The 55,791-nt window shown below is 59.4% G+C and carries 54 protein-coding genes and 1 tRNA gene (2 of these 55 running past the window's edge); 22 read left to right on the top strand and 33 right to left on the bottom strand.

The features are described 5' to 3' along the window. Nucleotides 1–942: the 3' portion of an MFS transporter gene (locus QPJ95_RS06850; protein ID WP_270917638.1), read on the top strand. The gene continues 309 nt to the left of window position 1, outside the view; only the last 942 of its 1,251 coding nucleotides appear in the window; its start codon lies beyond the left edge, outside the window; its stop codon occupies nt 940–942. 315 nt (nt 943–1,257) lie between these two features. Here QPJ95_RS06850 and QPJ95_RS06845 read toward each other — a convergent pair whose 3' ends face one another. Genes QPJ95_RS06845 through QPJ95_RS06835 form a run of 3 tightly spaced genes read right to left on the bottom strand, consistent with a single transcriptional unit; the run spans nt 1,258 to nt 3,774 of the window. Next, complete coding sequence (locus QPJ95_RS06845) at nt 1,258–2,181, bottom strand: ornithine cyclodeaminase family protein (protein ID WP_270917639.1); 924 nt, start codon at nt 2,179–2,181, stop codon at nt 1,258–1,260. Further along, nucleotides 2,178–2,798, bottom strand: coding sequence for an HAD family hydrolase (locus QPJ95_RS06840; protein ID WP_270917640.1), 621 nt, complete (start codon nt 2,796–2,798; stop codon nt 2,178–2,180). Before QPJ95_RS06840 ends, QPJ95_RS06845 begins: the two co-directional genes overlap by 4 nt. Before the next feature lie 13 nt (nt 2,799–2,811). Further along, nucleotides 2,812–3,774, bottom strand: coding sequence for a DMT family transporter (locus tag QPJ95_RS06835; RefSeq protein WP_270917641.1), 963 nt, complete (start codon nt 3,772–3,774; stop codon nt 2,812–2,814). Nucleotides 3,775–3,964: 190 nt separating this feature from the next. Here QPJ95_RS06835 and QPJ95_RS06830 point away from each other — a divergent pair, with 190 nt between their 5' ends. After that, on the top strand, nt 3,965–4,258 hold the full coding sequence (locus tag QPJ95_RS06830; protein WP_270917642.1) for a hypothetical protein: 294 nt from the start codon (nt 3,965–3,967) through the stop codon (nt 4,256–4,258). A 29-nt stretch (nt 4,259–4,287) separates the two neighbouring features. On the opposite strand, the gene QPJ95_RS06825 is transcribed toward QPJ95_RS06830, so the two are convergent. From QPJ95_RS06825 to mbfA, 5 genes are all read right to left on the bottom strand, one after another. Further along, complete coding sequence (locus tag QPJ95_RS06825) at nt 4,288–4,743, bottom strand: YaiI/YqxD family protein (RefSeq protein WP_270917643.1); 456 nt, start codon at nt 4,741–4,743, stop codon at nt 4,288–4,290. Beyond that, nucleotides 4,743–6,212 (bottom strand): Si-specific NAD(P)(+) transhydrogenase, encoded by a 1,470-nt coding sequence (gene sthA, locus QPJ95_RS06820; RefSeq protein ID WP_270917644.1) that lies wholly within the window; start codon nt 6,210–6,212, stop codon nt 4,743–4,745. Before sthA ends, QPJ95_RS06825 begins: the two co-directional genes overlap by 1 nt. A 3-nt stretch (nt 6,213–6,215) precedes the next feature. Continuing rightward, nucleotides 6,216–7,049, bottom strand: coding sequence for an S-formylglutathione hydrolase (gene fghA, locus QPJ95_RS06815; protein ID WP_270917645.1), 834 nt, complete (start codon nt 7,047–7,049; stop codon nt 6,216–6,218). Between the two features lie 126 nt (nt 7,050–7,175). Continuing rightward, on the bottom strand, nt 7,176–8,117 hold the full coding sequence (locus QPJ95_RS06810) for an AEC family transporter (RefSeq protein WP_270917646.1): 942 nt from the start codon (nt 8,115–8,117) through the stop codon (nt 7,176–7,178). A gap of 319 nt (nt 8,118–8,436) precedes the next feature. Then, complete coding sequence (gene mbfA / locus QPJ95_RS06805; RefSeq protein WP_270917647.1) at nt 8,437–9,411, bottom strand: iron exporter MbfA; 975 nt, start codon at nt 9,409–9,411, stop codon at nt 8,437–8,439. 165 nt (nt 9,412–9,576) lie between these two features. Between mbfA and QPJ95_RS06800 the strand changes: the two genes are divergently transcribed. Then, entirely contained in the window at nt 9,577–10,194 is a 618-nt protein-coding gene (locus QPJ95_RS06800) for a TetR/AcrR family transcriptional regulator (protein WP_270917648.1), read from the top strand. Between the two features lie 27 nt (nt 10,195–10,221). Here the strand turns inward: QPJ95_RS06800 and QPJ95_RS06795 are convergent, their stop codons facing one another. Then, complete coding sequence (locus tag QPJ95_RS06795; RefSeq protein ID WP_270917649.1) at nt 10,222–10,722, bottom strand: c-type cytochrome; 501 nt, start codon at nt 10,720–10,722, stop codon at nt 10,222–10,224. Nucleotides 10,723–10,856: 134 nt separating this feature from the next. On the opposite strand from QPJ95_RS06795, the gene QPJ95_RS06790 reads away from it, so the two are divergent. Further along, complete coding sequence (locus QPJ95_RS06790) at nt 10,857–12,536, top strand: Y-family DNA polymerase (protein ID WP_270917650.1); 1,680 nt, start codon at nt 10,857–10,859, stop codon at nt 12,534–12,536. A 64-nt stretch (nt 12,537–12,600) separates the two neighbouring features. Beyond that, a complete protein-coding gene (locus tag QPJ95_RS06785; protein WP_270917651.1) occupies nt 12,601–13,290 on the top strand; it encodes an ArsR/SmtB family transcription factor in 690 nt (229 codons plus the stop codon). A 254-nt stretch (nt 13,291–13,544) separates the two neighbouring features. Here the strand turns inward: QPJ95_RS06785 and QPJ95_RS06780 are convergent, their stop codons facing one another. The 3 genes from QPJ95_RS06780 to QPJ95_RS06770 all read right to left on the bottom strand — a co-directional run bounded on the left by QPJ95_RS06780 (nt 13,545) and on the right by QPJ95_RS06770 (nt 16,140). Beyond that, a complete protein-coding gene (locus QPJ95_RS06780; RefSeq protein ID WP_270917652.1) occupies nt 13,545–14,288 on the bottom strand; it encodes a C40 family peptidase in 744 nt (247 codons plus the stop codon). Continuing rightward, entirely contained in the window at nt 14,285–15,667 is a 1,383-nt protein-coding gene (locus QPJ95_RS06775) for a leucyl aminopeptidase family protein (RefSeq protein ID WP_270917653.1), read from the bottom strand. Before QPJ95_RS06775 ends, QPJ95_RS06780 begins: the two co-directional genes overlap by 4 nt. Before the next feature lie 92 nt (nt 15,668–15,759). Beyond that, nucleotides 15,760–16,140: a hypothetical protein gene (locus QPJ95_RS06770; protein ID WP_270917654.1), complete on the bottom strand. Its 381-nt coding sequence runs from the start codon at nt 16,138–16,140 to the stop codon at nt 15,760–15,762. A 154-nt stretch (nt 16,141–16,294) separates the two neighbouring features. Between QPJ95_RS06770 and QPJ95_RS06765 the strand changes: the two genes are divergently transcribed. Beyond that, on the top strand, nt 16,295–16,945 hold the full coding sequence (locus QPJ95_RS06765) for a carbonic anhydrase (RefSeq protein ID WP_270917655.1): 651 nt from the start codon (nt 16,295–16,297) through the stop codon (nt 16,943–16,945). Here QPJ95_RS06765 and QPJ95_RS06760 read toward each other — a convergent pair. Continuing rightward, nucleotides 16,932–18,098: a DUF3095 domain-containing protein gene (locus QPJ95_RS06760; RefSeq protein WP_270917656.1), complete on the bottom strand. Its 1,167-nt coding sequence runs from the start codon at nt 18,096–18,098 to the stop codon at nt 16,932–16,934. The genes QPJ95_RS06765 and QPJ95_RS06760 overlap by 14 nt on opposite strands. A 235-nt stretch (nt 18,099–18,333) precedes the next feature. Between QPJ95_RS06760 and QPJ95_RS06755 the strand changes: the two genes are divergently transcribed. Beyond that, nucleotides 18,334–19,356 carry an aspartate-semialdehyde dehydrogenase gene (locus QPJ95_RS06755; protein ID WP_270917657.1) on the top strand — a complete coding sequence of 341 codons (1,023 nt, stop codon included), beginning with the start codon at nt 18,334–18,336 and terminating at the stop codon, nt 19,354–19,356. A gap of 114 nt (nt 19,357–19,470) precedes the next feature. Here the strand turns inward: QPJ95_RS06755 and QPJ95_RS06750 are convergent, their stop codons facing one another. The 7 genes from QPJ95_RS06750 to QPJ95_RS06720 form a co-directional block, all read right to left on the bottom strand. Beyond that, complete coding sequence (locus tag QPJ95_RS06750; protein ID WP_270917658.1) at nt 19,471–20,241, bottom strand: HpcH/HpaI aldolase family protein; 771 nt, start codon at nt 20,239–20,241, stop codon at nt 19,471–19,473. 13 nt (nt 20,242–20,254) lie between these two features. Further along, on the bottom strand, nt 20,255–21,055 hold the full coding sequence (hpaH, locus tag QPJ95_RS06745) for a 2-oxo-hept-4-ene-1,7-dioate hydratase (protein WP_270917659.1): 801 nt from the start codon (nt 21,053–21,055) through the stop codon (nt 20,255–20,257). Next, a complete protein-coding gene (locus tag QPJ95_RS06740) occupies nt 21,052–21,930 on the bottom strand; it encodes a fumarylacetoacetate hydrolase family protein (protein ID WP_270917660.1) in 879 nt (292 codons plus the stop codon). Before QPJ95_RS06740 ends, hpaH begins: the two co-directional genes overlap by 4 nt. Further along, nucleotides 21,930–23,342, bottom strand: coding sequence for a pyridoxal phosphate-dependent decarboxylase family protein (locus QPJ95_RS06735; protein ID WP_270917661.1), 1,413 nt, complete (start codon nt 23,340–23,342; stop codon nt 21,930–21,932). Before QPJ95_RS06735 ends, QPJ95_RS06740 begins: the two co-directional genes overlap by 1 nt. Before the next feature lie 92 nt (nt 23,343–23,434). Then, entirely contained in the window at nt 23,435–24,289 is an 855-nt protein-coding gene (gene hpaD, locus QPJ95_RS06730) for a 3,4-dihydroxyphenylacetate 2,3-dioxygenase (RefSeq protein WP_270917662.1), read from the bottom strand. A 52-nt stretch (nt 24,290–24,341) separates the two neighbouring features. Then, on the bottom strand, nt 24,342–25,853 hold the full coding sequence (gene hpaE, locus QPJ95_RS06725) for a 5-carboxymethyl-2-hydroxymuconate semialdehyde dehydrogenase (protein ID WP_270917663.1): 1,512 nt from the start codon (nt 25,851–25,853) through the stop codon (nt 24,342–24,344). Further along, nucleotides 25,846–26,244, bottom strand: coding sequence for a 5-carboxymethyl-2-hydroxymuconate isomerase (locus QPJ95_RS06720; protein WP_270917664.1), 399 nt, complete (start codon nt 26,242–26,244; stop codon nt 25,846–25,848). Before QPJ95_RS06720 ends, hpaE begins: the two co-directional genes overlap by 8 nt. 113 nt (nt 26,245–26,357) lie before the next feature. Here QPJ95_RS06720 and hpaR point away from each other — a divergent pair, with 113 nt between their 5' ends. Then, nucleotides 26,358–26,792 (top strand): homoprotocatechuate degradation operon regulator HpaR, encoded by a 435-nt coding sequence (gene hpaR, locus QPJ95_RS06715; RefSeq protein ID WP_270917665.1) that lies wholly within the window; start codon nt 26,358–26,360, stop codon nt 26,790–26,792. A gap of 98 nt (nt 26,793–26,890) precedes the next feature. On the opposite strand, the gene QPJ95_RS06710 is transcribed toward hpaR, so the two are convergent. Together QPJ95_RS06710 and QPJ95_RS06705 are read right to left on the bottom strand one after the other, a co-directional pair. Further along, nucleotides 26,891–28,150 carry a glycerate kinase type-2 family protein gene (locus QPJ95_RS06710; protein WP_270917823.1) on the bottom strand — a complete coding sequence of 420 codons (1,260 nt, stop codon included), beginning with the start codon at nt 28,148–28,150 and terminating at the stop codon, nt 26,891–26,893. A 31-nt stretch (nt 28,151–28,181) separates the two neighbouring features. Then, the gene (locus QPJ95_RS06705) at nt 28,182–29,726 is read right to left on the bottom strand and encodes a sulfatase-like hydrolase/transferase (protein ID WP_270917666.1); all 1,545 of its coding nucleotides are present in this window, start codon (nt 29,724–29,726) and stop codon (nt 28,182–28,184) included. A 255-nt stretch (nt 29,727–29,981) separates the two neighbouring features. On the opposite strand from QPJ95_RS06705, the gene QPJ95_RS06700 reads away from it, so the two are divergent. The 5 genes from QPJ95_RS06700 (at nt 29,982) to QPJ95_RS06680 (ending at nt 36,615) form a co-directional block, all read left to right on the top strand. Next, entirely contained in the window at nt 29,982–31,664 is a 1,683-nt protein-coding gene (locus tag QPJ95_RS06700; protein WP_270917667.1) for a Na/Pi cotransporter family protein, read from the top strand. Nucleotides 31,665–32,013: 349 nt separating this feature from the next. Then, entirely contained in the window at nt 32,014–33,138 is a 1,125-nt protein-coding gene (locus QPJ95_RS06695) for an extracellular solute-binding protein (protein ID WP_270917668.1), read from the top strand. A 152-nt stretch (nt 33,139–33,290) separates the two neighbouring features. Then, nucleotides 33,291–34,403 carry an ABC transporter ATP-binding protein gene (locus QPJ95_RS06690; protein WP_270917669.1) on the top strand — a complete coding sequence of 371 codons (1,113 nt, stop codon included), beginning with the start codon at nt 33,291–33,293 and terminating at the stop codon, nt 34,401–34,403. A 14-nt stretch (nt 34,404–34,417) separates the two neighbouring features. Then, entirely contained in the window at nt 34,418–35,338 is a 921-nt protein-coding gene (locus tag QPJ95_RS06685; RefSeq protein WP_270917670.1) for an ABC transporter permease, read from the top strand. Beyond that, the gene (locus tag QPJ95_RS06680; protein ID WP_270917671.1) at nt 35,335–36,615 is read left to right on the top strand and encodes an ABC transporter permease; all 1,281 of its coding nucleotides are present in this window, start codon (nt 35,335–35,337) and stop codon (nt 36,613–36,615) included. Before QPJ95_RS06685 ends, QPJ95_RS06680 begins: the two co-directional genes overlap by 4 nt. Before the next feature lie 163 nt (nt 36,616–36,778). On the opposite strand, the gene QPJ95_RS06675 is transcribed toward QPJ95_RS06680, so the two are convergent. The 9 genes from QPJ95_RS06675 to QPJ95_RS06635 all read right to left on the bottom strand — a co-directional run bounded on the left by QPJ95_RS06675 (nt 36,779) and on the right by QPJ95_RS06635 (nt 45,022). Further along, nucleotides 36,779–37,672, bottom strand: a complete 894-nt coding sequence (locus QPJ95_RS06675; RefSeq protein ID WP_270917672.1) for an HAD-IIA family hydrolase — start codon at nt 37,670–37,672, stop codon at nt 36,779–36,781. Then, a complete protein-coding gene (locus tag QPJ95_RS06670; RefSeq protein WP_270917673.1) occupies nt 37,669–38,073 on the bottom strand; it encodes a glycerophosphodiester phosphodiesterase family protein in 405 nt (134 codons plus the stop codon). Before QPJ95_RS06670 ends, QPJ95_RS06675 begins: the two co-directional genes overlap by 4 nt. 648 nt (nt 38,074–38,721) lie before the next feature. Then, nucleotides 38,722–38,798: transfer RNA gene (locus QPJ95_RS06665), tRNA-Pro, on the bottom strand. Nucleotides 38,799–38,854: 56 nt separating this feature from the next. Then, on the bottom strand, nt 38,855–39,799 hold the full coding sequence (locus QPJ95_RS06660; protein WP_270917674.1) for a DMT family transporter: 945 nt from the start codon (nt 39,797–39,799) through the stop codon (nt 38,855–38,857). 188 nt (nt 39,800–39,987) lie between these two features. Beyond that, nucleotides 39,988–40,794, bottom strand: coding sequence for a nucleotidyltransferase domain-containing protein (locus tag QPJ95_RS06655; RefSeq protein ID WP_270917675.1), 807 nt, complete (start codon nt 40,792–40,794; stop codon nt 39,988–39,990). A 151-nt stretch (nt 40,795–40,945) separates the two neighbouring features. Then, entirely contained in the window at nt 40,946–42,049 is a 1,104-nt protein-coding gene (gene leuB / locus QPJ95_RS06650; RefSeq protein ID WP_270917676.1) for a 3-isopropylmalate dehydrogenase, read from the bottom strand. A 243-nt stretch (nt 42,050–42,292) separates the two neighbouring features. After that, nucleotides 42,293–43,336, bottom strand: coding sequence for an endonuclease/exonuclease/phosphatase family protein (locus QPJ95_RS06645; protein WP_270917677.1), 1,044 nt, complete (start codon nt 43,334–43,336; stop codon nt 42,293–42,295). Beyond that, nucleotides 43,333–44,166, bottom strand: coding sequence for a hypothetical protein (locus tag QPJ95_RS06640; RefSeq protein WP_270917678.1), 834 nt, complete (start codon nt 44,164–44,166; stop codon nt 43,333–43,335). Before QPJ95_RS06640 ends, QPJ95_RS06645 begins: the two co-directional genes overlap by 4 nt. Before the next feature lie 334 nt (nt 44,167–44,500). After that, complete coding sequence (locus QPJ95_RS06635; protein WP_270917679.1) at nt 44,501–45,022, bottom strand: HdeD family acid-resistance protein; 522 nt, start codon at nt 45,020–45,022, stop codon at nt 44,501–44,503. A gap of 239 nt (nt 45,023–45,261) precedes the next feature. On the opposite strand from QPJ95_RS06635, the gene QPJ95_RS06630 reads away from it, so the two are divergent. Then, nucleotides 45,262–45,546: a hypothetical protein gene (locus tag QPJ95_RS06630; RefSeq protein ID WP_270917680.1), complete on the top strand. Its 285-nt coding sequence runs from the start codon at nt 45,262–45,264 to the stop codon at nt 45,544–45,546. Between the two features lie 99 nt (nt 45,547–45,645). On the opposite strand, the gene leuD is transcribed toward QPJ95_RS06630, so the two are convergent. Together leuD and leuC are read right to left on the bottom strand one after the other, a co-directional pair. Beyond that, nucleotides 45,646–46,251 carry a 3-isopropylmalate dehydratase small subunit gene (gene leuD / locus QPJ95_RS06625; RefSeq protein ID WP_270917681.1) on the bottom strand — a complete coding sequence of 202 codons (606 nt, stop codon included), beginning with the start codon at nt 46,249–46,251 and terminating at the stop codon, nt 45,646–45,648. A gap of 11 nt (nt 46,252–46,262) precedes the next feature. Continuing rightward, nucleotides 46,263–47,666 carry a 3-isopropylmalate dehydratase large subunit gene (leuC, locus tag QPJ95_RS06620; RefSeq protein WP_270917682.1) on the bottom strand — a complete coding sequence of 468 codons (1,404 nt, stop codon included), beginning with the start codon at nt 47,664–47,666 and terminating at the stop codon, nt 46,263–46,265. Nucleotides 47,667–48,146: 480 nt separating this feature from the next. On the opposite strand from leuC, the gene rsfS reads away from it, so the two are divergent. From rsfS to QPJ95_RS06580, 8 genes are all read left to right on the top strand, one after another. Next, nucleotides 48,147–48,500, top strand: coding sequence for a ribosome silencing factor (gene rsfS / locus QPJ95_RS06615; protein WP_313851431.1), 354 nt, complete (start codon nt 48,147–48,149; stop codon nt 48,498–48,500). 57 nt (nt 48,501–48,557) lie between these two features. Further along, nucleotides 48,558–49,028 carry a 23S rRNA (pseudouridine(1915)-N(3))-methyltransferase RlmH gene (gene rlmH, locus QPJ95_RS06610; protein WP_270917683.1) on the top strand — a complete coding sequence of 157 codons (471 nt, stop codon included), beginning with the start codon at nt 48,558–48,560 and terminating at the stop codon, nt 49,026–49,028. 134 nt (nt 49,029–49,162) lie between these two features. Continuing rightward, nucleotides 49,163–50,296, top strand: a complete 1,134-nt coding sequence (locus QPJ95_RS06605) for an MHYT domain-containing protein (protein WP_270917684.1) — start codon at nt 49,163–49,165, stop codon at nt 50,294–50,296. A 259-nt stretch (nt 50,297–50,555) separates the two neighbouring features. Beyond that, on the top strand, nt 50,556–51,410 hold the full coding sequence (locus tag QPJ95_RS06600) for an FAD binding domain-containing protein (protein WP_270917685.1): 855 nt from the start codon (nt 50,556–50,558) through the stop codon (nt 51,408–51,410). Nucleotides 51,411–51,423: 13 nt separating this feature from the next. Continuing rightward, nucleotides 51,424–51,933, top strand: coding sequence for a (2Fe-2S)-binding protein (locus QPJ95_RS06595; RefSeq protein WP_270917686.1), 510 nt, complete (start codon nt 51,424–51,426; stop codon nt 51,931–51,933). Then, nucleotides 51,930–54,347: an aerobic carbon-monoxide dehydrogenase large subunit gene (locus QPJ95_RS06590; protein ID WP_270917687.1), complete on the top strand. Its 2,418-nt coding sequence runs from the start codon at nt 51,930–51,932 to the stop codon at nt 54,345–54,347. The genes QPJ95_RS06595 and QPJ95_RS06590 overlap by 4 nt, the downstream gene beginning before the upstream one ends. Before the next feature lie 55 nt (nt 54,348–54,402). Then, on the top strand, nt 54,403–55,278 hold the full coding sequence (locus QPJ95_RS06585) for an AAA family ATPase (protein WP_270917688.1): 876 nt from the start codon (nt 54,403–54,405) through the stop codon (nt 55,276–55,278). Continuing rightward, nucleotides 55,275–55,791, top strand: the start of a protein-coding gene (locus tag QPJ95_RS06580; RefSeq protein WP_270917689.1) for a vWA domain-containing protein. The gene runs 668 nt beyond the window's last position; 517 of the gene's 1,185 nt are visible here — the first part of the coding sequence; the start codon lies at nt 55,275–55,277; its stop codon lies off the right edge, out of view. The genes QPJ95_RS06585 and QPJ95_RS06580 overlap by 4 nt, the downstream gene beginning before the upstream one ends.

The raw sequence follows: 55,791 nt of genomic DNA, 5'->3' as shown, positions 1-55,791 counted from the left end.
TATGAATGGCTGGTGGGTTTTGGCATCGCCGGCACCGGGTTCGGGGTTATTCTGGCTGTGGTCGGACGAGCCAGCTCGGATGCCAACCGCTCGATGTCACTGGCCATTGTCACCGCCGCCGGATCCGGCGGTCAGATCATTGGCGCTCCAACGGCCCAATGGATGCTGAGTTTCATCAGCTGGCAGCAGGTGTTCATGATCTTTGCCGCGGTTGTTCTGGCGCTGATCCTGACCCTGCCGCTGATGCGGTCCCCCGTTACCGCCACAAAGCTCGAGCTGGAAGAGAGTATGGGCCAGATCCTGATCAAGGCTTTCAAGGATCCGTCTTATACGATGATTTTTCTGGGTTTCTTCAGCTGCGGCTATCAGCTGGCCTTTGTTACTGCGCATTTTCCGGCCTTTATCACCGAGATGTGCGGCCCGATCCTGCCCGGCGGGGCGCTGCACAGTCTGGGGATCACCACAACTTCGTCGTTGGGGGCTGTGGCGATCGCGCTGATCGGCGCGGCCAATGTTGGCGGCACGCTGCTGGCAGGCTGGGCGGGTAATCGTTATTCAAAGAAGTACCTGCTGGCAGGGATTTATACCGGGCGGACCATTGCGGCGGCCTTGTTCATCATGATGCCGATCACCCCGATGTCGGTGATTGTATTCTCGGTGGTGATGGGATCGCTGTGGCTGGCAACAGTGCCGCTGACCTCGGGTCTGGTCGCGCATCTTTATGGTCTGCGCTATATGGGTACGCTGTATGGCATCGTTTTCTTTAGCCACCAACTGGGCAGCTTCCTTGGGGTTTGGCTGGGTGGCCGGATGTATGATATGTACGGTGATTACACTCTGGTCTGGTGGATTGGTGTTGGCATCGGCGCCTTCAGTGCGGTGGTGCATCTGCCCATTCGGGAGACCCCAAGGGAGAAGGCGTTGCCAGCGGCAACGGCCTAGGGGCCTAACTCTAGGGCCGTTTGGAATTCAGAGCAGTGATTTTCCGTGTGGCCGAAATGCTCCCGCGCCCACTCGGCTCATTGGCTTTGCCAATGACCCCTGCGGGCTTGGGCATGGCGCCGCGATGCGGCGTTTCCGGGGCTAGCCCCGGACCCCTAGGTATTTATTGACAATGAGAAAGATATTAAGGCCGAACGGGCTGTGGAGAGCGGGCGCGCCACGCCTTTGCGTGGCGCCGGGCCCAACGGGAGGAGGACATCTAGATATAGATGCCTGACAACGGGCGGGAGATCACCTGTTGTGATGCCCGTCAGGTTAGCCTCGTGCGCTGGCCTGCCATTTTTGCAGAATGTGATGGCTGGTGATCAGATCCAGATGTGCGCCACCGCCATTTTTGAACAGGGTGATCTGGCTTGGATCGAATTTGGAAAAGCGATCCAACTCATAGAAATCGGCCAGCACATCGCGGCGCTGGATCACCCCTGCTGCCAGGGGGATCATGAACTCTCCGATATGATCCAGAGTTGTGTTGCAGCTGTCGGTGTAGATCTGCGAGCGGGTCAGTGCGGTGTCATCTGCTTCTCGCATATCCGGCCGATAGGCGCCGATCAAGTTCAGGTGCTGGCCGGGGTGCAACCAGTCGCCTTTGATCACCGGGGTTGATGACATGGTGGCGGTGACGATGATATCGGCGGCGCGCACCGCAGTTTCCAGATCCGGCGCAACCCGGGTGCCGGGGCGGCTGGCCACCAGATCGGCGGCCTTGGGCAGGGTGCGGTTCCAGACCCGGATTTGTGCCTTGGGGAAGCCGGCCGAGAAGGCGTCGATCAGCGATCCGCCGACCGTTCCGGCGCCGACAATCAGCACCTCTGTCGCATCCGGGTTGGCCAGTCGCAAGGCTCCCAGCAGGCTGTCACCGGCGGTCTTCCATTTGGTCACCAAATGGAAATCCACCAGCGCCTCAAGCTGGCCGTCACTGTCGGCATATAGGCTGACGGATCCGTTGACCATCGGCTTGCCCGCTTTTGGGTTGCCGGGAAAGATTGTGGCGGTTTTGACCGCCAGCCCCAGCCCACCGATCCAGGCGGAGCGCGACAGCAGCGTATCAGGCGAGCGGTACAGAAAGGTATCGCCGATCTCGGCTTTGGGCAGATCATGCCCGCGGGCCAGCGCCTGGGTGAAGTCGATCCAATCCAGCAGCGCATTGCCCTCTTCAAATCCAATGATTGGAATACTCATGTGGCCTGCTCCTTGGTCAGTAGCGCCTCGGAGACAAGCCGTTCGGCCCAGTCCAGAGGTGAGGTGAAGAGATGGGTTTGCCAGCCACGAACCGCGGCGGCTTTGATGTTTTCTGGCCGGTCGTCGGCGAACAACAGATTGGCGGGCTGGTGGCCGCAATCGGCCTCAACCCGGGCATAGATCTCGGCATCGGGCTTGATCACCTGCATGTAGCCCGAGACAAAGCTGCGGTCGAATTCAGTCAGCACAGGGTAGGCCTTGCAGGCCAGTTCAAAGGTCCCAATGCCAAAGTTGCTGAGCGCAAAAACCGGAGTGCCATTGGCTTTGAGTGCCCTGAGCAGCCGGGTGGAGTGGGGAATTTCTGGTGCCGCCATTTGCAGCCAACTGTCGTGCCACAGGCGAATCTCATCCTGCCATTCAGGGTGTTTTTCGGCCAGTTCGTAGACAGAGTTGCGCCAATCGTGGCCGCGATCAACATTCAGGTTCATGCCATGCAGATCTACCTCGGCAAACAGGGCACGGCGACGGTTCGGGCCGATCTGGGCGTCATAGAACCGTTCAGGGTGCCATTCTATCAGCACATTTCCGATGTCAAATACCACTGCTTTAATGGCCATGAAAGTATCCTTTCTATCCGTTGGCGCGGGGCCGGGGGCGGCTGGGCGGGCGATGGAGACGGGTCTCACGCCAGACTGAAACAAGTCCCGAGCCAATGATCAAGCCACTGCCCAGCCAAACTGGCGGTTCTGGCCACTCATTGAACACCATGACCCCCCAGAGCACCGCCATTGGCATCGCGATATATTCAAACGGCGCCACCAGCCCTGCCTCGCACAGCCGGTAGGCCTGACCGACCAGATAGCCGCCAAACGACGCGGCAACGCCCAGGCCGATGAACAGCGGCCAGTCCTGCGGTGCGGGCCAGATCCAGGCGCGCAGGATGAAATCAATGCCGGGGTTGCTGCCGTCAGAGAACCGCCCATCGCCCAATGTCAGGCCCACCAGTGTGCTGACCAGAAGAAAGCCAAACATCGGATAGAACGCCAGGGTTGAGCCGGCCTCGGAGCCGCCTGCGCGCCGGGTCAGCACATGCAGCGTGGCATAGCCACAGGCGCCCAGAAACGGCAGGATCGCGGTGGGCTGAAAGGCGCCAGAGCCTGGACGCATGATCACAATCACGCCCAGGAACCCCACCGCCACCGCTCCCCAGCGCCAGATCCCTACTTTTTCTTTCAGGAAAATCACCGACAGGGCAGTGACAATCAGCGGTGTGGCAAAGGCAATCGCCACCGCCTCGGCCAGCGGCATCAGCGCCAGCCCGGTGAAGAAACAGAGATTGGCAAACAGCACCGCCAGACAGCGCAGGACATGCAGGCGGGGCTGGTGGGTGCGCAGCAGGTGATAGCCGCCCTCAAGCGGCATAATGACCGCCAGCAGCACGATCAGCGCTATGACCGAGCGAACCAGAACCATTTCGTGCAGCGGGTAGTCACCAGAGAGAAATTTGGCGATGGTATCGATGATAGAGAAGGAAATACCCGCCCCCAGAGCGGCCAGAATGCCCCAGATATTGACCTTAGCCTGTGCGCTCATGCTGACCCTCGCGTGGTGTTTGCGTGATCAGTGGCGCAAAGCCGGAGGAGTGGCAATGGGCTGCGCCAAGGATTTGGAACGGTTGTTGATCTGGGGGGGGGCAATTGATATTGAGCTTACAGTTATCGGCAAGCACTGAGGCGGATAACTGGCGATGTTTTATTGATAATAAATTTTCAGGAGATTGAATTTGGAAACCAATTTTTCGGCGAGCGCCAACAACGCGACGTGGCAGTTCATACCGCAGAACAGTTTTGTGTCAATCGCGTTAACCGTACTGTTCCTGTATGTTTTTGTGCGGCATTTCATCTTGGTTCTAATGATTATGGATATAGTGATTGGATGGCTGCGTAAATTTCGCTGGTTTCCAGTTGAGGGAAAACGTCTCAGGGCTTTTGTCCACTGGCTTGCGGCCATAGCTGTGTTTTCTGCATTTCTTGCGGCTTCGGGTCGTTTTGGCTGGATTGAGTTTGTCCCTGTATAGGGTTTGGTAATCGTGCCAATTGAAGTTGACTACACCTGTCGCGCCGCCGCCCGTATCTCGCGCTCCAGCGCCTCCAGAAATCGCGAGCGGTCGGCCTTGGTGAAGCCCTTGCCGCTGCCGCCAGCCCCCAGTGGGTTGGCAGCACGCAGATCGGCCATCAGATCGCGCATTGCCAGTTGCTGGCCGATATTGGCCTCGGAGAAGGCCTCGCCGTTGTGGCGCAGCACCCGCGCACCGGTCGCGATGCATTTGGCGGCCAGCGGAATGTCCCCAGTCACCACCACATCGCCTTTGCCGCAGCGATCGGCGATCCACATGTCGGCCACATCGGCGCCGGCGTCGACGATGATGTTTTCCACGTATGGATTGCGCGAGGGGCGCAATCCACCGTTGGAAACCACATACATCTTTAGCTTGTGGCGGCTGGTGACCCGCTCGGCCTCGTCCTTGACCGGGCAGGCATCGGCATCAATATACAGCGCCATTAGCTGGCGACCTGGTCGGATTCTGCCGCAGGTTTGTTCGCCGCCTTGGGCGCTTTGGCGACCTTGAACTGCTCTGGGATCGGCATCCGGTTAAAGGCGTCCAGACCGGCGACCTTATAGGCCTCGGCCAGGGTTGGGTAGTTGAAGGTGTTCTGCACAAAGTAGTCCACCGTGCCCTGCAGGTTCATCACCGCCTGACCAATGTGGATCAGCTCGGTGGCGCCTTCACCGACGATCTGCACCCCCAAAACCCGGCGGGTCTTCAGGCTGATCAGCATCTTCAGCATGCCGTGTTCCAGCCCCATGATATGCCCGCGTGAGGTCTCGCGGAACCGCGCCACGCCGACCTCATAGGGGATGCCGCGCTCCTGCAGCTCTTCCTCGGACATGCCACAGGTGGACATTTCCGGCACCGAGTAGATGCCATAGGGGTACCAGGGGCTTTCCGGCAGGGTCGGGGTGTCCAGCGCATGACAGGCGGCAACGCGACCCTGCTGCAACGAGGTCGAGGCCAGCGACGGATGGCCGATCACATCGCCGGTGGCATAGATATGCGGCACCTCGGTCTGATAGGTCTTGCGGTCAACGCTCAACCGTCCGCGATGATCGGTTTCCAGCCCCACCGCCTTCAGGTTCAGGCCTTGGGTATTGCCCATACGGCCAGCGGCGAACAGCAGCATTTCACCGCGTACATGGCGGCCGTTGTCCAGGGTCACCTCGACATGACTGCCGGCATCCTCGACCTTGTCGATGGCAGAGCCAAGGCGCAGGTCGACGCCATTTTCACGAATCTGATGGGTGAATTCCTGAATCAAAGTGCTGTCGATAAAGTCGAGGAACGTGTCGCGGGGTTCAATCAGGGTGACGCGCACATCCAGGGTCGAGAACATGGTGGCATATTCCACCCCGATCACACCTGCGCCGACCACGATCAGCGAGCGGGGGATCTCGGCCATTTCAATGAATTCATCGCCGTCGACAATGGTCTTGCCGTTGAACGGTACATCATCGGGACGATAGGTGCGGGTGCCAGTGGCGATCAGAAAGTTCTTGCCAGTGACCCGGCTGATATCTCCGGCCTCGGTGGCCACTTCCACCTCGTTTGGCCCGGTGAATTTCGCCAGTCCCGGCAGCCATTCTACATGGTTGCGGTTGAACTGGTGTTCCAGCACATCCACCTCGTGATCCAGCGTCATATGCAGACGTGCCTTCAGGTCCTCGGCGGCAATCTGATCCTTCACCCGGTAGGAGCGGCCATAGAAACTGCGCTCGCGCCAACCGCTGAGATTCAGCACAGTCTCGCGCAGGGTTTTAGAGGGCACAGTGCCGGTATGCACCGAAACGCCGCCAAGCCGGTCTTGGCGGTCGATCACCAGAACCCGGCGTTTCAGCTTGCCTGCCTGAATGGCAGCAGTCCGGCCCGAGGGGCCAGAGCCAATGATGACAAGGTCATAGTCGTACTGTGGCATGGATCAGTCCCGATAAAGCGCGTCAGCGTGAAAAGCGATATGCTCTTCGATGAAGGTGGAGACAAAGAAATAGCTGTGGTCATAGCCAGGCTGCAGCCGCAGCGTCGCCTCTTGCCGCCGCTCTGTGACCGCCTGGGCAAAGGCCTCGGGCTGCAACAGGTCGATGAATTGATCCGTGGTGCCAGTGTCGATCAGGATTGGGCCATCAAACCCGGTTTCACGCATCATCAGGGTGGCGTCATGGCGGGCCCAAGCGGCCTCATCCTCGCCCAGATAGGCTGAGAGCTGCTTGCGGCCCCAATCGCTGGCACTTGGGTTGCAGATTGGCGCAAAGGCCGACACCGAGCGGAACCGCCCCGGCAGCCCCATCGCCAGCGTCAGCGCGCCGTGGCCACCCATCGAATGTCCGGTGATCGCCTGCCGGTCCAGATCAACAGAGAATTTTTCGCCCAGCAGCGCTGGCAGCTCATCGGCCAGATAGTCCCACATGTTGAAATGAGACGCCCAGGGGGCCTGGCTGGCGTTGACGTAAAATCCGGCGCCCTGACCCAGATCATAGGCCTCGTCGTCAGCAACCCCCTCGCCGCGAGGGCTGGTATCCGGAAACACCAGCGCGATGCCCTGCTCGGCGGCCCAGTTTTGTGCCCCGGCCTTGGACATGGCGTTTTCATGGGTGCAGGTCAGCCCCGACAGATACCACAAGACCGGCACCGGACCATCGCGCGCCTCCTCGGGCAGGAACAGGCCAAAACTCATATCGCAGTTGGTTGCGGTGCTGGGGTGTCGATAGACACCCTGGGTGCCGCCAAAGGCTTTGTTTTCCGACAGGGTTTCCATAAAGTTCTCCTGGATTGCTCGCCCTACCGCTACCCGGCAGCGGGCAGCGGGTCTAGTGCAAGGGGACATGTCGCGTCTGAAATTGCGGCGATTTCGAAGGATAAAGACGAATCGCGCCGATCTGCCTCAGGGGATCGCCACCAGGGCGGCAACCCAGGAGATCACCATCGGCACGGTGACGATCGACGCCATGGTGGAAAACAGAATCGTTGCCGAGACCCGTTGTGGGGCTACGCCATAGTGTTGCGCCAGCATATAGACATTCCCCGCCACCGGCAGGGCCGCAGACGAGATCACAATGGTGGCCGCATAGGCATCCAACGGCAACAGCCATAATACGCCGATTGCGACCAGTAACGGGTGCCCCACCAGCTTGGCAAAGCTGAGCCAGACCGCGATCTGCACCCGCTCTGCTGATGCCGCTGCCAGTGACGCTCCGATAGCAAACAGCGCCCCCGGAGTGGCCGCACCGCCCAGGATTGTCAGGAACTCATTTACCGGGGCAGGTATTGGCAAGGCCAGAGCTGACCAGCTCAGCCCGCAACAGATCGAGACGATCATCGGGTTCTTGACCAGCCCAGCCGCCACCAGCCTGAATGTCGCCACGGTAAGCCCAGACCCGCGACCGGCATTGATCAGGATCACGATCAACGAGGAAAACACCACCAGATCGACGCTGAGCACCAGCATCATCGGCCCGATCGAGGCCTCTCCAAACAGGATCACCATCATCGGCAGGCCGAGAAACCCAACATTGCCAATGGCGCCGCACTGCGCCTCAACCGCCGCGGTCTGCATATCCAACCCCCGCAGGGTGGCGACCAGCGTCACCAGCAAATAAACCGCCATGGTCCCAGCCAGATAGCCAATGATCAGCCTTGGATCGAAAATCTCGGCAAAGGACAGGTTGGCGGAAAATCGAAAAATCATCGCCGACAGTGCGAAATAGAATACAAATTTGGTCAGATAGGCGGTCGCCTCGGCGTTGAAAAACCGTGTCCGTCCCGCCCCGTATCCGAGACCGATAATGGCAAAAAAGGGCAGTGTTCTAAAGAAGATGTCTATCATAGGCCCAGTGCTATCGCGCCGCGATGCAAAGGCATAGATCAATTCGACCCTCTATCAAGGTTGTTTGCTCTCGGCGCTCCCGCCCGTCGTCGGTCTCCTGGCGGAGACGCTCCTCCCGTTGGGCCCGGCGCCATGCTTACGCATGGCGGGTCAATGTCGCACTGTCTTGCAAGGACCGCACAGTAACATCTCGGCGGCATCATTTCTTCTTGTCGAAAATACCTCGGGGTCCGGGGCTGGCCCCGGCTGCGCCGCGCTTGCGCGGCGCCATGCCCAAGGTCACAACTGGTGAACGCGGGAGCGTTTAGGCTCCGCTGACCTAGCCACTGCCGATCAACACCCCGGCCCCCAGAACCAATGCGCCGCCCAGTACCACCTGCAGGGCGGCGCGCCAGAACGGGGTCTCCATATACCTGTTCTGAATCCAGGCGATGGCCCAAAGTTCTACAAAGACTACCGCAATGGCCAGACTGGTGGCGGTCCAGAAATCTGCGATCAAATAGGGCAGCGCGTGACCCAAGCCGCCGACCGTTGTCATCACCCCGGATGCAATGCCCCGTTTGAACGGAGAGCCACGTCCCGACAATGCCCCATCATCCGAAGCGGCCTCGGTGAAGCCCATCGAAATCCCGGCCCCAACCGAGGCGGCGATACCTACCAGAAAGGTGGTCCAGGTGTCCTGGGTGGCAAAGGCGACGGCAAAGATCGGCGCCAGTGTTGATACCGAGCCATCCATCAGCCCGGCCAATCCCGGTTGCACCCAGGTCAGGATGAACTGCCGCCGCGCGGTATCGTCCTCGCGGGCCAATGTGTCTTCGGTCAGGTGGGCCTGCTCCAATCCCTCGGCAGCAACCTGATGCCCGGCCTCTTCGGCCGCGAGATCGCCGAGCAGTTTGCGGGTACCGGCATCCTTGCTGCGACCTGCGGCGGCCAGATAGAATCGCTCGGCGTTGCGTTCCATCGCCTTGGCTTCGCCCCGCATCCGCTCGAGACTCAGGGTGCTTTGCAGCCAGACCGGGCGGCGGGCGTAAAACCCTGCCACATGTTCGCGGCGAATCAAGGGAATGGTGGCACCAAAGCGATCCTGATGCAGGGCGATCAACAAGGCGCGGTGCTGGTCCTCTTCGCTGGCCATGCCGTCGAACACCGTGGCGGTGGCTGGAAATTCACCGCGTAACCGTTCGGCAAAGCCGCGATAAATTCTTGCATCATCTTCCTCAGATGAGATGGCTAGGGCGATGATCTCCTGCTCACTCAGATCGGAAAAGTGCTTTCGGTGTGAGAAAAATCGCATATCGATCCCCAAAATTAGAATGATTCTAGAAGTATCATTTTCGGGGGAAGCTGCAAGTCTGCACGAGGGTGGTTGTTGAAGGCGGCGTTGCCGGGCTAAGTTGACGGCCAAGACTATGGCCAAGACTATGGCCAAGACTATGGCCTGTGCCCCAAAGGAACCTTGATGAACCAGCCTGCCACCATTCTGCGGACCGGCCGCAAATTTGATCAGGTGCTGGAAGGCGCACGCGACGTGTTTATGGCGGATGGGTTCGAAGGTGCCAGTGTCGATGATATTGCCCGTGCTGCTGGCGTGTCCAAGGCGACATTATACAGCTATTTCCCCGACAAACGTTTGCTGTTCATGGAGGTGGCGCGGCATGAGTGTGACCGCCAGGCCTGCGCTACGGTGGACCTGATCGAGACCAGCTGTTCGCCGCAACAGGTTCTGCAGGTCGCCGCGCGCCATATCCTGAATGTGATTTTGTCTGATTTCGGGCAAAAGATGTTCCGCATCTGCGTTGCCGAGGCGGAACGGTTTCCCGATCTCGGGCGTCAGTTTTATGAAAGCGGCCCAATGGTGGTCCGGGCGCGGATCAGGGAGTACCTGGAGCAAGCCACCGCGCGGGGTGAGCTGAGAATTGATGATTTCGATCTGGCGGCGGACCAACTGGCCGAGCTGTGCAAGGCGGATCTGTTTCCGCGCCTGATGTTCAATATCGATACGGATTTCAACGAGGCAGATCGGGAGCGGGTCACCAAAGGTGCGGTAGACACCTTCCTGGCCCGCTACGGGGTCTGAGGTGGTCTTGGCTCCGTTTCGTCTGCCCTAATGGGTAATGAATTCGTTGGGTTCCACCCGAAACCGCTGATGGCAACTCAGACAGCTGTGCAACAGGTTGGGCAGGCTGTGACGTAACCCATTGAGGGACGAGACGCTGAGCTGTCTGGCGGCCTGCTCTGAAATCTCTGCGCGGGCGCTGAAATCGTCCCAATAGGTCCAGATCTCGGGGCGGGCGTGGGACTGCGGATCCTGGTGCGGCGTCCTGAAGCGTCTTGAAATACGGCTGCTGGTTTGGACCAATACCCGCCGTGCAGCGCGGGCTTTGGCCGCGTTAAACACCATGCGCCCTGCCATCATATCGCCGAGGATGGCGACGGCGTCCTGGGCGGATAACATAAGGGCGATACGTTTCTTCACATTTTTGTTGGTGATTGGCGCTTGCGCGGTCAGGGCCGGCGCTGTCAGGCCAAGTGACCCGACCAGTATGACCAGCGCCAGAAGGTGGAAAACCCGGTGGGAAATTCGGTGGCTCAGTTTGTGGTTCACAGGGGATCTCCTTGGTTGAACGGTGCCCTTGACCGAATCGAATAAATGGAACAAAAAAGGAACACACGCTGGCCTGCCTATGGTGGTCGCCCAATATCCCTCACCCCGCGCCAAAAGTCTGCACATTCCCCGCCATGTCTCATCGTCGCATTCTGTCGCTCTGGTTTCCGCGCTTAGGCGCTGAACGTCTCATGCGGGCAAAACAGGCAGGCACTGCCGGGCCGCTGGCCGTGGTCGAGGAACTATCCAATACTCAGGTTATTTCTGCGTTAAATTGTGCCGCTGTGTCCGAGGGCCTGTGGGTCGGGCAACCGGTGCGCGACGCCTACGCCATGTGCGGGCATCTGCTGACTCGCAGTCGCAACGCTCCGGCCGAAAGGGTCTTTTTGACGGCGCTGCGGCGCTGGGCGGGTAAATACAGCCCCTGGGTGGCGGAACAGGAGCCGGATGGGTTGGTGATTGATCTGACCGGCTGCGCGCATCTGTTTGGCGGCGAGGCCGGGATGCTGGCCCAGGTCGAAGAGGATTGCAGCGACATGGGGCTTGGCGTGCAACTGGGCCTGGCCGATAGTCTCGGTGCGGCCTGGGCCCTGGCGCGCTATGCCGGGGTGCCGGCGGGCTCCGACCGCTCGGGGGATGCCATCTCGCAAGAGGCCCGCGCGACCCGGGCCAAGGCGCAAAACCGCAGCCCCAAGGACAGCGCCAAACGGCGCCACTGGACCCGGGGCGGGGCGGCGCCGCAGATGGTGGCCTTGCCGCATGGGGTGGCGCGGATTGCCGATCCGGGACAGACCTATGGCGCGCTTGCGCCGCTGCCGGTGGCGGCCCTGCGGCTGGAGGGTGCGATGGTGGCCCAGTTGAACCGCCTGGGCCTGCGCCGCGTCAGCGATCTCATGGACCAGCCCCGCGCCAGTCTGGCCCGCCGCTTTGGCCGAGGGCTGGTGATGCGGCTGGATCAGGCCATGGGCAGCGCCCCTGAGCCGGTCTCGCCCGGCCGCGCCCCGGATCACTTTGCGGTGCGGCTGACATTGCCCGAACCCATAGGGTTGATTGACGATCTGATGGCTGGGGTTGACCGTATGTTACCGCGCCTCTGTGCCCGGCTTGAGGAGCGCGGCAAGGGGATGCGCAGCCTGCGCCTTGAGGCGCATCGCACCGATCAGGCCGCCGAGGTGGTGGTGGTTGGCTTCGCCCGTCCGCTGCGTGATCCGGGTCGCATTCGGCCGCTGCTGGAAATGAAACTGGACCAGATAGATGCGGGGTTTGGCATTGATATGCTGCGGCTCGAGGCGCTGCAGGTGGAGCCGATCCACGCGCGCACGGTGGCGGGGCATGTGCAGGCTGGGGCCGCAGCACAGCAGCGGGTCGACGGCGGCAATGGGCTGGAGGATCTGATTGGCCGGCTGGGCGCACGGGTCGGGCTCGAGATGATCACCCGCTACCATCCGGTTGACACCCATATCCCGGAAAAAACGGCCAAGCTGCTGGCTGCCGCCTGGTCCGAACCGGCGCCGCACTGGCCCGCCGCGCCGCAGCCACGACCGTTGCTGATGTGGCAACCCGAACTGGTCAGCGCCGCTGACAGCCCGGTGTTGTCGGACCAGTTTCGCTGGCGCGGCCAGCACTGGCAGTTGGCTCAGGCGCAGGGCCCCGAACGGATCGCCCCGGAGTGGTGGCTGGATGATCCCAACTGGCGCAATGGTGTGCGGGACTATTGGGTGGTGGTGACCTCATCGGGGGCGCGGCTGTGGCTGTTCTACGCCCATGGCGGCGGGCTGTCGCCGGGCTGGTTCTGTCAGGGCAGTTTTGCCTGACATTTCGCCGCCGGGCGAAGGGTTTTTGATAGGGTTGCAGCCCGACCCGGGTTAGGCTGCTGCCATGAGAACACCTCGTTTTGATATTCTGGGTCAGGCCATCAGCGACGCCAGCCGCACCCGCATGCTCTGCGAGTTGATGGAGGGGCGCGCCTATACCAACAAAGAGCTGGCCAGCGCGGCCGGCATCACCCCTCAGACCGCCACCGCCCATCTGCGGATGTTGCAAAACGCTGGGCTGGTCACCGCAGAGAAAAGCGGCCGCTGCGTCTATCACCGGCTGGCCAGCCCCGAAGTCGCCCAGGCCCTGGAGCAATTGGCGGCGATTGCGCCAGCCGACAGTCTCTACCGCAACCAGCAGCGCAAAGCGGGTGATCTGGCCACGGTGCGCAGTTGCTATGATCATCTTGCCGGACCATTGGCGGTGGCCTTGGCCAAGGCGTTTCTGGCCCGCGGCATGCTGGTCGAGGACAACGGCGGCTATCGCGCCGCGCCGTCCGACTTATGGCACGCGCTCGGGGTGACATTGCCGGACCGGGTGGGGCGACAAGCTTTTGTCCGGCCCTGTCTGGACTGGACCGAACGCCAGCCGCATGTGGCGGGAGCACTGGGGCGGCAACTTCTGAGCCATGCGATGGATGCGGGCTGGCTGCAGCGCCATGCCCATAAACGCGGGCTGTTGCTCACGGCGCCGGGGCGGGCAGCGTTTGATCAGATCCTGGATTTCCGCCGCGCCGAGGTGGCCGCTGGATAATTGGATCTCCCGGCAGCGTCTTGCCGAGCCCAGCGGGCCGCGACCTGGCCTGCAACGCCAGTTGATCCACGTGGCAAAATAGCCCGCTGAGTTACGGTGTATTTCCCAACTGCACCAAAGGATTCTGTTGCACGGGTGCAGAATGAGTATTTCAGGCAAAAAGAAATGGCGGGCATGCACTTCCTTAAGTGTTTCTTTTTGCTAAAAATACTCATGTTTAACGGCCTGAAAAAAACGCTGTCGTGGCGGCCTGTTTAAAGCAGCCGTTTATGCGCTGTCACCGCACCGTCACCCTGGGCCAAAATCCTGTCGATAGCGGGCTGTAACGGCTCCAGCGCCACCGCCATATGAAACGCATTGGCATGGACCAGCGTCTCACAGTCGCGCACCAGCGCGACATGGCCTTTCCAGAACAACAGATCGCCGCGCCGATAGTTGCCCCCATTGGGCGGGGCATAATTGCCCAATGCCCGCTCTTGCGGGCCACTGTCGCCGGGGCAGGGCAGGCCGCAGGCCAGCAGGGAGGCCTGCACCAACCCCGAGCAATCAATCCCCAATCGGCTGTTTCCACCCCACAGATAGGGGGTGCCCAGGAACAGCTCGGCCACCGCAACCGGGTCCTTCAGATGCAGCTCAAGTGGCGACAAATGTGGGGTGGGGATGAATCCATCCGGGGTTTCGGAAAACCGCTCACCCTGTGACAGCAGCTGCACCTGGCTGCCAAAACTCAGGCTGTGCAGGTCCGGGGATTTGAAATCTGGCCGCGTGTAAACATGGGTCGCCACCGCGCTGACCCAATGGGTGGTCTGGACCGCCGCCGCCAATGCGGCGCTTGGCACATAGCCGGGATAGCCATCCTTGGCCGCCACGATCTGCGCCCAGCCGCCTTGCTTATCCTTGACAGTGACCTGTTCCCCCCAGATTAGCTGCCGCTGGCGCGCCCCCTCGGGCTGATCCAGCAGGTCAACCACCGGGCGGATGATCTGGCATTTGCTCATAGGCTCAGCATCTTGGTCAGGGCGGCAAACAGGGCCCGCGCGCCCTGACCTGCGCCGCCTTTGGGCTGGGCGGGAGCCGCCGTGGGGTTCCATCCGTAGATGTCAAAGTGGATATACCGGCTGGCGCCAGCAAAGCGACGCAGGAACAGCGCGGCGGTGATCGAGCCGGCAAAGCCCCCGGCCGGTGCATTGTCGAGATCAGCAATGCCCGGTTCGATCCTGGCCTCATAGGGGGTGTGGAACGGCAGCCGCCAAACCGGATCGGCACTACCATTGGCCGCTGAGGCAAGCGCCGCCGCGTCACTATCGTTGTCGGTAAAGAACGGCGCCAGATCCGGCCCAACCGCAACCCGCGCGGCGCCGGTCAGCGTTGCCATCGAGATCAGCAGATCCGGCTTGCCCTCCGCCGCCAGCGCCAGCGCGTCGGCCAGCACCAGACGGCCCTCGGCATCGGTATTGTTGATCTCAACCGTCAACCCCTTGCGTGAAGTCAGCACGTCGCCGGGGCGGAATGCGGTGGCAGACACCGAGTTCTCGACCGCCGGGATCAGCAGCCGCAATTGCAGCGGCAGACCCGCTGCCATGATCATCCGTGCCAGCCCCAGCACGGTGGCAGCGCCGCCCATATCTTTCTTCATCAGCCCCATGCTGGCACCGGGTTTCAGGTTCAGCCCGCCGGTGTCAAAGCAGACGCCTTTGCCCACCAGAGTCAGCTTGGGGCCGGATGTCCCCCAGCTCATGTCGATCAGCCGCGGCCGCCGCTCCGAGGCGCGGCCAACGGCATGGATCATCGGCAGGTTCTGCTCCAGCAGTGCCGCGTCCGTCGTCACCGATATAGTGGCGCCAAACTGCTGGGCCAGGGTTTCAGCCGCCGCCTGCAGCTCGTCCGGTCCCATGTCCGAGGACGGCGTATTGATCAGATCACGGGTCAGGCATTCCGCAGCAGCCAGCGATTCAATACCCGCCGAATCAACACCTTCGGGCGCGATTAATGCGGCGTTCATTTCAGCCTGGTGGTGGTAGCGACCAAAGCGATAGCTGCTGAGCAGCCAGCCAAGGCATTCGATATCCAGTGCCTGCGGATCCAGCCCCGAGGCAATCCTGTATACCCCCTTGGGAAGTTTCTCGGCGGCACCAGCCAGCACAAACCGGCGCCGAGCCCGTTGCGCCGGGGTGCCATAGCCAGCCAGCGCCATCTCGGGTTTGCCGCTGGGGCCGGGCACCAGCAGCATCTGTCCGCAAGCACCGGTAAACCCGTTGGTCTGCGCCCAGTCGGCAACATGGTCGGGTTGGCGTTGCAGCCAGTCTTTGCATTTGTCCTGATCAATAACATGCAGCGGCAGGGCGACATCCGAGGGCGGGGCAAAGACAGGCGGCATCACGATACTCCGGATGTGGGGACAATTTCGTCCTAGAGTATCTGGCACCACGCCGTCCGCAAGCCCTGGCTGCAGGATTATGTGCTGTTAAATCAGACCGAGAGGTCTTGCTGCTCCCATACGGCAGTCAGCGACCGTTCGCCCACCCGCAGCAGCCGGAACAGGGTCGCCGCTATGGCTGGTTGGTCGCCGCTATCAACCGCGTCGGTCACATCGCGGGCAATGGCGGCCATGGCGCTCATGCCGATCTGTTCGGCAATGGCGACCAGGGATCGCGCGCTTTTGCGCAGGTTCGCCAAATCGTCTTGCCGCCACAGACGCTCGCAGTGCGACAGCCGCACCGCCAATTCCTCGATGGCGCGGCAAACCACGTCTTCGGCACCGGCCTCGCCCAGCTGAGCATAGAGTTCGTTCAGTTTCCCCGGATCAAGCCGGACCGTTTCGTTATGTATGACAGTCAAAATATTAGCCACTAGAGTTCACCCCAAATATCTGTACCCCCACGGCACGGGATAAACATTGCGGTCTACTGGTTTTCAAAAGGTTTCTTTGGGGTGATCATCTCTCTCGAATTTGCTAACAATACAGGATAATAGCCCAGCGAACTATCAACTCAGGGATTGATACATGGAATTTGCCAAGCCACTGCCCGGTTATCTTGTGACGCGCTATCATGGCTGGAAAGCCACGTCTTATGAGGAAAATAAGGGGTGGTATCGCCGTCTGGCGAGCGAAGGACAGCGTCCCCGCGCCATGGTTATCTCGTGCTGTGACAGCCGTGTGCATGTGACATCGATCTTTGGCGCTGACCAGGGTGAGTTCTTTATCCATAGAAATATCGCTAATTTGGTGCCACCTTTTCAGCCCGATGGCGACCATCACGGCACCAGTGCGACGGTAGAGTACGCTGTGACGGTGCTGAACGTGGCGCATTTGATTGTGCTGGGCCATTCACAATGCGGCGGAGTCGAGGGCTGCATTGACATGTGCAATGGTCACGCCCCCGAATTAGAGGCCAAGGACAGCTTTGTTGGCCGCTGGATGGATATCCTGAAACCCAAGTATGAACTGGTGCGCGATATCGAGGATAAAGAAGAGCAGTTAAGGCAGCTGGAAAAGCAGGCGGTGGTGGCCTCGCTGGAAAACCTGATGAGCTTTCCTTTTGTTGCGAAGGCGGTAGAGGACGGCACCCTTAGCCTGCACGGATTGTGGACCGACATCGGCGAGGGTGGGCTGCAATGTTTCGATCCCAAGCGGGATCTGTTCATCCAGGTCTGAGCCCGGCCTGCTGGTCCTTTGCCTTCAGAGCTGCGGCGGCGCTGGCATAGCCACCCGTCGCGCCGTCGACAAAATGCACATGGTCGTCCCGCGTCGCCGAGGGCACGATGCAGGTGACCATGGCCTCGTCCTGTTCGTGCAGACCATAGCGGATGTGACCCGCGGTGGTGGCACGCTGCAACAGGTCAATCAGTTGATTGCGGGTCTCGGGATCGCAGTCGATGGTCATCTTCAAGCCGTCGTCAAATTTGCGAAAATCGGCATTGGTGCTCAGCATGGCGCGATAGTGAACCGGATCAAACGATCCAAAGCGCCTGCCGCTCCGCATCATCAAGCCGGCAATAGCGCTATTCACCAGCAGCCTTATCTTGCGCAGAGCCAGCGGCGTGCTGCCGCGCGACACATGCGCCTCCAGCGCCAGCCCCCGGGGGGGGTAATGCAGCGGCGGGCCGCTTTGCGGCACCGGGTGACCGCTGCGCTCCAACTGTGCCGCCAGTGCCAGAACGTCGCGGACCACCTGCAAAAACCCGCGGCTCTCACCCTGCCGTGGTGGCAGCATCACCAGTGAAATAATACTGCCGTTGCGCGCCCTGATGTTGCTCCACCTGCAGGACAACCCGGTCAGATCTGGTGGGGTGACATGCTCCGAGGCGGGGACAGAAAATCCGTCCGCCTTCATTTGCTGTTCGGCCCAGGCCAGACCACCGCCGCTGAACATGGCATAATCGACGCCCGCAGAGACCGCATGGCGGGCGACCCGAACCTCCAGCCCCTCGGCGCGGATCCATGCGACGGGCAGCAGGGCGGCCCGCAGATCAACGCTGAATTCAGCAGAGACCCAGCTGCGCAGGTTGGACAGGATCTGGTGGCAGCTGTCCTGTTCCGCTGGGGGAATTGCAAAGGAGGCCCCATCACCGCCAAACACATAGGGAAAGGCACGCCCCTGCATGGCATTGATCAGCGCCGAAATCACCGAGGCCCCGATCATATTCACGGTCTTATATCGCCCGGCGGCAATCAGCCCGGTGGAATCGACAATGTCACAGCACCCGACCAGCCAGTCTTGCGGTAACGGGGTGAAAGCTTTGGGTTGGGCCAGATCAGAGAACTTGTCTCGGCGTGGTAAGTCCTCATAGAATCTGTGCGTTTTCATAGCCTACCCATGCCAGCAGCTGCCCGGATCAAACTAGCCGAATTTTCCGTCAGGTCCACCGACCAACCTCGGCCCCGACCGTAAGGTTGCGTGAAAAATAGGCACTCAGTCACATATATACCCTTATATACCCTGTAGACGCGGCAGAGGGCGCTTCTGACCTTTCCGGCAGGGGGGATTCCCGATATGAGACCGCAGCCGGTCATGGGACCGGCTCTAATATTGGAGAGACACTATGGGTTATCGCGTCGCCGTCGTCGGCGCCACGGGCAACGTGGGCCGTGAAATGCTGAACATCCTGGCTGAGCGCCAGTTTCCAGTTGATGAGATTGTCGTGCTGGCAAGTCGGAGATCGCTGGGATCTGAAGTCAGCTTTGGTGAGCGAACTTTGAAAACCACCGACCTGGACACGTTCGACTTTACCGGCTGGGATATGGCTTTGTTTGCGATCGGGTCCGACGCGACCAAGATCTATGCGCCCAAGGCAGCCGCTGCTGGCTGCGTGGTGATCGATAACTCGTCGCTGTACCGCTATGACCCTGATATTCCGCTGATCGTGCCCGAGGTCAACCCTCAGGCGGTCCACGGCTATGCCAAGAAAAACATCATCGCCAACCCCAACTGCTCGACCGCGCAGATGGTGGTGGCGCTGAAGCCGTTGCACGACCGTGCCACCATCAAACGGGTGGTGGTCTCGACCTATCAGTCGGTTTCTGGGTCCGGCACCAAGGGCATCGACGAGCTGTGGGATCAGACCAAATCGATCTACAACCCGACCGATAACAAACCGCCTAGGACCTTTACCAAGCAGATTGCGTTCAACGTGATCCCGCATATCGACGTGTTCCTGGATTCGGGTGAGACCAAGGAAGAGTGGAAGATGGTCGCCGAGACCAAGAAGATCATCGACACCAAGATCAAGGTCACTGCGACCTGTGTGCGGGTGCCGGTGTTTGTTGGCCACTCCGAGGCGATCAACATCGAATTCGAAGACTTCCTGGATGAAGACGAGGCCCGCGACATCCTGCGCGAATCGCCCGGCATCATGGTGATCGATAAACGTGAAGACGGTGGTTATGTGACCCCGGTGGAATGTGTTGGCGATTTCGCCACCTTCATCAGCCGCATTCGTCAGGACAGCACCATCGATAACGGTTTGAACCTGTGGTGTGTTTCCGACAACCTGCGCAAGGGTGCCGCCCTGAATGCGGTGCAGATCGCCGAACTTCTGGGTCGTGAAGTGCTCAAGAAGGGCTAAGCCAAGGCTTTGTTTGAAGAGGGGCTTTCTCGCAAGAGAGAGCCCCTTTTCTTATGCGTGCCAGATCGCTATCAGGCCGCTCCCTGGGCGCCCGTCAGTTCCGCTGGGCCGTCGCTATTTTGCCTTCCAATGCGCCGCCAGGGCGCGGGCTGATTGAACCAGCAGCAAAACGTCGATACCGACGGCAAGAAACTGTGCTCCCATATCCAGATAAGATTGCGTCGCCTCCTCGCTGATGCCCAGAATGCCCGGCGCCTTGCCCGAGGCGGAAATCCTGGACAGGGCATCGGCAATCACCTGGCGCACTTGCGGATGGGCCGCATTGCCTTGAAATCCCATGTCGGTGGACAGATCCGCCGGACCGATGAACACTCCGTCTACGCCTTCAACCGTCAGGATTTCGTCCAGCGCCGCAATCCCGGCCCGGTTCTCCACCTGCAACAGCACGCAGATCTGCTGATCGGCGGTCTGGATATACTCGCTGACTGACCCAAACCCAGTGGCCCGTGCGGCGGTTGCCCCAACACCCCGCGTTCCATGTGGTGGATACTGGCAGGCCCGCACCACCTCGCGCGCTTGCTCGGCGCTTTCAATGATCGGCACCAGCACCGTCTGCGCGCCAGCATCCAGCACCTGTTTGAGAATCCATGTCTCGCTCACCGGCACCCGAACCACCGCATGGCTGTCCGAGGCCTGCAGCGCCATCAGCTGATCGCGGATAGAGCGGATGTCATTGGGCCCGTGCTCGCCATCAATGACCAGCCAGTCAAAGCCGGCAGTGCCCATGATTTCCGCAGCCGGGGCCTCGGCAAAGCTGAGCCAGCAGCCGATCTGGCGCTCGCCATTGGCAAGGGCTTGTTTGAATGGGTTGGTGGGAACAGCCATGGGAGACCCCTTTTTAGGCAAATGTGATTTCAACAGAGCCAAACGGGCCAAAATCAGCTGAGATTTCAGCGCCCGGAGGGCATTCAATGGGGCGAATGAACGACCCTGACAGGACGATATCCCCGGCCTCGATCTGTTGTCCATAGGTCGCCATGCGCCGCGCCAGCCACAAAACCGAGGTCACCGGATCATTCAGCACCCCAGCCGCCAGCCCGGTTTCCTCAACCGTGCCATTGAGGCTAACGATGGCACCGGTCCAGCGCAGATCATGGGCCTGCCCAGCATGGCGCTCACGTCCCAAAACGATACCGGCATTGGCCGCATTGTCGCTGATGGTATCGGTGACAATCCGCACCTGGCCACTTGCGGGGTCGGCGCGCTGGATGCGGGTATCGAGGATCTCCAGCGCCGGCGCCACGCATTTGGTTGCCATCAAAACATCCGCGCGCGTGATATCGGCAGCTGCCAGCGGCGCCTTCATGATGAACGCTATCTCGGCCTCAACGCGGGGCTGAATGAACCGGCTAGCGGGCACCACAGCGCCGGTTTCAAACAACATGTCGTCCAGCAATACACCGCTGTCCGGGGTGTCGATCTTGAGTGCATCCTGCATAGCGCGACTGGTCAGACCGATCTTCCAGCCGATCCGCCGCCGCCCCGACGCCAGCTTTTGCGCCACCAGCGCCGCTTGTACCGCATAGGCATCGTCCAGTGTCATGCCGGGATACCGCAAAGACAGCAGCCCGGATTGCTGACCAGTGATTTCCGCCTGAAACAGCGCCTCAGCCGCCTCGGCGTGTTGCTGCGGGGTCATGTCTCGTCCTTGCCAAACTCATCCTCAACCGTATTGCGCAGGATGCCGATGCCCTTGACCTCAACCTCGACCACATCGCCGGGCACCAGGTATTTCGGCGGATCAAACCGCGCGCCGGCCCCTGTTGGGGTGCCGGTGATAATAGTATCGCCGGGCACCAGGGTGGTAAAGGTTGAGATATAGGCGATCTCTTCGCGGATCGGGAACATCATCCGGTTTAGGGTATCGTCCTGGCGGGTCTCGCCGTTGACGCGGGTCTGGATGCGGGCATCGTCCAGTTGTGCCGCGTCGGTAAAGGGCACCAGCCAGGGGCCGATGGCGCCTGAATTGTCCCAGTTCTTGCCTTGGGTGACGTTGAACTTGGCATGGCGCACCCAGTCGCGGATGGTGCCCTCGTTGCACAGGGTCAGGGCGGCGATGTGATTATAGGCGTCTTCAGCTTTGATGCGGCGGCCACCCTTGCCGATGATAATTGCCACTTCGCCCTCATAATCCAGCGTGTGGTTTTCCGGTGGCCGGATCAGCGGCCGGCTGGCTCCGGTAAAGGAACGCGCAAACCGGGGGAACAGCGACATGTGCTTGGGCGCGGCTGACCCGTCTTTGTATTCCGCATTGCGGTCAGGGAAATTCACCCCAACGCAGAGGATCTTTTCGGGGTTGGGCACCGGGATTTCATAGGTGAAATCACTGTGGCTGACGGCTTTGCCCTGTGCGGCCTCTGCCAGCCTGTTCAGCCCATCGGCGGCGATCACATCGCGCATCGTAGGCCACTGGGGAAAATCGGGCGACAGGGCGATCATGCCAGAGTTCATACCTGTGTCACTGACCGCGCCGTAAAAGGTCTCGCCCTCGGCGGTATAGGTGGCAAAGCGCATTATGACAGTCCCTTGGCAATTTCTGTGATCACCTCATGGGCCATCATGACATCGTCTTTGGTGGTCTCAAACTGACCGGCCTGAAAGCGGATCACCAGATCTCCGTCAACGCGGGTCTGGGTCAGGTAGATGCGGCCATCATCGTTGATCGCATTGACCAGCCGCAGGTTCAGATCATCCAGATCAGCCACGCCGTTGGGCGCATAGCGAAAGCTCCACAGCGACCACATCGGCGGGGTGACGATTTCAAAATCCGCCGTGGCGGCCAGCCTGTCATGCAGCGAATTTGACCAGTTGATGTGGTCGCGCAACCGGTTGCGCAGCCCTTCCAGCCCATAAGTGCGCAGAACAAACCAGATCTTCAGCGCCCTAAAACGCCGCCCCAGCGGCACCGACCATTCCGAGTAATTGATAATACCGTCTTTGCCGTGGGTTTTCAGGTATTCCGGTTGGATCGCCAGTGTGCGCACCAGATCGTCGGGGGCCTTCAGGAAATGCGCCGAGCAGTCGAACTGCACGCCCAGCCATTTATGCGGGTTGAACACGATGGAATCTGCGCGCTCAATTCCCGGCCAGTAGTGGCGGTATTCCGGGCAGATCATCGCCGAGCCGGCCCAGGCCGCATCAACATGAGAATAGAGATCATATTTCTCTGCCACATCCAGACAGTCGGCAATCGGGTCGGTTGCGCCGGTGCCGGTGCCGCCAACGCAGAGGATCACCCCGGCCGGCTGTAGGCCCGCCGCCAGATCCGCCTTTATTGCGGTCTCTAGGGCCACGGGATCCATGCCGCGCCAATCGCCCTTGATCGGAATACGGATCAGGTTCTGCTGGCCAATGCCCGCCACCCAGATGGCGCGATCCACAGAGGTATGCACCTCGGAGGAGCAATAGATCCGTAGCGGTTTCTGTGCAAACAGCCCCTGCTGGTTGCCCTGCCAGTCCAGCGCCTTTTCGCGCATGGTCAACACTGCAGCCAGGGTGGCCGAGGAGGCCGAATCCTGAATGACGCCGGCAAAGCCATCCGGCAGGTCCAGCGACTGGCGCAGCCAGTCCATCATCCGGGTTTCCATCTCGGTCGCCGCGGGCGAGGTCTGCCACAACATGCATTGCGGTGCCAGCGCGCTGGTCAGAAACTCGGCCAATACAGACGGAGGCGAGGCATTGGCGGCAAAATAGGCAAAGAATCGCGGGTGCTGCCAATGGGTGATGCCCGGCATCACAATCTCTTCGAAATCTTGAAAGATCTTGTCCATGGTTTCGGGCGCTTCCGGTGGCGCAACCGGAAGCGCGTTCAGCACCTCGCCTGGTTCGGTCTGGGCGCGCACCGGACGGTCCCCAACGGTCAGGTGGTAATCTTGTGCCCAATCCGCGACCTTGCGGCCCCACTCGGAAAATTCATTCCATTTCATGCTCTTATCCTCTGCTCCGTGCTTATTGCACGGGCTGCATTCCACGCTGGTTCGAATGCAGCTCTTCAATTTATGCGCTTTTATTACCGAAGCTACTGGACCGGGAAAATGACATTGGTCTGGCCGGTGCCCGAACTGGGGAAGTATTCGGTGACAACCTCGCAGCGGCCTGAATAGCTGTCCCATCCAAGCGCGCCATATAGCATGGCTGTGTCATGCATGGCGCCTTCGCCACAGCACTGATCGGAATATTCCGGCAGCATCTTCAGAAAGGTGGCGTGGTCGCCGTTCTTCCACATGTCCAGAACCCGCAGATCCATCTGACGGTTGAATTCCGAGGCGATGTTGAAGGTGCCGTTCTTGGGGCCGTAGTCCTTGTTCGAGAACATCTTGTGCGACAGCGAACCAGAGGCGATCAGCGCAACTTTGCTGTCCGAGGCTTCGACAGCTTCGCGGATCGCCTCGCCCATCAGGCGGCTTTCATCGTGGTCGTGGGTATTGCACCAGGCCGCGACTGAGACCACTTTCATCTTGTGCTTGCGGCTCATGAAACGCATCGGCACCAGCGAGCCATATTCCAGTTCCAGACTGTCCAGATGGTGGGACAGCGTATAGGCGCCCTTGTCGGATGCGATTCTAGCAATCGCATCGCCCAGATCCGGGTTGCCCTCGTAGTCATAGGGCATGTCCTGAATGAACTGCGGAAACTCGGAGGAGGTGAATAGGCCTTTGAAATGCGAGTTCGCGTTGATGTGGAAACCGGCGTTGATCATCCAGTGGGTGTCACAGATCACCACGGTATCGGCACCCAGTTCCTTAGCCCGGCGCGCGATCTCATAGTGCCCGTCAATGGCGGCCTGACGCTTGCCTTTGATGGGACCCTCTTGCTCCGACATCAGCATGGTCGGAACATGGGTCACTTTGGCGGCGAGAACAATTTCTCCCATGGTCTCTATCTCCTCAAAGAGTTGAAACGCTTGCGCGTTTTCCAAATGTCCGTCACGCGCCGAGGCGCGGGATTTTATGCTGCCCCAGAGCAAAGCCGATGTGCTTTTGCTCCATATAGAAATCAAAGCTCCAGTCGCCGCCATCGCGGCCAATACCGCTGGCTTTGACGCCGCCAAACGGGGTTGGCAGGTGGCGGACGTTCTCAGAGTTCACCCAGATCATCCCAGCCTCAAGATGGTTGGTAAACCGCAGCGCCCGGGTCAGGTCATTGGTCCAAACGTAGCCGGTCAGCCCGTATTGGCTGTCATTAGCGATCGAAAGTGCCTCTTCTTCGGTGGCAAAGGTGATCGCCGTCAGCACCGGGCCAAAGATTTCCTCCTGGGCGATGCGCATCTTGTTATTGGCATTGGTGAACAGGGTGGGGCGCACGAAATAGCCGCTGCTCCCTAGGCGTTCACCGCCGGCCGCTATGGTGGCGCCGTCCTGTTTGGCGATCTCGAAATATGACGTCACCTTGTCGAAATGTTCCTGCGCGATCAGCGGCCCGACCTCGGTTTTGGGGTCCAGCGGGTGGCCAACGCGGATCCTGTTGACCCGCTCCACCAGCCGCGCCTGAAACTGCTCGGCAATCGTATCCTGCACCAACAGCCGCGACGACGAGGTGCAGCGTTCGCCGTTGATCGAATAGATCATGAAGATGACGGCATCCAGTGCGCGCTCCAGATCGGCATCGTCAAACACCACCACCGGGTTCTTGCCGCCCAGTTCCAGATGCATCCGCTTCAGCGTGTCAGCCCCCTGCTTGGTGATCAGGCTGCCGGTGCGGCTTTCACCGACAAAGGCGATGGCCTTGATGGCCGGATGTTCGGTCAACCGTTTGCCGGCCTCCTCGCCAAAGCCGTTGACCAGGTTCCACACCCCTGCGGGCAGACCCGCCTGATGGGCGATTTCGGCCAGAATGCGGGCGGTTAGCGGGCTGAATTCGGCGGGCTTGTGCACCACCGTACAACCTGCGGCCAGCGCCGGGGCAATCTTCCAGGTCGACAGCATGAAGGGTGTGTTCCACGGGGTGATCACCCCCACCGGGCCAATCGGCACCCGCGTTGTGACATTCATCAGGCTGGGCGATTGCAGATTTTTGCCGTCGCGGGCTGCGGTCACCTGATCGGCAAAGTAGCGAAAATTCTCGGCCCCGCGCAGCGCCGCCTTGGACATGAACCGCAGCGCCTGCCCGGTGTCCCAGCATTCGCAAAAAGCGATTTCCTCGGCGCGGGCTTCGATGCCTTCGGCGATGCGGATCAGGATCTTCTTGCGCTCAGGCGCGGCCATGTCGCGCCAGGCTGGGAAGGCCTCCTTGGCGGCCTGAGCGGCGGCGTCGATGTCAGCGCTGCCACCCTGTGCAACGCTGCAAATGACGCTTTCATCGGTGGGCGACAGGGTGTTGAAAACCGCGCCTGACAACGCCGGGCGGCTTTCCCCTGCGATCAGGTTCAAAATGCCGGTCTGGCGGAACCGCTCCAGATATCCGTTCAGCTTGGCGATGTTTGTGCTCAGCTCAGTCATTTTGGTCAACCTTTGGCAGGTGATCGCGGATGGTGCCGCATTTTGGCGCAAGTGCCGGATCTATGTCGCGCATTTCCAGCGACAGGGCGATCGAGTGCTGTTGCAGTGCCGGCGCCAGAAACTCACGGGCGGCGTCAAAAATTTCTTGGGTGGCGCGCTGTCTGGTCTCTAGATCGCGGCCGCCGCGAAGCCGCACGGATATATCGATGTAGCCGTGCTTTGCCGCACCGTCAGCGATCGAGACATGGGTTGCGGCAAAGGCGCGAACCCGCACCCCGGCAACCGGAAAGCTGCCGGTGTTGATGGCGGCGCAGCGCAGGGTGTCGCACAGGGATGCCATGTCAACGCAGAGCTCCAGATTGGCGGAATAGTCCAGTGAGATGTGTGGCATCAGTACAATCCGAATAATTACTTAACTTGTGTAGCAATTTGTTGATGGTGGGTCAATGTTGGAATTTTGACGGCGGCAATTGCCTTTATGGTCCGGTGAGGTGATAATTAGTTATGACAACAGCTCTGCCGACAACCAACCGATCTTTGCCAATTGCCCTGCTGCGTGCTCGCGAGCGGGTGATGGGGCCCATCCGCGCATTGCTGAGTGATGTGGATCTGACGGAACAACAATGGCGGGTGTTGCGGGTGGTGCAGGAAAGCGGTGCCATTGACCCGACCCAGATCGCCGAACAGGCCTGTCTTTTGTTGCCCAGCCTGACCCGGATCCTGCAAAAGCTGGAAGACAAGAAGATGATCAGCCGCACGCGGGACAAGCAGGACCGGCGCAAGCAGGTGATCACCATCACCTCGGGTGGCGAAGCGGTCATTGCCAATAATCTGGAGGCCAGTCTGGTGCTGGTGGCCAAAACACGCGCCGAAATGGGCGAGGATCGCTATGAGGCGCTATTGGATCTGTTGAACGAGTTGGATCGGATCAAGCTGTAACCTGTGACTGCTGAAGGGCTGGGTCCGCCACTGTTGCGTTGTGGTGCCAGTGGTGGATTGAGTATTTTTAGCAAAAAGAAACCTGTGCGGATTTTTTGTTAACCCGGACGCCGCAGGAAGACCTGCACATCCGCCACATTGGTTCCGGTGCCGCCGATGGTCAGCAACGCATCCGCTGCGGCCAGGGCAGTGTTGCTGTCGTTGTTGTCCAGCAGGGCGTCAGGATCTGCACCGCTGTTGCGGATCTGGACCCAGGTATCGGGGGTAACGATGCCGCCGGCAGCCTGTGTTGGGCCATCGCGACCATCGGTGCCGCCGGACAGGAACAGCCAATTGCCGGTCAGTTGCTCGGCCGCCAGTTTGGCAACTCTTAGCGCCAGTTCTTGATTGCGGCCACCCAAGCCGCTGCCTTTTATTTGCACGGTGGTCTCTCCGCCAAAAACCAATGCGATGGGCCGGTCGGATGGGGCGGCAAGAGCCGCGTCGACAACGGACTGTGCGGCATGCTCTACGTCGCCGACCAATGTGTCGCTGACCAGTTGAGCATCCCAGCCTATGGCGGCATCCAGCATTGCCTGCAGGCTGTGCCGATTTGATCCGATCAGAGTGTTGCTGGCTTTGGGGGTCGCTCCACTGGCAGTGTCTGTCGCATTCAGATGCGTCCGCACTGCCGCTGGCATGGCTTGCCAGATGCCCGCACGCTGCATCCTTTCTCGCGCCTGAGCCCGGCTGCCGATGGGGCCGACACTGGGCCCGGATGCAATGGCGCGCAGATCGTCGCCGATGACGTCCGACAGAATGAAGGCACTGACCGGGGCTGGTGCCGCATGGCGCAGCAGGCCGCCGCCCTTGAGGTCTGACAGCTGTTGGCGGATCAGGTTCATATCGTTGATGTCCAGCCCCGAGGCCAGCAGGGCCCTGTTGACGGTGGCCTTGTCGGCCAGGGTCAGCCCCGGTGCGGGCGCCACCATCAGCGCCGAGCCGCCACCTGAGATCAAGGCAACAACGCGATCTTTGGCTCTGGCACTTTGCAGCAGATCAATCACCGCGCGTCCGGCGGCGGCGCTGGTATCATCCGGCACCGGATGGGCGCCTGCCATGCAAGTGGCGCCGGGAATGTCGCAGAGGTTTTCGGGGTTGGTCACCACCAGCGCCTGCCGCGGTTCCGGGGTCATCAGCAAGGCCTGGCGCATCATCGGGCTGGCGGCTTTGCCCAGGGCGATAATTATGCTGCGCCCACCATCTGGCAAGGGCGGCAATGGTGTCCGGGTCAGCTGATCGCGCAGGGCGCGGGCGGGATCGGCGCGTTTAACGGCGGCGTGGAACAGGGCTAGGGCGGTGTCGCGGAGATCTTTCATGGCCAAGCTGTGGCCGCTGCCGTCCGGCAGGTCAACCAGATCCGGGCCAGCGGCGATGATGTTGTGGCCCATCGGCGGTAATCAGGTCCAATGACAGGGTGTGATCGGCGTTGCACATGCGGTGGCGCAGCATCATTCGGGTCAGCCGCATCAGATCGCCCTGCAGGTCGGGATGATCGGCGACATTCTCCAACTCGCCGCGGCCCTGATGATCAAACAACATCGGTGGCAGATCGGCGGCAAATTCCACCAGGGTGAACCGCTCATCGCGCAGAATGCCCAGCGAGGAGTTCAGTGGCGTGGTGGCCAGTGCCTGCTCCCAGTGGCTGGGAGCGCCGGGCTGTGAGAAATCCAGCTCGGAAAAGGAATAGCGCCGCCAATCCTGTGGCAGCTCTCCGCGCAGCAGCGGCAATAGCGACCTTCCGTCCACCGCGTTGGGGATCTCTTGCCCGACCCAGTCCAGGATGGTTGGCATCAGATCAACAGATTCAGTGATCTGTGACACGGTGGTGCCCGCGCGGCTGCTGTTGCCCGGTTGCCGGATGATCAGCGGCGTGTGATAGGCCGCGTCATAGACCGTGAACTTGCCCCAGCTGTGACGATCGCCCAGCATCTCGCCGTGATCGGCCGAGATCACCACCAGAGTGTCGTCGTCCTGACCGCTGTCTTTCAGGAACTGCAACACCCGGCCAATATGGGCGTCGACCTCGGTGGCCAGCCCCAGATACAGCGCCCGCAGGGTTTGGACAGTGTCATCCGTGGCGGCCAGGTCCGGAAAGCCCACCACGAAATCTGCCGGCGAATAGGCCTGTTGGGTGGGGGCGAAAAACGGGTGCAGCGCGGCTTCGGCCTCGGGGTTGAGCAGCCGTGTGGGCAGCGGCAATGTGGCGGGATCATACATGTCGTTATAAGGCGCCGGTGCCACCAGCGGCGGATGCGGGCGGATATAGGTCAGATGGGCAAACCAGCTGTGCTCGGCATAAGATGGCAGGGTCGCCAGAAACTGGTCGGTCAGAAACGCGGTGTCGCTGTGAGCGGCACTGTACAGGGCGGGATCGTTTAATCTAGGCGCCCCTCCGGTGGGAGAGACAGGTTTGAAAACATTAGCGTAATCGCCGAATTCATAACCGTGGTTCAGTAGATGTGAGCGCCACGGATAAGACATCTCCAGCCGCATCTCCAGCATCTCGTGAAAGCCATTCATCGGGTTCTCATAAGACCGCACTGCCGGGTCATTTGGATGATGAATACGCGGGTCCTGGCTGGTGTCGGTATAGCCAAACAGCATCGGCAGATAGCCGGCCTTGCGCATCTCGGTGGCGATATTGGGGGTGTCGTGACGCAGTGGCGTGCCGTTGCGCGTGGAGCGATGGTTCATCGCGTATTGACCGGTCAAGAGCGAGGCGCGGGAGGGGCCGCAGGGGTTCACCACGGTATAGTTGCGCTCAAAAGTGACCGATTGCTGCATAAAGTCGCGCAGATTTGGCAGCTCCACGTGGTTGGCCATAGCGCCAAACAGGCAGTCGGCGCGCAGCTGATCAATGAGGATGAACAAGACATTTTTGTGGGCCGCCATGGTGCATCTCCTTCACCGGGTCTGGCGCCAGATAAGCGCGGATACACCGCGTTGGAAAGGGTAAAATTTGCAAAATTGGGGAGAATTGTGCCTGTGAATGTGGGGATTTTTAGCAAGTAACTTGTAGTTTGTGGGGTTTTGTGCGTTTCTGCGCAGACCTCGACGATTGCGCGAAACTTCTCTCCGCGCCTGCCATACCGTCACTTGAACATAGAGAAATAAACTGTCTAGGACTGACAGAGAGTGGGGCCTGATATGGCAATTGTGAGCTTTATGATCAGCTTGGCGGGGGCAACCATGCTTTTGCTGTTTGCGGTGCGCATGGTGCGGACCGGGATTGAGCGCAGCTATGGCGCCTCGTTCCAGCGGCTGCTGACCGGCCAGCGCAGTCTGGCGCAGGCCAGTCTGGTGGGCGTGGCTCTTGCGATTGTCTTACAAAGCTCGGCTGCGGTGGCCCTGTTGACCGCCGGCTTTGCCGCCAGCGGCATGTTGAGCTTTGCCACCGGGTTGGCGATTGTGCTGGGCGGCGATCTGGGTTCGGCGCTGATCATTCAAATTCTGTCGTTCAATCTGGACTGGCTGGTGCCGGCCCTGCTGGCGGTGGGCGGCTATATGTTCGTCAAAGTCGAAGCCAGGAAGATACGGCAACTGGGCCGGATTCTGCTGGGCGTCGCCTTTATCCTGATTTCACTGCGGTTCCTGCGTGAGGCGATGGATCCGATCCGCGACAGTGCTTTTCTGCCCGCCATCGCGGAATATCTGGCGCGCGACTACGTGACCGCGTTTCTGGTTGGCGCGGCGCTGGCCTTTGTGATGCATTCCTCGGTGGCGGCGATCCTGATGTGTGTGACACTGGTGCAGATTGATGCGATCCCCTTTGCGGCCGGTTTGTCGCTGGTGTTGGGGGCCAACTTTGGCTCGGGTTTCATTCCAATCTGGCTCAGCCGGGGGATGGACCTAGCGGCGCGCCGTATTCCCTTTGCCAATCTTATGCTGCGCGGCACCTGGGCGGTGGTGACTCTGTTTGCGGCCAATTTGGCTTTGCGCTCGGGGGCTTTGGGCGATCCGCAGGGCGGCCAGATGCTGGTCTATGCCCATCTTTTCTTCAACGCCTCGCTGTTGATCCTGGCGCTGCCGTTCTGCGCCTCCTGTCAGCGTTTGATGCTGAAACTGTTGCCGGATACGGTGGTCAAAGACACCGAGGTGGCCACCGGCCTGCCGACCACTGTGCTGGATTTCGATAATGTCGGGCCTCCGGCGCAGGCCCTGTCCAGCCTGAAGCGTGAATTGCTGCGCATGGCGGGGCTGGTTGAGACGATGTTCCGGCCGGTGTTGGAGCTGTATCAATCCGGAGACAAAACCCAGATCAAAGCGGTGCAGGCCTTGGATGGCGAGGTCAACGAATGCCTGTCCGGCATCCGCAGATTTGTTGCGGCGATGCCCCCCGAGGAGATCGGCAAAGCCAACGCCAAGACGGCGCGGGATATGGTGGAATATGCGATCCGCCTAGAGACCGCCGGCGATGTGGTGGCCAAGCGATTGACGGTGCTGGCTGCAGAAGTGAAAAAGAAAAAAGGCAAGTTCTCGGATGAGGGCTGGATGGAGCTGACCCGGCTGCATGAGAGCATTATGGCCAATATGTGTCTGGCGTCGAATGTCCTCGTCTCGGATGATCTGGAAAGCGCGCGCCTGCTGAGCCTGGAGAAAACCGAGTTGAAGCGGGCGGAACGGGACAGCCGCAAGCGGCACCTGAAACGATTGCAGAGTGGCCGCGCTGACAGTTTTGAAACCTCGGACATCCATCTCGAAACCTTGCGCGCCCTGCGCGAGTTCAACAGTCATATTGCCGCCGTGGCCTATCCGATCCTGTATCAGAACGGCCAGTTGCTCGAGACCCGGCTGATTGAGGATATGCATGGCGACCAGATCGAGACCTGAGGTTCGATTCGTCAAAGCCTTGCTTGAAATTGCGCCATCGTCAGTTGGATGACGCGGGCGCAATTGCCATGGAGATACGCTAATTTATCCAAGATCCGTCACATATGGGTTACGTCGTTGACGTAGAGCAATCTGCAAGCGCAGACTGAATTTATGGCAACAAAGCCGCAGGCGTTTTGCTTGGCTTGTCGCAAGACACGCGCACACAACTGGACCGATTTTTGTTCACTACTATAAGATCTGGCCTTAACAATTTTTGAAACTGTCACTGTAGGAGTTCTGAATACACCCGCAAAACTGCTCTTTAATAACAAAAAAATCAAACAACCTTCCAACGGGGAAAATCACTATGTCTATTAAATCATCTGTAACCCGCCGCTCGCTGCTGAAAAGCGCTGGCGCCGCCGCACTGGCCGCTCCGCTGTTTTCCAAAAGCGCTCTGGCATCCTCGGGTGAAATCAACATCCTGATGTGGTCGGACTATTTGCCGCCAGAATTCATTTCGGGTTTCGAAGCTGCCACCGGCATCAAAGTCAACTACACAGGTATTGGCTCGAACGAAGAAATCATCAACAAGATGAAGGCCACCAAAGGCCAGGGTTTCGACATCGTTTCACCCACCAACAACCGCTCGCTGCAGTGGGGTCCGTTGGAACTGCTTCAGTCGTTTGACATGAACCGGATCAACATTGACGCTGTGAACCCTGCTATGGCCAAAATTGGTACCGATGCATGGAACTTTGGCGACGCTGGTGTTCACTGGCTGCCGCATATCTGGGGCACCGAAGGTATCGCATATCGCACCGACAAATGGCTGCCCGAAGGCGATGCACCGTCTTATGGCGATGTCTGGAGCGAAGCCAACGCTGGCAAGACCATGGGTCGCGCCCACTCGATGATGCTGGGTGCTGGTCTGTACATGGAAGCCTCGGGCCAGATGGACGCCGGTTCGGTGTGGTCTGCCTATGAGAACGAAGAGAACATGCGTAAGGTCTGGGGCCAGATCGCTGATTGGTGTGTTGAGCGCAAGTCGCGCATCAAGCTGATCTGGAACGATGCTGACACTCAGAAAAACGGTCTTCTCAACGAAGGCGTTATTGTTGGTCAGACTTGGGATGGTCCGGCGCTGGCTCTGAAGTCCGCTGGTGAGCCTGTGCATTACCAAGCCCCTGTTGAGGGTGCGATGGCCTGGGTTGACGGGTTGTCGATGCCGGTTGGTGCCAAGAACACCGATCAGATCTATGCCTTCATCGATTACGCCTATGGCAAAGAGGCCGCTGGCGTGGCGATCGACAGCCACGGCTACAACTCGCCGGTTCTGGGCGCTGACACCTTCTCGGGTGACAACTACAAAAAGAACTTTGCCGAAGCCTATCCGGGCAGCAGCCTGGCCAACCTGAATCCATGGCCGGCCGAAGCACCCTGGTATGCAGATGTGCGGACCGAGTTCGTCAACAAGTTCAAGAGCGCTTGAAGCTTTTGATCCTGTGATCCTTTGGCCCCCTCCTGTCGGAGGGGGCCATTTTGGCGCCTATGGCGCAAGTTTTTTAGACATAAACTGGATGCAGTCTGTTCAAGGCCGGTGCGCTGTCACTGGGTTGAAGGCCTGCACCGAGGAGTAACCACATGAGTGCTGGGGTTGGCGTAAATCTCGAAGATCTCTGGATCCGATTCGGAGACTTCGTCGCGGTGCGTGACGCGAACGTGCATATTAACGGGGGCGATTTCTTTTCGTTTCTGGGGCCATCAGGGTGTGGCAAGACCACCATCCTCAGGGCCGTTTCTGGCTTTCTGGAGCCCAGCCAGGGCAATGTGCTGATTGGCGGCAATAACATGAAGGGCATCGGCCCGAACAAACGTCCAACCGCGCTGATCTTTCAGAACCTGGCGTTGTTTCCACTGATGAAGGTCTGGGAGAACATCACCTTCTCGATGGAGATCAAAGGCGCCTCGGCAAAGGAGCGCCGCAAGCGCGCGGACGAGTTGCTGGACATGATTGCCCTCACCGGCCAGGGCGACAAACTGCCCGCCGAACTGTCGGGTGGCCAAAAGCAGCGGGTGGCGATTGCCCGGGCTCTCTGTGCCGAGCCGGATGTGCTGCTGCTGGACGAACCGCTGTCGGCGCTGGACCTGAAACTGCGCCAGCACATGCGGTCCGAGCTGCGTGAGATCCAGAAACGGGTTGGCATTACCTTTATCTACATCACCCATGATCAGGGCGAGGCGCTGACCATGTCAGACAATATCGCGGTGATGCGCGACGGGGTGATCGACCAGATTGGCGATGGAAAATCCATCTATAACGACCCCAACACTGCCTTTGCGGCCTCATTTGTCGGAGAAAACAACGTATTTCGTGGCACGGTCAAGCAGGTGATCGGCAACGAGGTGATGATCAGAACCAACCGCTCCGGCGATCTGATGGCGCGGATTTCAACCGCCAATCAGGGCAAGCTGAAACAGGGTGACGAGGCGATGCTGTTCATCCGCCCCGAGGCCTTTGCGCTGGCCCCAGTCGGCACGCAGGGCGATCATTTTGTCACAGCTCAGGTCACCAAGGAAGAATTTGAGGGCAATGCCTTCAACATCTTCATGGAAGGCGAGGGCGGCAAGGAAATCAAAGTGGCTCTGCCCAATGTCGGCCAGTCTTTTGAGAGCCACATGGGCGAGCCGATGACCCTAGAATATCAAGTCAAAAACGCTGTTGCACTGCCTGCCGGCGTGCTGGCAACGGAATAGGGAGGCCTGGACATATGCCCCGCTTCCTAAAGGAATATTTTAACCGCAACGGCTTTGGGCTGGGGTCGGTCATGTTGGGTCTGGTGCTGTTCTGGACCGTTGGCCTGATCATCCTGCCACAGCTGTCGATGCTCGACTTCTCATTCCGCCCCAACCTGCCGCCGCCCGAGATCGGCGGCCCCAAGGATCTCTATACACTGGAGAACTACAAATACCTGATCTTTGGCCCCGAGGGTGGCAGCCAGTCCTACAATGCCGTCGATCTCAGGGTGTTTTACCGCACGCTGATTGCGGCGATCTTTGTGACCGCGTTCAATCTGATGCTGTGTTACCCGATCGCCTATTATCTGGCGCAGACCAAGGGCAACCACATCCGCGTTTTGGCGCTGATGCTGATCATCCCCTACTGGATCAACGAGATCCTGCGGGCTTTTGCGCTGCGGATCATCTTTGGGGAAAGCGGAGTGTTGAACAATGTGCTGGTGGGCATGGGGGTGTTTGACACGCCGTTTGACTTCATCCGCAACGATATCGCGCTCTATGCGGGGCTGGGCTATGCCTATATCCTGCTGATGATCTTCCCGATCTACAACGTCATCGAAAGCCTGGACCGCAACCAGATCGAGGCGGCGCGGGACATGGGGGCCAGTTGGCCTCGGATTCACTGGCGGGTGGTCATTCCCTATGCCAAGCCGGGCATCAGCTCGGGCTGCACCATGGTGTTCATGCTGTCGGCCGGCGCCTTGGCGGCACCGCAAATCTTGGGCGGACCCAGCAGCCTGTGGTTCACGCAGCTGATCTATCAGCAGTTCAACGACAATAGCGATTGGCCACAAGGGGCGGCCTATGCAGTGGTTCTTCTGGTCACCTGTATTCTGCTGGTGCTGGCATTGATGCGGCTGTTCAAGGTGAACATGGGGGATATTGGCAAATGAAGAATTTCTCTCTTATGCGCATAAGCATCTGGGTCTACCTGGCGCTGTTCTTCTCCTATCTGCTGGGGCCGCTGGTGATCATGTCGGTCACCGCCTTCAACTCTCCGGGATTTCCGCGGGCTGCCCCGTGGGAATGCCTGACCTTTGAATGGTTCTCGGCGTTGTTTCAGGATGAAAGGATCCTGAATGGTATCAAGAACTCGATCCTGGTGGGCGCAGGCACGGTCACCCTGTCGGTTTCTATGGGATTGGCCGGCGCGCTGATGCTGACCCAGATCTGGCCGAAACTGCGGGCAACTTACTATACCATCATCATTGCTCCGATCCTGATCCCCGGGGTGGTGATTGGTATCTCGACCCTGGTGTTCTGGGATCGGGTCAACCGGTTGTTCGGCCTGGATGCCGATAGCGTCCTGTCCAACGGCTTGTTCCTGACCATCATCGGCCAGTCCACCTTTATCGCCAGCTATTGCATGCTGGTGCTGGTGGCGCGTCTGCAGCGCTATGACAACGGTCTGACCGAGGCGGCGCTGGATCTGGGCGCAACCCATGCCCAGGCGTTCCGCAAGGTGCTGTTGCCGTTCATGCGTCCGGCCATTGCAAGTGCTGCGGTGCTGGCCTTTCTGGCCAGCTTCGAGAACTACAACACCACCACATTCACCTTTGGCGAATACCCAACTCTGACCATCGAGCTGGCACAAAAGGTGCGCTACGGCATTACCCCGGCGATTTCGGCCCTGGCCTTTATCATCGTGGTGCTGACGGTGTTTGCCGCCCTGGCAAACGAGGCTGGCATTCGTCGCAAGGAACTGGTTGCCGCAGCGCGAAAAAGCGCCACAGTAGCAGAACTGGAAAGCGGCAAGCTCCGGCTGCCCGGTTTCCTCAGCTCCAACACTGCAGCGGTGGTTCTGGTGGTGGTTGCGATGATGACCATCGCGGTGGTGGGCACAGCCACGGTCTATAGCCCGCAGCAATGTATCGCCGACGTGCGGGAACAAAAGCGCCTGGAAACCGATTTACGGATCCAGGAATTGCTGCAACGCCGCGCCGAGCAAGCTGCCCGTCGGGACGCAGAGCAGGCTGAGCAATCAGGCCAGGAGCCGGCGACCGAGGATACCACGCCCAAAGCCTCGAACAACTCGGGCTTTGGCAATGTGTTTGACCCGGGCGCCTTGCAGGACGATGGCACCGATGAGCCAGAGGCGGAGCCGGCGACCCCCGGTAACAATTCCGGGTTCGGAAATGTGTTTGATCCGAACGCACTGCAAAACGACTGAAACATTAGGGCGGCCTTGGGGTCGCCCTTTTTCTTGGCAGGTCAGCCTGAGCCGCGAGGATGCAGTCTGAGTATTTTTGGCAACGAGAATGCAGCTGTCTGCGCTCCCTTGACCGTTTCTTTTTGCTGAAAATACTCAAATGCAACCTGGCGGCAGGAACTCACTAAATGGAGGGTGCGATCCAATCCGGTGATATGCCGCTGATGTCAATGAATCTATGCACGTCAAGACCGGCGAACAATCCGTGATCGGTGATCAGGGCGGCGCTCCAGCCGCGCGCCCGGGCGCCCAGAATGTCGGTGTGCAGGGTGTCACCAATCATGGCAATGCGCTTGGGATCAATATTTGGTACCCGGCGTTCAACGGTTTCATAGACCGAGGCAAAGGGTTTGCCGTGAAAGACAACCTGAAGCCCCAGCCGGTCCTGCAGGTCATGGGCATAATAGCCGGGTTCCAGCGACAGCCCATCTTCGCGCGGGGCCACCAGATCGGGGTTGGCCACCACCAGCGGGCGTGGATTGCGGCGCAGGCTGTTGTGCAACAGCGCCTGTCGCTCGGCGCTCCAACCGGCAGCACTCAGCATCAGGAAGGCGCCAGCTTGGTCATAATCGCGCGGGTTGTCCTGCAGTGCCAAGGCGTCAACCCTCAGATCCTCCGGAGAAAAACCCGGCGGCGCGATCACCCCCCACTGGCCTTTTGGGCTGACGCGATAGAGATGCGCCTCACAGACATCGCGGCTGGAAATAATCTCCGAAGGGGTGAATTGGAACCCCAAACGGGCAAACTTGGCCTGCGTCTGGGACCGGGTAAAGCTGGCTGCATTGGTCAGCACCAGCACCTGTTTTCCCATCTGGCGCAATTGGTTTACGCGGTCATGGGCGCCGGGGATCGGGCGTTCGCCGACGTTCAGCACACCAAAGGCATCAAACACAAAGACATCGACCTGATCGGCCAGTTCGTGCAGCCCTGCAATCTGTACCCTGTCGCCCCCCTGCGGCGCGGCGGGCAGCCGGTTGCGAATTTCCTCATAGCGGGTAAAGGCCTGATCTGGGGTCATTTTGATATGCTCTCAAGGAATTGGACCTGACTGTTGGCGGTCGGGCTGTGTTTCAGCTCGACCAGCAGTTCAATGTCCTGCGCGTTGGTCTTCACCTGCGTCAGGAATTCATCCAGCGTGGGGATGCGGCAGTGCTGCAATTGCGCCTGATGGGGGGGCTTTGGTGCGGCGCCAGGGCGGAGGCCCCCGACGTCATAGCAGCGCAATTCCTCCAGTGTCAGGTCTCTGATGGCCGGAGCTTTGCCGTGTAGCCAGTCCCCCGCGCCGTCGCGGGTCAATAGCAGGTCCAGCTCTATCCCGTCGGCGCCCGCGTCCATCGCGTATTGAAATCCCTCCAGAGTGTTCTCAGGCGGGGCGGCCGGGGCGCCGCGATGGGCAAATATTTTTGGCAATGAGGTCACTGTTACTCCCAATTCAGTCTCTGGTCTATTGCGCCGCGCAGCTGAGCGCGATGTTGTCGCCGCTGCTGTGAACTTGCACGCCATTCAGCCGGACCGCCAGCGGTGTTTACGAATTGCCAGGGTGCTTGCACCAAAGTGTCGGCCCCCAGTTGCTCGATGAAGCCAACCGAGAGCTGGATCCGGGTTTTGCCCGGGCTGTCCTGATGCAGGTGTTCGGGGCGCCTGCATAATGGGAGGCCCTTTGCGGCGACTCCCGAGGTCTGATCGCGAGAGGCTATCAGTCGTTGGCGGTGGTGACGGGCGCATAGCCGGTGTTCTGGTGCCAGTAGGCCTGCTGCTCGGCAGCCGAGACATATTGGAAGACGCCCGCAACACAGGTGTATTGTGCCAGGCCGAATAGTTCTCGATGTTGGACCAGGACTGCCAGCCAAACTAGAACGGTTTTTCGGCGCCATTTCCCTTAAGAGAACGGGTGGGCTATGGGGGCAGACATCGGCACCGTGGCCATGCGGCTAGATTTTCTCAGGATGGCGGAGCTGCGGCGAGCGGATCTTCCGAGGAAGCATCGTAAAAGCCGACATTTCGTAGGGTGGGATCTGACCGATGACAGACCCCGAAGGGGCTGACTTGGGATCTCGTCAGATAAACTGGTCGGGCTAGGAAGATTCGAACTTCCGACCCCCTGTACCCAAAACAGGTGCGCTACCAGACTGCGCCATAGCCCGACCGTGAGGGCGGAATAGTCGCTTGGAATGGGAGATGCAAGCCCAATTTTGAACTGTTATTTCGGCGTCTTCCGTTTCAGGAACAATGAGATGTTAAAGCCGCCGGGTGCATAGCCCCGGGTGCGGCTGCGCAGCACCGGAGTGTTGTGCGAACGGCCGCCCGCCGCCTCGCGGATGACGATGAAAATACCGCTGGCGATGATGATGCCGGCGCCAACAAGAGTCATCAGGTCAATATTTTCATCGAACAGCCATACGCCAAACAGCGTCGCCCAGATGATCTGCGAATATTGCATTGGCGCCACGATTGCCGCCTCGCCGAGAGTATAGGCGCTAATCATCATCAGGGTGGCGCAGAAGCCAAATATCGCCACGATGCCAAGACCACCCAACGCAGTTGCGTCAAATGGGACATAAACAAAGGGCATCGCCAACCCCATCATCACAAAGGTGGCGACCAGCGGATAGACCATCATCACCACGCGGCGCTCTTCGTTGCCGACCTTGCGCAGGATCACCGATTGGAACGCCGAGCCAAAGGCCGCAAACAGCGCCGCGGCATGGCCCAGGCCGAAATCCACCCCACCGGGACGCAGCACCACAAGCACCCCGGCGAAACCGACCAGAACCGCCAGCATCCGCGGCAGGCCGACCTTTTCTTTTAGGATCGGGATCGACAGCAGGGTGATCAGCAGCGGGGTGACAAACAGCAGCGCATAGACCTGCGCCAGCGGCAGATGGGCAAAGGCATAAAACGCACTGGCCGGAACCACCGACATAGTCATCGAGCGCAGCGCCGCCCACCAGGGGTGGATCGGCCGCAGATTGCCAAGGGTGGTGTCCTGGACCAGCATCACCGTCACCAGCGGAAAGGACAGCAGGCTGCTGAAGAACACCAGCTGAAACGGCGACATACTGGCGCCAAGGAATTTCACCACCACATCATGGGTCGCAAAAATCGCATAGGCCAGCAGGGCCAGCAGGGTGGCTTTCAGGTTCATCGCTGTCACCAAATTTTTTGGGTCGTGGGGGGCGGTCTGGGGTCGTCTGAAATAGCTTATAGCGCTAGCGACGTTGCGGAAATATGAAATCCGTCAGTGGGGCAATAAAGTGGAAGTTGATTAATCCTGCTGGTCAATAAAGCCGCCCCGGAGGGTCTTACGTCGGATCTCAGTGGGTCAGATGGCTCTCAACTCCAGTCGTAAGGCCGCTCAATCGACATGCTTTTTCTTAGCTGGTTCCAGGTCACTTCCTCAAAGCGTTCCGGCCATTCGACGCCCCATTGCAGTGCCAGCTTTCGCGCCCGTGGCAGATAGGCCTGTGCATAGGCGAGGTGGGCTGTGATCATTGCCTCGCGGTTCGGGATCGCGGGGGGCATGGAGATCAAGAGTGCCTTTTGCTCATCGGTAATCAACCGGTTCAGGTGCAAAACCCCGCCGCGATTGGGCGCGTCGGTTTCTTCGATCAGCAACTCGACCAGAAAATTTCGGAGATGGAAAACACCCAGCATCCCGTTGATGTATTCCTTGCGACCTGCCGCCAGATGCAGAAGCCCAAGAATTTTGATGAACTCTTCGAACTGGGATTTGAGCTTGGCAGGGTTTGGCCCCTGGTTTTTCGAGGTTGCAGGCAGGGCATTGAAAATGCCGTCATAGTCAAAAAGAGGGGTAAGGCTGTCCTGCGTTTGGCCGCCCATTTGAGTGGCCTTCAGGATCAGAGCGTCGACTCGGGTCCAGTCGTCGGTGATCGCATTGATAAGCACTGGCCGAGGGGTTCGATCCCGCCACAGGACGATTTCTCCGGTCTGACTGATGGCTTTGTGGCAGAGTGCGGAAACCGCGTCGGTGGCACCGTCTCGGGCGACAATAAGAAAGTCAATGTCGCTGTATTCATCGGCAAGACCGGTGCTGTAACTGCCGCTTAGGAACACTGCGCGAATGGCGGCATTGTCACGAAGCGAACGGGTGATTGTCTCTATGGTTTCAAAATGTTCCATGCGTATCGCCCCAGAATAGGATCTGCGTTACTGGCCCTGAGCGCCACTGTCTCGGAGGGAACTTAACCTATGGTTGTTTTTTGTCTACAAAAGAAGGGCCCCGCACTGACAGGCAGGCGGGGCCGGGTCTGTTTACAGCGGAACTGTATATTTACAGGCTGGCGTCCAGTGCTGCCAGGATGGCATCGCCCATGCCGCTGGTTGAAACCGGGGTAACACCGTCTTCGCCCAGCAGATCGGCGGTGCGCAGACCGTCGGCCAGAACCGTCTCGATGGCGGCCTCCAGCCGGTCGGCCTCGGCGCCCTGATCAAAGCTGTAGCGCAGCGCCATGGCAAAGCTGAGGATGCAGGCGATTGGGTTGGCCTTGGACTGGCCGGTGATGTCCGGTGCCGAGCCGTGTACCGGCTCATACATGGCGCGCGGGCGGCCGTTGTCCATTGGAGCGCCCAGCGAGGCCGAGGGCAGCATGCCCAGTGAGCCGGTCAGCATGGCGGCGCAATCGGACAGAATATCGCCAAACAGGTTGTCGGTGACGATCACGTCGAACTGTTTTGGCGCCCGGACCAGCTGCATGGCGCCATTGTCGGCATACATATGGCTCAGCTCAACCTCGGGGTAGTCGGCATGCACACGAGTGACAACTTCGCGCCATAGCACGCCGCTCTCCATCACGTTGGCTTTTTCCATCGAGCAGAGCTTTTTGCCGCGCGCCATCGCCAGTTCAAAGGCTGAGCGGGCGACCCGTTCAATCTCGGACTCAGTATAGCGCTGGGTGTTGATGCCAACCCGCTCGTTGCCTTCGTTGAAGATGCCGCGGGGTTCGCCGAAATAAACACCCGAGGTCAGCTCGCGCACGATCATGATGTCGAGACCGGCAACGATGTCTTTCTTCAGAGAGGAGAAATCTGCCAGCGCGTCAAAGCACTGGGCCGGGCGCAGGTTGGAGAACAGATCCATTTCCTTGCGCAGCCGCAGCAACCCGCGCTCGGGCTTAACGCTGAAGTCAAGATCGTCATATTTGGGGCCACCGACAGCGCCGAGCAGCACCGCATCGACCTGCATCGCGCGGGCCATGGTGTCGTCATGCAGCGGCACCCCGTGGGCGTCATAGGCGGCGCCGCCGACCAGGTCTGTGCTGACGTCGAATGCCAGGTCGCGCTTGTTGCCATACCAGTCAATGATCCGGGTGACTTGCGCCATGACTTCGGGGCCAATGCCGTCACCGGGCAGAATCAGGATCGAAGGGTTGGACATGCGGATACTCCTTGAAAATGGTTGTACCGGAGGTATCCGCTGTGACCCGAAGGGTCAATGAGGCTAAGCCCCTGAGGGTCAATGAGGCTGGGATGTCGCTGCGGGGCTTGGGGTGTCAAAATGAGCGCCTTTGGCGCGCTGTCCTATCTCGTTGTCCGCCTTGCGGCGGCCACCTCGGGGGCCTCCGGCGGAGGTATTTTTAACAAGAAGAAACCCGGGGTGCTGGTTGCCTCGGGCTTGTTGTCACTGTGGGGCGAGGGCGAGATCCAGCCAGACAAGATGGTGACGGCTGGCCGGGGTTGCGGTCTGATCTGAGGTGGCGGGCCAGAGTACGCCACCCTGCAGCACCTGCAGATCGGCCGAGGGCAGCAGATAGTCCACCCGCATCCGGCCGGCGCGCTGCCATTCTACGGTGTTGACGCCCGCCTCGGGGCTGGAGGGGCGCGGGTCCTGCAGGCGGCGGTCAGCCAGCAGGGCGGCGATGGCGGCGCGGCGTCCGGCGCCGCGATTGGGATCCAGATTGGCGCCACCGGCGATCACCAGCGGCGGGGCAGGGGCGGCGCCGAGGGCGCCGTCAAGCAGCAGCTGCCACAGGCGGATCTCGTCGGCATTGCGGCGGCCGTTGCGATCCTCAGGCCCGTCGAACAGCGGTGGCGTGGCCTGAAAGATCAGCAGGGTCAGGCTGCCGCCATCTGGCAGCTTTAACGGCACCAGCCAGTGGGAGGTGCTGGACAGGCGCTGGACCTGCAGCGCCTGTGGGGATGGAAACGGGGTTCCATCCGGGTGCTGCGGCAGCAGGGCGCCGGGCAGGTCGCGCCACAGCAGCGGGCTCAGATCGCGCACTGCCCCGTGATCAATGGGCAGCCGCGACAGCACCGCGTTGCCGCCTGCGCCGGTAAAGCTGCCATAGCCCTGCGAGTCTCGGGCTCCGCCAAGGCGCCCATCGCCGTCGAGGTCCAGATCACTTGCCATCCCCGAGTTGGGCTGGCGCGCAAAGACATAAGGATAGGCGGCTCCGGCCTGTTGCAGCCGCAGTTGCAGCGCCTGAAGGGCGCGGTTTTCATAGTCCCAGTCGATGCCTTGCAGCACCAGGATATCGGGGTTCACCGAGGCGATCTGGGCCACCACTGCGCTGATCTGAGGATCTTTGTCCCGCTCAATGTCGCGCAGCAGCAGGCCGGGGCCCTGGCGCGACATTTCCGTGTTGAAGGTGGCGATGCGCAGGGTTTCGGCGTGGACAGGCAGGACAAAGAACAGCAGCAGCAGACCTGCGGCCCATCCCCTCATGCGGTTAGCAGGGCTTCAGCGTTGGCATAGGCGCGGCGGCGTTTTTGTTCGATCAGCTCGGCCACCCGCAACATCGCCATGCCGCGCATCAGCATCGAGGCGGGCAGGACGCCCCAGGCGCCAATCATCCAGACCAAGGTTTGCGGATTGCTCAGGTCTGTCAGGTTCAGAGCGGCTGACAGAAAGCTGACCGCAGCTGGAATAGCAAATGGCAGCAACACGCCAATCACCATGTTGACGCGGCCGTCACGCTGTAGACGGTGCACCACGTCGCCGCCGGTGGTGGGGTCGAACAAGGGGAGGTTCACCCAGACATTGAATGCGCCATTGGCGACCGGCCAGTTGCGGATGTGAATGGTGAAGAAAAAGCACCCAACACTGATCAGTCCGATTACATAAGACAGCCCCGCAGCGGCGCGGACCATATTCACTGTCTCAGGCCGGGTCCCTGTGGGCAGCATCAGGGTGATCAGATGCACCGGCGAGTATGCGAAATCCAAGGCGTTGCCCAGTTTGAAACCCAGCCCATAAATCAGCGATGTCAGGCCGGTGGGATCAATTGGGTGCCGGGCCATCAGGCAAAGAGCGCCGAGGGTCAGCAGCAGGGACAGGAACCGCATGCGGTTCAGCGGCGGCGCCTCGCGGAATTCGATGAAGCTGGGAAAGCTGGAGTAATATTCGGCAAATATCAGCAGACCACCCAGCAAGGCCATCAAGGCCACGATCTCGGTTGATCCTGTTGCCGATTCCCGCAATAGCAGGGACGGCATGGCGATCAGAAACGCCACCAGTATACCGCGCATTGCTGCGCCTGTTATGCGTGTTAACACTGTTCGTTCCCTTCAAACTGGACAGGTCGATACGTTGCCGAACCTTTGTTCCAACTTGACGCAACCCCGAATGCTCTGGGATCACTGTGCCTCATTTGCGCCTCATTTGTGCCTTGTTTTGCGAATTCTCTCAAGATCTGGCAGGCAAAAATTGCCCTTGGTGAGGTTTATGGCTGGGGCAGTGGTGCGAGAATGCATCATGAACACCCCAGTATTTATGGCTATTTAGCAATGATCACTACATGTGGTGGTTAGGATGGCTGTTGCCATATGGTAGGTCAGGCTACCAGTGAGAGTGGCGGCCTGACTGGATCTGTTGTCTCAATTGACTGGTTCAGTTTCGTTGGCTGCGGCCTGAGAGCCCTATCACAATTAGACTAAACCCGTTCATCATCAGCTCGATGCCCAGCATTATGCCCAGGAAGGTCAAAGATGCGGCGGCAAAATTGGTCCAGATGTAACCGGCCAGCAGTACAGAGATGGCGCCAGACAGGATCATTGGCCAAAAATACCCAGTGCTGCGCATTCTCCATGCAAAGATCAGCCGGACAACGCCGCTAGAAAGCAACAGGATGAGCACCAGCATGGTCAGCGAGATGGCGCCCTGCAGTGGGTTAAACAGGAAGTTCGTGCCAAGAAAGCCCAACAGAAGCCCCATCAGGATAGCAAATACCTTGCTAGCCATTGATTCAGTGCTGGAAAAGCCACCAATCACTTGAAACACACCGGCCACCATCAACATTGCGCCGGTCAGGGTGGTGACTGCCATGGTTGCAATGACGGTATTGCCCAACACCAGAATGCTGAAAAACAGTGATAGAGCGCCCAGTAAAATCCATTTCATAGAGTCTGACATCTTATCTCTCCCTAAAACCAATGCTTCTAAACCTACAAAACCAAAACAATTGAGGTCGATGTGGAGCCACTATGGCTTAATTTTTGATCCGTTTGCAGGGGGAAATTTTTAGGAACGCGTCACCGGAAGGCAGATACTCCGGCTAGAAGCCGCGCACTGTCGGCAGGTGCAGAGCTCATATGTTACGGTCAAACATTCGGCGTGTTTGATTCGCCGTTATTTGAGAGGAGTAAAGAGTATTGGCTTATGTAACTTTGACCCTTTGGTCTGTGGGCGAAATGTCAGACGAAATGCTGGCTATAGCAAAAGAAAAATACGTTCCTATGATTATGTCAATTGGGGCGACGGGTGTGCAGATGGTGCGCACCGGCGATTTGACGATGTGTGTGATCACCCAGTATTCTGATTCCGACGCAGCGGCGGCCGCCCAGGAAAAAATCGCAAAATTGCGAAGTCAGGCCTCAAGTGAATTTACGATGACCATGGAGGGTGTGCACGCCGGGGATGTGATTGCAGCCTCCTGATTTCTACATTCAGTTGCCCTGGGATGGGTTTTTCAAAAACCAAAATAAAAGGCCGCTCCAAGTTGGGCGGCCTTCTTTACGTTGTATCGAACCGATGGCTTAGACCCAGGGACGCTCTTGTGCGTTCTTGCTTTCAAAGGTGTCGATGGAACTGATTTTTTCCATGGTCAGGCCAATGTCATCGAGACCCTGCAGCAGGCAGTGCTTTTTAAAGGCATCGACGTCGAACTTGATCACCTCACCATCAGATGTGGTGATTTCCTGCGCTTCCAGATCCACGGTCATCCGCGCATTTGCGCCTTTTTCCGCGTCGGCCATCAGCAGATCAACCTGATCCTGTGGCAGGACGATCGGCAGGATGCCGTTCTTGAAGCAATTGTTGAAGAAGATGTCAGCAAACGAGGTCGAAACCACACATTTGATGCCAAAATCAGCAATCGCCCAAGGCGCGTGTTCGCGTGACGAGCCACAGCCGAAGTTGTCACCGGCCACCAGAATCTCGGCATCGCGATACTGCGGCTTGTTGAGCACGAAATCAGCGATTTCGGTGCCATCGCGATTAAACCGCATCTCGTCAAACAGGTTCTTGCCAAAGCCGGTCCGCTTGATCGATTTCAGATGGATCTTTGGGATGATCATATCGGTGTCGATATTGACCAGCGGCATAGGGGCCGCGATGCCCTGGAGTTTTTCAAACTTTTCCATGCGCGTGTTCCTTATACCAAATCGCGGATGTCGGTCAGGTGACCGGTGAGGGCAGCAGCGGCGGCCATGGCGGGAGACACCAGATGGGTGCGGCCCTTATAGCCCTGACGACCCTCAAAATTGCGGTTCGAGGTCGAGGCGCAGCGCTCACCCTCGGCCAGTTGATCGGGGTTCATTGCCAGACACATGGAACATCCAGCCAGACGCCATTCAAAGCCAGCCTCGATAAAGATGTCGCCCAGACCTTCTTCTTCGGCCTGTGCCCGAACCAGGCCGGAACCCGGAACAATCATCGCACGCATGCCGTCTTTGATCTTTTTGCCTTTGACCACATCCGCCACGGCGCGCAGATCTTCGATGCGACCATTGGTGCAGGAGCCGATGAACACGGTGTCGATTTTGATGTCGGTCAGCTTGGTGCCCGATTCAAGACCCATATAGTCCAGCGCCCGTTTGACCGCATCGACCTTGCCACCGGTAAAGTCCTCGGGGAAGGGGACTTTGGCGGTGATTGGCAGCACGTCCTCGGGCGAGGTGCCCCAGGTGACAACCGGCTGGATGTCTTCACCTTTCAAGGTGACGACCAGATCGAATTCTGCACCTTCGTCAGTGAACAAGGTCTTCCACCAGTTCATTGCGGCTTCCCATTGCGCACCCTTGGGGGCGTGGGGGCGACCGTTGACATAATCAAAGGTGGTATCGTCCGGGGCGATCAGGCCAGCGCGGGCGCCGCCTTCGATGGCCATGTTGCAGACGGTCATGCGACCTTCCATCGACAGATCACGAATCGCCTGACCACAATACTCGATGACATAGCCGGTGCCGCCGGCAGTGCCGGTTTCACCGATGACGGCCATGGTGATATCCTTGGCGGTCACACCCGGCTGCAATTTGCCAGTGATCTCGACCTTCATGTTTTTGGACTTTTTCTGGATCAGCGTCTGGGTGGCCAGAACATGCTCGACCTCAGACGTTCCGATGCCATGTGCCAGCGCGCCAAAGGCGCCGTGGGTGGCTGTGTGACTGTCGCCGCAGACCACGGTCATGCCGGGCAGGGTCCAGCCCTGTTCCGGGCCAACGATATGCACGATGCCCTGACGGATGTCGTTCATCGGATAATAGTGGATGCCAAATTCCTTGGCATTGGTATCCAGTGCGGCAACCTGAATGCGGCCTTCTTCGTTCTCAATACCGTCAACGCGATCCGGCGTGGTGGGCACGTTGTGGTCCGGCACCGCGATGGTCTTGTCCGGTGCGCGCACCGTGCGGCCGGTCATCCGCAGCCCTTCAAAGGCCTGGGCGCTGGTCACTTCGTGGACCAGATGGCGGTCGATATACAGCAGGCAGGTGCCGTCTTCTGATTGATGCGCAACATGCGCATCCCAGATTTTGTCATAAAGCGTCTTGGGGGACATATGTCCTCTCCCGTGTTGTATTTTCAATAAGCTGGCTGAGCGGCGGGCAGGCGTTATAGCCGGGCCAAAACCGAGCGGGCGGCACCAAAGAATCGCTCGCGCAGGCGGGTGCGATCTTGCAGTTCGATTTTTTGCGCCAATACGGGTATCATGGCTGTCAGATACAGGCGGTGGTCTGGTCAATCAAGGGTTCGACAGGCCCAGCTGCGGTAAAGAAGGGCTCAACTGCGGTAAACAGGGCAAAGATTACGCGAATTCCCTGTGCGCATGGCGGCTACCCTCTTCACTCTGCCGTGCAGATCGGGCACAGAGGCGTCTTGATTCGTCTCAAATCTTATCGGCCGCGTTGAAAACAGGTCTGAGGCTTGCTATTTTTGCCCTATCCCCAGCGCCGGGGGACGGACGGCGCCCAAAAAGGAGGACAATGTCCTGTCACCTGATTCTGAAGCGGTTAATGCCGCTGACCGTGGGGCAGCCGTGATGGCCGCTCAAACCCGACCCTCCAGCGACGAACTGCTGGCTTTTATCCTGTCTTCGCTTGACGACGACAAAGCCGAAGATGTGGTGCAGATTGATCTGCGCGGCAAGACTGCGATTGGCGATCATATGGTGGTTGCCACTGGCCGGTCGACCCGCCAGGTGACTGCGCTGGCGATAAAGCTGGCTGATCGGATCAAGCAAGAATATGGCTTCACCTGCAAGACCGAAGGCCGCGATACTGGCGATTGGGTTTTGGTTGATACCGGCGATGTCATCGTCCATGTCTTCCGCCCCGAAGTGCGCGAGTTCTATCAGCTTGAAAAAATGTGGCTTGGCGGCGATAGCGCCGTCTGAGCCCTGACACCAGACTGGCCCGTGCAGGCGCACGGGCTGCTGCCGGGGTAAGTCACCATGCGCGTGCATCTCTGTGTTGTTGGCCGCCTGCGGGCCGGCCCCGAAAAAACTCTGATCGATGATTATCTGACCCGGTTTGACCGCAGTGGCCGGGCCTTGGGGCTGGGGCCTGCACGGCTGATCGAGGTCGAGGACAAGAAAAACGCCGGTATGGCAGCCGAGGCGGCGCTGCTGCGCAAAGCGCTGCCCAAGGGCGCAGTCATCTGTACGCTGGATGAACGCGGCAAGCTGCTCTCCTCGCCGGATTTTGCCCAGAAGATGGCCGGCTGGCGCGATAGCGGTCGTCAGGATCTGGCGCTGATCATCGGTGGCGCCGATGGTATCGACCCCAGCCTGCGGGCAGAGGCGGATTTCTCGATATCCTTTGGCAAGATGGTCTGGCCGCATATGTTGGTGCGGGTGATGCTGGCCGAGCAGATCTATCGCGCCGCGACCATTTTGGGCGGCAGCCCATATCATCGGGTGTAACGGCACCTGACGGCGCAGCTTTGGTATAAAAACGCCTGACGGCGCAGGCCGCGTTTGATCAGAATTTCTATCCTCTCGCAGAGGAACCTCTATAAGCCGATTGCAGCAAAAAGCGCACAGCGATATAAGAGGTAATGCAATTTCTGGACTATTCCCACAATTCAATACTAATTGGCGCGTCATTGCTGGTGGCGCTGATGGCGGGATTTACGGGTCTGACATTAACCCAAGGGTTGTCGCAACGCAGCACTCTGCAGAAAAAACTGTCAATTGCATTGGCGGCCATTTCATTGGGTGGTGGGATCTGGTCGATGCACTTTGTCGCCATGCTGGGCCTGCAATTGCCTATCCTGTTTTACTATGATGCGGCAGTCACCCTGTCCTCGGCGCTGGTCGCAATACTGGTTGTTGGGGTTGCCCTGCTGCTGTTGCATTTTCGCGAGCGCACACCATTGGTGCTGATCAGTGCAGGCACGATTGTGGGGCTGGGCATTATAGCGATGCATTATATCGGCATGGCCGGATTGGAGTTGTGCCGGGCGCTGTACACGCCTTGGGGTATTTCTTCGGCTGTGCTGGCCTCCTGTCTGCTGAACATAGCGGCGTTTTGGATTGCCTATGGTCAGCGGAGCCACCGGAACATTCTCTTGGGGACAGCCTGTTTTGGTTTGGCCGTGGTTGCAGTGCATTTTATCGCAATTGCAGGAACTGGGTTTGTTGCCGTTTCCGTTGCCAACGAAGTTGGGCCTTCGATCGGAAAAGAGATCATGGCAATGGGTGTTGTGCTCAGTAGCTTTGTTCTGTGCAGTGCCTTTTTGTTAACAGCAGTGACATTTCTGGTGCCGTCGCAACAGGCTGTCCCCGAGGGTGTCGCAGGCACAGTCGGCGAGGGCCCCCCAACCCAGGCAGTGAGCGGGCTAGCCGAGATCGAACCGCGTGGAAAACAGATCCCGTATGAGCTGAAAGGTCAGACCTTTTTTGCCGATTTGGACTCGGTGGCGGCAATCCGGGCCGAAGGACATTACACCCAAATATACACGGCGCGTGGGGTGTTCTTTTGTGCCTGGTCCATTACCGAGGCGGAAAAGCGGGTGTCGCCCCGGCCCTTTCTGAAGACGCATCGCAGCTATCTGATAAATCCTGCCCATGTCACCGGTTTTGAACGCCTGAAAGACAATGGCGTGTGCCATTTTGATCTGCCGGGCCTGGCCAAGGTTCCGGTCAGCCGGTCGCGATTAAAACAAGTGCGCGAGATACTGGGCGTATAAGATCTGGCACCGGTGTGAAGCGTGGTTCCATTGCTTCAGGCCTGTTCTTGTTCCTGATCCGGTTCCTGAGCATTCCCTCCTTCCCGTCCAGCTGATCCGAATTCTGATGAGCGCAGTGAAATGCCTTCGCATTTGGTGTCAACTATTTCGCATTTCGTGCAGCGGATGACGAAACCCAATAGAAAACAGCATGTTCCCGATGCGAAAACATGCAGGTTTTCCCTCAGCCAGATCAACTGCACGTCAGGGAGGACCAGCAATGATACCAGCGGCGTTTGACTATTACCGCCCCAAAGATGTGGAAGGGGTTTTAGCCCTTCTGCAGGAACACGGCGACGACGCGCGTGTTTTGGCGGGCGGGCACAGCCTGATCCCCATGATGAAATTTCGTATGGCCGAGGTGCCGCATCTCATCGATCTTCAGGATATCGCAGCCCTTAGGGGCATCAGCATTGACGGAGATACGATCACTATCGGCGCGATGGTGTCTCAGCATGAGTTGATCAACCACGAAGGCTTACAGGCGGCTGCGCCAATTCTGCGCGAGGCGGCTTTGCAGATCGCCGACCCTCAGGTGCGCTACATGGGCACTGTGGGTGGCAATATCGCCAATGGTGATCCGGGCAACGATATGCCCGGCCTGATGCAATGCCTGAATGCGCAATTCGAACTTCTGGGGCCAGAGGGCGGCCGTGTTGTTGCAGCCCGCGACTATTTCGAAGCCGCCTATATGACTGACCGTGAGGATGATGAAATTCTGATCTCGGTCAGCTTTGCAGTGCCCACCGGCGGCTATGCTTATGAAAAACAAAAACGCAAAATTGGCGATTATGCGACCGCTGCTGCCGCCGTTCAGATCACCGAGGTTGGCGGCAAAGTCGCCACCGCCTCGATTGCGATGACCAACCTCAGCGATGTGCCGGTCTGGTCCGTAGGCGCCGCTGACGCATTGGTTGGCACCGCCTGTGATGCAGGCGCGCTGAAAGCTGCAGTTGCCGCGATGCTGGGCGATATTGACCCCACCGAAGACAACCGCGGCCCGGTGGCGTTCAAACGTCATGTGGCCGGTATCATCCTGACCCGCGCGATCACTCGCGCCTGGGACCGCGCGTAAGGAAAACCATCAAATGTCTGACAAGATGCATATCAAGCTGAATGTAAACGGCGAGAACCATGAATTTCTGGCTGAACCCCGGGATCTGCTGATCTACACGCTGCGTGAAAAGCTGAATATTACCGGTCCTCACGTGGGTTGCGACACCTCGCATTGTGGTGCCTGCACGGTGACGCTGAACGGCAAATCGGTGAAATCCTGCACCATGTTTGTGGCGCAGGCCAATGGTGCCGAGATTACCACCATCGAAGGCATCGGCCAGCCCGGCGCGCTGCATGTCCTGCAGGAAAGTTTCCGTGAACATCACGGGTTGCAATGTGGCTTTTGCACGCCGGGAATGATCACCCGCGCCACCAAGCTGCTGGAAGAGAACCCCAACCCAACTGAGAAAGAGGTGCGCTTTGGCATGGCTGGCAATATCTGCCGCTGCACCGGCTACCAGAACATTGTGAAATCCATCCTTGCCGCCGCAAGTGAGCTCAACGCCGTGCCCGAAGACCAGAAAGTGGAGGCAGCAGAATGAACGATTTGACACCCGAGCGCGAAGAACGCTCTGCCAATCTGAAAGGCCTCGGATGTTCCCGCAAACGCGTGGAAGACGCCCGGTTCACCCAAGGCAAGGGCAATTATGTCGATGACGTGAAGATGCCCGGCATGTTGCACGGTGACTTTGTGCGCTCTCCTTACGCCCATGCCCGCGTCGTTTCGGTCAATAAAGACGCTGCTCTGGCGCTGGACGGCGTTGTTGCGGTGCTGACCGCCGAAGATCTGGCGCCGTTGAACCTGCACTGGATGCCAACGCTTGCGGGCGACAAACAGATGGTGCTGGCCGATGGCAAGGTGCTGTTTCAGGGTCAGGAAGTTGCCTTTGTCGTCGCCCGCGACCGTTATGTTGCCGCTGATGCGGTGGAACTGGTCGAGGTTGAATACGAAGAACTGCCGGTCCTTACCGACCCGTTTGAATCGCTGAAATCTGACGTTGTCCTGCGTGAAGATCTGGCAGGTCAGACAACAGGTCCGCACGGTCCGCGCAAACACCACAACCACATCTTTACCTGGGAGCAGGGCGACGAGACCGCCACCAATCAGGTGCTGGAGAGTGCCGATGTGGTTGTTGAGGAGAGCATGTACTACCACCGCACCCATCCCTGCCCGCTGGAGACCTGCGGCTGTGTTGCGTCGATGGACAAGGTCAACGGCAAGCTGACGCTCTGGGGCACCTTTCAGGCGCCGCATGTGGTGCGCACCGTGGCCTCGATGCTGTCTGGTATCGAAGAGCACAACATCCGCGTTATCTCGCCCGATATTGGCGGTGGCTTTGGCAACAAGGTTGGCGTCTATCCCGGCTATATCTGCTCGATCGTCGCCTCGATTGTCACTGGTCAGCCGGTGAAATGGGTCGAAGACCGGATGGAAAATCTGATGGCCACCGCCTTTGCGCGTGACTACTGGATGACCGGCAAAATCGCCGCCACCAAAGAGGGCAAGATCACCGGGCTGCACTGCCAGGTGACCGCAGACCACGGCGGCTTTGACGCCTGCGCTGACCCCACCAAGTTCCCGGCCGGCTTCATGAACATCTGCACCGGGTCCTATGACATTCCGGTCGCTTATCTGGCAGTGGACGGGGTTTACACCAACAAGGCCCCCGGCGGCGTGTCCTATCGCTGTTCCTTCCGGGTGACCGAGGCGGTCTATTTCATCGAACGGATGATCGAGGTTCTGGCGATTGAGCTGGACATGGATGCGGCAGAGCTGCGCCGGATCAACTTCATCAGGAAAGAGCAGTTCCCCTATCAATCTGCACTGGGCTGGGAATATGACAGCGGCGACTACCACACCGCCTGGGACAAGGCGCTGAAGACTGTTGATTACGACGGGCTGCGCAAGGAACAGGCCGAACGGGTCGAGGCCTTTAAACGCGGTGAAACCCGTACACTGATGGGCATCGGTCTCAGCTTTTTCACCGAGATCGTCGGGGCCGGGCCGGTCAAGAATTGCGATATCCTGGGTATGGGGATGTTCGACAGCTGCGAAATCCGCATTCACCCGACTGGATCGGCGATTGCCCGGCTGGGCACCATCAGTCAGGGGCAGGGGCACGCCACAACTTTTGCCCAGATCCTCGCCAGTGAAATAGGCCTCTCTGCCGATAGCATCACCATCGAAGAAGGCGACACCGATACGGCGCCTTATGGTCTGGGCACTTACGGGTCACGCTCGACCCCGGTGGCCGGGGCGGCGGCGGCGATGGCGGGGCGTAAAATCCGTGCCAAGGCGCAGATGATTGCGGCCTATCTGCTTGAGGTCCACGACGACGACGTTGAATTCGATGTTGATCGTTTTGTGGTCAAGGGCGTGCCCGAGCGGTTCAAGACGATGAAAGACATCGCCTATGCCGCCTACAATCAGGCCATTCCAGGGCTGGAGCTGGGGCTGGAGGCGGTCAGCTATTATGATCCGCCCAACATGACCTACCCCTTTGGCGCCTATGTCTGTGTGATGGACATCGACGTTGACACCGGTGTCCCTGAAATTCGCCGCTTCTATGCGCTGGATGACTGCGGCACCCGCATCAACCCGATGATCATCGAAGGCCAGGTGCATGGCGGTCTGACCGAGGCGCTGGCCGTCGCTCTGGGGCAAGAGATTGCCTATGACAAGATGGGCAACGTCAAGACCGCCACGCTGATGGATTTCTTCCTGCCAACGGCCTGGGAAGTGCCCAACTTTGAGACCGACCACACCGTCACCCCCAGCCCGCATCACCCCATTGGGGCCAAGGGCGTTGGCGAAAGCCCGCATGTGGGCGGTGTGCCGTGTTTCTCGAATGCGGTGCAGGATGCCTTCCGGGCCTTTGGTCTGCGTCACACCAATATGCCGCATGACCACTGGCGGATCTGGCAGACCGCCAATGATCTGGGCCTGCACGAGTAACTGAGACCTGCGCTGCCCCCACCGGGGCGGCGCATTCCCTAGACTGGACTGCAAAATGCACTGGATGACACGACAAACCGCCATGGCGGAACAGGGATATATTGCCTCGGACGATCTGGCGATGGCCGTTCATCTGGCCCTGTCGCTGGGGCGTCCCTTGCTGCTGGAAGGGGCTGCAGGTGTTGGAAAGACCGAAATCGCCCGGGTGTTGGCCGCGATCTGCGACACCCAGCTGATCCGGTTGCAATGCTACGAAGGGCTGGATGCCGCGCAGGCGATCTATGAATGGAACTACCAGCGCCAATTGCTGACCATCCGCGCCGCTGCCGAAGATGGTGAAACCGGCCGCAGTGTCGAGCAACGCATTTTCTCCGAAGACTTCCTGCTTGAGCGGCCGCTGTTGAAGTCAATCCGCCAATCAAAATCGCCGGTGCTGCTGATTGATGAGATCGACCGGGCGGATGAAGAATTTGAGGCCTACCTGCTCGAGATCCTGTCGGAATTTCAGATCACCGTGCCCGAATTGGGCACCATCAAGGCGATAACCCGCCCGATTGTTATCCTGACGGCCAACGGCACCCGTGATTTAAGTGACGCCCTACGTCGTCGGTGTCTTTATGCCCATGTGGGTTATCCAGAGCGCGACACCGAACTGGCAATCCTCAAGGCCCGCTGCCCCGGGGTCGAGGCAGCTTTGGCCGATCAGATCATCGGCTTTGTGCAATCGCTGCGCCAAGAAGATCTGGAGAAGAAACCCGGCATTGCCGAGATGCTGGATTTCTCAGCCGCCCTGATGGGGCTGGGCATTGCTGATCTGACCCAGGACCCCAAACTGCTGCAGGCCAGCCTTGCCACCTTGCTGAAAACTGAAGCGGACCGGTTTAACATCACCGCGGAAGTCTGCCAACGACTGGCGGGGCAGGCAGCATGAGCCGGGTCAGCAAATTTGCCGGGCGCGATCCCGGCCCGGCAGCGCGGATGGCTGGGTTTATGGCGCATTTGCGCGCCCATGGGCTGCGCGTTGGGGTGGCGGAGACCGACATCGCACTTAGGGCGCTGACCCATGTACAGGCCGGTGATCCAGATGAGACCCGCCGGGCGCTTAAAACCGTCTGCACTGGCGGCGCCGAGGATGTTGAGCGGTTCGATGATTTGTTTGACAGTTACTGGCTGAACGGCGGTCGGGTGCGGCAAAAGGTTATGCCCGCTCAGGTGACGCCCAATCTTGAAACGGTGCGCTCCTCGCGGCAGGCTCATAGTGAGCAGGTCGCCTCTGGCGCTGGCCAGACCACCACTCCTGATGATGGCACTGGCGAAGCAGAGGCGGATGGGGACGGCAAACTGGTGGCCTCATCCCTGCAAAACCTAATGAAAAAAGACCTGCGCGATCTGGTGCAGCCCGAAGAGATAGCTGAGGCCGAGGCTATTGCACGTCGGTTGGGCG

It is taken from the genome of Parasedimentitalea psychrophila (genome assembly GCF_030285785.1).
GTDB lineage: Bacteria > Pseudomonadota > Alphaproteobacteria > Rhodobacterales > Rhodobacteraceae > Parasedimentitalea > Parasedimentitalea psychrophila.
This window is presented reverse-complemented; position numbering and strand designations above follow the sequence as displayed.

Bases quoted from the DNA above. Each gene is read 5' to 3' on its own strand.
- leuD (WP_270917681.1), bottom strand. From the start codon at position 46,251: ATGGAAAAGTTTGAAAAACTCCAGGGCATCGCGGCCCCTATGCCGCTG.
- QPJ95_RS06680 (WP_270917671.1), top strand. From the start codon at position 35,335: ATGAAGAATTTCTCTCTTATGCGCATAAGCATCTGGGTCTACCTGGCG.
- QPJ95_RS06775 (WP_270917653.1), bottom strand. From the start codon at position 15,667: ATGCCGCCTGTCTTTGCCCCGCCCTCGGATGTCGCCCTGCCGCTGCAT.
- QPJ95_RS06845 (WP_270917639.1), bottom strand. From the start codon at position 2,181: ATGAGTATTCCAATCATTGGATTTGAAGAGGGCAATGCGCTGCTGGAT.
- QPJ95_RS06790 (WP_270917650.1), top strand. From the start codon at position 10,857: ATGTCTCATCGTCGCATTCTGTCGCTCTGGTTTCCGCGCTTAGGCGCT.
- sthA (WP_270917644.1), bottom strand. From the start codon at position 6,212: ATGCCACAGTACGACTATGACCTTGTCATCATTGGCTCTGGCCCCTCG.
- QPJ95_RS06735 (WP_270917661.1), bottom strand. From the start codon at position 23,342: ATGAAATGGAATGAATTTTCCGAGTGGGGCCGCAAGGTCGCGGATTGG.
- QPJ95_RS06660 (WP_270917674.1), bottom strand. From the start codon at position 39,799: ATGAACCTGAAAGCCACCCTGCTGGCCCTGCTGGCCTATGCGATTTTT.
- QPJ95_RS06780 (WP_270917652.1), bottom strand. From the start codon at position 14,288: ATGAGCAAATGCCAGATCATCCGCCCGGTGGTTGACCTGCTGGATCAG.
- QPJ95_RS06740 (WP_270917660.1), bottom strand. From the start codon at position 21,930: ATGCGCTTTGCCACCTATACCGCCGAGGGCGAGACCTTTTACGGCGCG.
- QPJ95_RS06685 (WP_270917670.1), top strand. From the start codon at position 34,418: ATGCCCCGCTTCCTAAAGGAATATTTTAACCGCAACGGCTTTGGGCTG.
- QPJ95_RS06720 (WP_270917664.1), bottom strand. From the start codon at position 26,244: ATGCCACACATCTCACTGGACTATTCCGCCAATCTGGAGCTCTGCGTT.
- QPJ95_RS06800 (WP_270917648.1), top strand. From the start codon at position 9,577: ATGAACCAGCCTGCCACCATTCTGCGGACCGGCCGCAAATTTGATCAG.
- QPJ95_RS06645 (WP_270917677.1), bottom strand. From the start codon at position 43,336: ATGAGGGGATGGGCCGCAGGTCTGCTGCTGCTGTTCTTTGTCCTGCCT.
- QPJ95_RS06635 (WP_270917679.1), bottom strand. From the start codon at position 45,022: ATGTCAGACTCTATGAAATGGATTTTACTGGGCGCTCTATCACTGTTT.
- hpaD (WP_270917662.1), bottom strand. From the start codon at position 24,289: ATGGGAGAAATTGTTCTCGCCGCCAAAGTGACCCATGTTCCGACCATG.
- QPJ95_RS06585 (WP_270917688.1), top strand. From the start codon at position 54,403: ATGCACTGGATGACACGACAAACCGCCATGGCGGAACAGGGATATATT.
- leuC (WP_270917682.1), bottom strand. From the start codon at position 47,666: ATGTCCCCCAAGACGCTTTATGACAAAATCTGGGATGCGCATGTTGCG.
- QPJ95_RS06750 (WP_270917658.1), bottom strand. From the start codon at position 20,241: ATGGCTGTTCCCACCAACCCATTCAAACAAGCCCTTGCCAATGGCGAG.
- QPJ95_RS06690 (WP_270917669.1), top strand. From the start codon at position 33,291: ATGAGTGCTGGGGTTGGCGTAAATCTCGAAGATCTCTGGATCCGATTC.
- QPJ95_RS06835 (WP_270917641.1), bottom strand. From the start codon at position 3,774: ATGAGCGCACAGGCTAAGGTCAATATCTGGGGCATTCTGGCCGCTCTG.
- QPJ95_RS06785 (WP_270917651.1), top strand. From the start codon at position 12,601: ATGAGAACACCTCGTTTTGATATTCTGGGTCAGGCCATCAGCGACGCC.
- QPJ95_RS06675 (WP_270917672.1), bottom strand. From the start codon at position 37,672: ATGACCCCAGATCAGGCCTTTACCCGCTATGAGGAAATTCGCAACCGG.
- QPJ95_RS06595 (WP_270917686.1), top strand. From the start codon at position 51,424: ATGTCTGACAAGATGCATATCAAGCTGAATGTAAACGGCGAGAACCAT.
- QPJ95_RS06755 (WP_270917657.1), top strand. From the start codon at position 18,334: ATGGGTTATCGCGTCGCCGTCGTCGGCGCCACGGGCAACGTGGGCCGT.
- leuB (WP_270917676.1), bottom strand. From the start codon at position 42,049: ATGTCCAACCCTTCGATCCTGATTCTGCCCGGTGACGGCATTGGCCCC.
- QPJ95_RS06810 (WP_270917646.1), bottom strand. From the start codon at position 8,117: ATGATAGACATCTTCTTTAGAACACTGCCCTTTTTTGCCATTATCGGT.
- mbfA (WP_270917647.1), bottom strand. From the start codon at position 9,411: ATGCGATTTTTCTCACACCGAAAGCACTTTTCCGATCTGAGTGAGCAG.
- hpaE (WP_270917663.1), bottom strand. From the start codon at position 25,853: ATGACTGAGCTGAGCACAAACATCGCCAAGCTGAACGGATATCTGGAG.
- QPJ95_RS06760 (WP_270917656.1), bottom strand. From the start codon at position 18,098: ATGAAAACGCACAGATTCTATGAGGACTTACCACGCCGAGACAAGTTC.
- QPJ95_RS06705 (WP_270917666.1), bottom strand. From the start codon at position 29,726: ATGGCGGCCCACAAAAATGTCTTGTTCATCCTCATTGATCAGCTGCGC.
- QPJ95_RS06590 (WP_270917687.1), top strand. From the start codon at position 51,930: ATGAACGATTTGACACCCGAGCGCGAAGAACGCTCTGCCAATCTGAAA.
- rsfS (WP_313851431.1), top strand. From the start codon at position 48,147: ATGGCCGCTCAAACCCGACCCTCCAGCGACGAACTGCTGGCTTTTATC.
- QPJ95_RS06710 (WP_270917823.1), bottom strand. From the start codon at position 28,150: ATGAAAGATCTCCGCGACACCGCCCTAGCCCTGTTCCACGCCGCCGTT.
- QPJ95_RS06605 (WP_270917684.1), top strand. From the start codon at position 49,163: ATGCAATTTCTGGACTATTCCCACAATTCAATACTAATTGGCGCGTCA.
- QPJ95_RS06840 (WP_270917640.1), bottom strand. From the start codon at position 2,798: ATGGCCATTAAAGCAGTGGTATTTGACATCGGAAATGTGCTGATAGAA.
- hpaH (WP_270917659.1), bottom strand. From the start codon at position 21,055: ATGACCCCGCAGCAACACGCCGAGGCGGCTGAGGCGCTGTTTCAGGCG.
- fghA (WP_270917645.1), bottom strand. From the start codon at position 7,049: ATGGAAACCCTGTCGGAAAACAAAGCCTTTGGCGGCACCCAGGGTGTC.
- QPJ95_RS06700 (WP_270917667.1), top strand. From the start codon at position 29,982: ATGGCAATTGTGAGCTTTATGATCAGCTTGGCGGGGGCAACCATGCTT.
- rlmH (WP_270917683.1), top strand. From the start codon at position 48,558: ATGCGCGTGCATCTCTGTGTTGTTGGCCGCCTGCGGGCCGGCCCCGAA.
- QPJ95_RS06825 (WP_270917643.1), bottom strand. From the start codon at position 4,743: ATGGCGCTGTATATTGATGCCGATGCCTGCCCGGTCAAGGACGAGGCC.
- QPJ95_RS06655 (WP_270917675.1), bottom strand. From the start codon at position 40,794: ATGGAACATTTTGAAACCATAGAGACAATCACCCGTTCGCTTCGTGAC.
- QPJ95_RS06765 (WP_270917655.1), top strand. From the start codon at position 16,295: ATGGAATTTGCCAAGCCACTGCCCGGTTATCTTGTGACGCGCTATCAT.
- QPJ95_RS06695 (WP_270917668.1), top strand. From the start codon at position 32,014: ATGTCTATTAAATCATCTGTAACCCGCCGCTCGCTGCTGAAAAGCGCT.
- QPJ95_RS06600 (WP_270917685.1), top strand. From the start codon at position 50,556: ATGATACCAGCGGCGTTTGACTATTACCGCCCCAAAGATGTGGAAGGG.
- hpaR (WP_270917665.1), top strand. From the start codon at position 26,358: ATGACAACAGCTCTGCCGACAACCAACCGATCTTTGCCAATTGCCCTG.